Origin of the sequence: Tabrizicola sp. (assembly GCF_036781545.1) — a bacterium.
In the GTDB taxonomy this organism is placed as follows: domain Bacteria; phylum Pseudomonadota; class Alphaproteobacteria; order Rhodobacterales; family Rhodobacteraceae; genus Tabrizicola.
Genome location: NZ_DAIQAT010000008.1, coordinates 1 through 55729, shown reverse-complemented (window position 1 = coordinate 55729; position 55729 = coordinate 1). Strand labels below are relative to the sequence as shown.

The window sequence follows — 55729 nt, the reverse complement described above, 5'->3', positions numbered from 1 at the left end:
CAGGCCGTTGTCGGCCAGAAGCCCCTTCAACCGCTCCCGCGCGCCCTCGGACCAGCTGGCAATGACCACTTGCCCCGTCTTCGCCAGACCCTGAACATGCTCCGCCAAGGCCGCGAAAAGGTTGATCTTCTCCTGCTGCCGCTCCGGTGCGAAGTTGCGTCCCGCCCGTGCGCCCGCGTCCAGCACTCCCGGCCCCGGACTTTGCGGCAAGGGCGACAGCTGCACCACGCGGCTGGACGCCAGTGCCGCCTCCCAGGCGGCATCGTCCAGATACAGCTCCTCCGCAGGAACCGGCTTGTAGACCGTGTCGATCCGCCCCTTCGCGCCCATCGCCTCGTGGCGGGCGTCGTAGCTGTCTTCGATGCCCTCCCACCGCGCCAGCCGCGCCGGTGTCACCTGATCGTCCAGCACCACCGAGGCGCCGGGCAGGTAGTCGAACAGCGTCTCCAGCCGCTCGTGGAAGAAGGGCAGCCAGTGCTCCATCCCCTGGTGTTTCCGCCCCGCGCTGACGGCTTCGTAAAGCGGGTCGTCCGTCCCCGCCGCCCCGAAGGCGATGCGGTAGTTCTGCCGGAACCGCGCGATGGAGGCTTCATCGAGGATCGCCTCGGAAACAGCTGAAAAATCGACGCTTTTCAGCTTCTCGACCGTCCGCTGCGTCTCGGGATCGAAGCGCCGCGCCCCGTCCAGCACGTCGCCGAAGAAATCCAGCCGGATCGGCCCGCCCGGCCCCGGCGGGAAGATGTCGACGATCCCCCCCCGCAATGCGTAGTCGCCGGGCTCCGCCACCGTCGATACCGGCGAGAACCCCATCCGCGCGAGGAACCCCTTCAGCCGCGCCTCGTCCACGCGGCTGCCGACCTCGGCACGGAACGACGCCGCCTTCACCACCTCACGCGTCGGCACCTTCTGAGTCGCCGCGTTCAATGTCGTCAGCAGCACGAAAGGCCCGGAAAGCCCGTCGGCCAGCGCCGCCAGCGTCGCCATCCGCCGCGCCGAAATCTCGGGGTTGGGACTGACGCGGTCATAGGGCAGGCAGTCCCAGGCCGGGAAGTCCAGCACGACCGCCCCGGGCGCCATCACCGCCAGCGCCGCGCGCATCGCCTCGGCCCGCTTGTCGTCACGCGCGATGTGCACGACCGGCTGGCCCCGCGCAAGCTCGCGGGCCAGGATTCGGGCGTCGAACCCCTCGGGCGCACCGCCCATCAAGATACGTTCGGCTGTCATTTTGCCGCAGTTTGTCAGTTCAGGATAGAAATGTTGATGTTTTGCCAGGTTCCATAGAATGCGGTGATGGTGATCGAAATCATCCCTATCACTTGCACGATCCGGCGATGCACCGTCAGGCGGTGAAGCAGCGCCTCGCCCGTCCCGCCCTCGGCCATGATCCTGCGACTTGACCGCACGCTGACCCAGACGACCAGCACCATCGGCGCCGCCAGAAAAAGCAGGGCCTGCGCGAATTCGACGTCATACCAGACAGCCAGCGTCAGCAGCGAGGTCAGCCAGAACGCGGCCGTTCCCGGCAGCATCCAGTCCCCTCGGTCGATCACATGCAGAAGCCGGTTGATGTTGATCCGCACCAGGTCTTCCACATCGGTCTGCGCCTGCCCGCCCTCGCGTCGCGCGCGCTGGATCATGTCATGCGGCACCCCCAGCACCCAGTGGCTGACCGATGACCACAGCGTCGCCAGCGCGATCCAGTACCAGAGGTTCGAGAACGACCTCAGGTCGATCACATCCAGCGCCATGTCAAGGACATCCACCTTGTCGGGTCTCCTTCAGCTCATCCGCTGCCCGTCGAGATACTTGAGGCCGCCCGCTTTCCATGGCAGGCAGAAGCCGAAGCCGCAAGTCCCTGCTTTTGCGGCGTGGAAGGAGCCAGCCCATGCAGCCGACGCAAGCCCCCTATCCGGCGACCCGCTTCCGCCGCCTGCGCCGCAGCGGCGCCCTGCGCGCCCTGGTGCAGGAAAACACCTTGGGCACCGGCGACCTGATCTGGCCGGTCTTCCTGTGCGACGGGGTGAACCAGCGCCAGCCGGTCGCCTCGATGCCGGGGGTGGAGCGGCTTTCGCTCGAACTGGTGGTCGAGGCCGCCGCCCTGGCGCATGACCTCGGCATCCCGGCGATCTGCCTCTTTCCCTATACCGACCCGGCGCTGAAGACCGCCGACTGCCGCGAGGCCTGGAACCCCGAGAACCTGACCAACCGGGCGATCCGGGCGATCAAGGCGCAGGTGCCGGGGATCGCGGTGATGACCGACGTGGCGCTCGACCCCTACAATGCACATGGCCATGACGGGCTGGTGGTGGACGGGATCATCCTGAACGATGAGACGGTCGAGGCGCTGGTCCGTATGGCGCTTGCCCAAGCCGACGCAGGGGCCGACATCCTGGGGCCCTCCGACATGATGGACGGTCGCATCGGCGCGATGCGGGCGGCGCTGGAAGGCGCGGGCCACAAGGATGTGGCGATCCTGTCCTACGCTGCCAAATATGCCAGCGCCTTCTACGGACCGTTCCGCGACGCGGTGGGGGCGACAGGGGCGCTGAAGGGCGACAAGAAGACCTACCAGATGAACCCGGCGAACGGCGACGAGGCGATCCGGCTGGTCGCCCGCGACCTCGCCGAAGGCGCCGACATGGTGATGGTGAAGCCGGGGATGCCCTATCTCGACATCTGCCACCGCGTGAAACAGGCCTTCGGCACCCCCACCTTCGCCTACCAGGTCTCGGGCGAATATGCGATGATCCGGGCCGCTGCCGACAACGGCTGGATCGATGGCGAGAAGGCGATGGTCGAAAGCCTGATGGCCTTCAAGCGCGCCGGTTGTGACGGGATCCTGACCTATTTCGCGCCGGCGGTGGCGCGTCTTCTGCGAGGATAGACGCAAGGGTTCCTGCCCGGGACCAAATTCCTTCGGAGGAATTTGCCAAAACTTTTCGAAAAGTTTTGCGCCCCCTCCCCGCAAGCCTCAGCTCAACAGCCCCTGCACCGTATTGGTCAGGTCGTTCAGCGAGAAGGGCTTCGGCAGGAAGACCGAATTCGGCACCCGCGCCTGATCCTCGGCGAGGCCATCCTCGGCATAGCCGGACATGAAGATCACCTTCACCCCCGGCCTTTGCAGATGCGCGCGCCGCACCCAGGCCGGGCCATCCATCCCCGGCATCACCACATCGGTCACGAAGAGATCGACATGCAGCGAGCGGTCCTCGAGTTTCGCCAAGGCCTCCTCGGCATTCGCAGCCTCCAGCACCGTATAGCCGCGCAGGCTCAGCGCCCGGCTGGCGAAGGCGCGGACCGAGGCCTCGTCCTCGACCAGAAGCACCACCCCCTCGCCCTGCTTCGCCGTGACCCGCTTCACCTCGGCCACCGGGGCCTCGTCCGGGCCTTCGTAGACCGGGAAGTAAAGCGAGAAGGTCGTGCCCTCGCCCACCGCCGAATCGACGAAGATGAAGCCGCCCGACTGCTTGACGATGCCGTAGGCCATCGACAGCCCTAGCCCGGTGCCCTCGCCCACCCGCTTGGTGGTGAAGAACGGCTCGAAAATCTGCCGCAGCTGGTGCTCGGGAATGCCGACGCCGTGGTCCACCACCCGGATCACGGTATAATCGCCCGCGGGCACCGTCGCCCGGTCGCGCTGCAGGTCCTCGGCCAGCGTCACCGGCTCGGTCTCGATCCTGATGTCGCCGCCCGCGGGCATCGCGTCGCGCGCATTGACCACCAGGTTGATCAGCACCTGCTCGACCTGCCGCTTGTCGGCGCGGATGCGCCCCAGCGGGCGGCCGACCACCCGGCCCAGATGGGCGAGCGTCAGGTCCACCTTCTCGACCATCAGCCGGTTCAGAAGATGCGTGAGGTCCCCCAGCACGTCCTCCAGGTCCAGCACTTCCGGGTTCAGCGTCTGCTTGCGCGAGAAGGCCAGAAGCTGCCCCACCAGCGAGGCCGCCCGGTTCGCGTTCTGCCGGATCTGCTCCAGATCGGCGAAATCGCTGTCCTCGCGGCCATGGCGCAGCAGAAGAAGGTCGCAATGCCCGGAGATCGCTGTCAGCAAATTGTTGAAATCGTGCGAAATCCCGCCCGCCAGCTGACCGATCGCCTGCATCTTCTGGCTTTGCGCGAACTGCGCCTCCATCGTCTTCAGTCGCGTCGCGTCGTTCAGGATCGCCAGGGCGCCGGGCCTGCCGCCCTCGACGTGACGGCGCAGGGTGATCTGCAGGAACCGTTCCTCCTCGCCTCGCACCCGCAGCACCTCCGAGCCGCCGGGATGCCGCCCCGCCACCACATCCGCCAGCCATTCCGAGACCGGACGACCCAGCCCCTCGAAAAGGTCGTGGAACATCGCCGCGCGGATATCTCCCCGCCACATCAATTCGCGCGCGGCGTGGTTCGCCACCCGCATCACCCCGTCCGGGCCGAAGGTCATGATCGCGACGGGCACTTCCTCCAGATCCGCGCCCACCGCCATCGCCGGACGTTCCGCAGGGTCAGCCATTTCTCCGGGCAGGTCGAATTCATCCGCGCGCCAGAAGAACCTGGTCTCGCTCGCCCGGTGCACCGTCAGCCGCAGCACCGCGGCATGGCCGGTGATATCCTCGCGCGCCGCCCCCCACAGTTCGGCCTGGCTCTGCAGCCGCAACATCAACGCGCCCGGGTTCAGCACATGCTGGCCAAGCGCCTCATGCAGCGCCCGGACATCCGCGCCGAAACGGTCTTCCGCCGCCTGGTTGCGCTGGATCAGCCGGCCCGCCGCGTCGGTGATGAAACAGGCCGCCGGATCGTCGGCCATCAGCACCAGCGCCCGCAGGCTTTCGGTCTCGACCCGGTAGCGGTCGATCACCGCCAGAGCCGCCAACCCCAGCGCCACCGCCAGCACCGCGAGCCCGGCAAAGGCCAGCACCGGATTGCCATCCCGGAAGGCGAGCGCCCAGATCGCGATCAGGGCCAGGCCGATCACCGCAACCACCAGAAGGGTACCCTTCTGCACTCGTCCCAACTGCCCCAGACCCAATCCGGCCCCCATGCCCTGTAAACCAACCGCGTGCTTCGCTTCTGGACGGACCTTCGACGCAAGAGGTTAAGGTAATCTTAACTCTGTCAAGGGGCACGTTCAGGTTGAGGCTAGGCTTCTCTCTTCTCTGGGGGATTGCAGAAGCCTTTCGGCAGAAGACACGCCCTGGCCAATATATTCCAGCGGGTTACAAGCCGATCTTCGAGCAAATATCTCGGCCTATCCGCGCCGCATGAGCGCCAGATAGAACCCGTCCCCACCTTGCAGCGGCGTCAACCGCACTTCGCGGTCCAGCTCCCAACCGGGATGCCGCGCCCGAAACGCCTCGACCTGGACACGATTCTCCCGATCCAGCAGCGAGCAGGTGGCATAGGCGAGCCAGCCGCCCGGCCTTACCATAGCCGCCGCCCGGTCGAGGATCGACCTCTGAGTTTCCATCACGGACTCAAGGTCTTGCGCTGTGATCCTCCACTTACCTTCCGGGTCGCGCCGCCAGCTGCCCGAGCCCGAGCAGGGCGCATCGACCAGCACAAGGTCATAGGGCGCCGCCCCCTCGGGGTCATCGGTCAGCGTGACCCTTGTCCCCGCCCGCTTCGCCCGCTCCGGCAGGTCGGCCATCCGCCTGGGGCTCGCGTCATGGGCAAAAAGCCGCAGCCTCGCCCGCGCCGCCATCGCCAGGGTCTTGCCGCCGCCGCCCGCACAATGGTCCAGCACCCGCATCCCGTCGGTCAGCGGCAGAGCCTCCGCCACCGCCTGCGAAGACGCATCCTGCAGCTCGACCAGCCCCGAAAGATAGGTCTGCGAGCCCTGCAGCTTCCGCGCGTTCTCCACCACCTCCAGCGCCGTCGCCGCCAGCGGATGCGGCCGCGCCACGATCCCCTCCGCCGCCAGCGCTGCCACCGCGCCCGGAACATCGGTTTTCCCGAGGTTCACCCGCAGGAAGACCGGCGCCCGCGAGCGCAACGCCTGGGCCACCGGCACGAAATCATCCCCGAGACTGTCGCGCAGCTCCGGCAGCAGCCAGCCCGGCAGGTCCAGCGCGTCCTCCGCCAAAGGCTCCCGCCCCACTTCCTCCGGCCCCGGCAGCGCGGGTGCATGGCCCTCGCCGGAAAACAGCGCCTCCTGACCGGCCTCGCGCATGAGGCCCAGCACCAGCCCGCGCCCGGTCAGCCCGCCGCCCCGCGCCGCGGCCGAGTTCCGCCGACGCAGCGCCTCGAACACCAGATCGCGCACCGCCGCCCGATCGCCCGACCCCGCAAACCGGCTCGCCCGCCCCCAGTTGGTCAGCGCCTTCTCGGCTGCCTCTCCGGCCAGCACCCGGTCGAGGATCGCGATCGCCGCCGCACATCTTGCCGAAGGTGTCATCCGCGTCCTCGCGCCTGGGTCGAGTTCCTGATCGCCGGTTTTGCCGGCACCGGCAAGCCGGTAGTGCTGTGGCGGGTGGCGCAGAACCCGAGCGCCACCAAGCCTGGCCGGTTGACGCAATCGTGAAGGCTGCTTACCACTAAGGCAGGAAGCGTATGAAGGACTTGCCGCCATGAAGAAGACCCTCACCGCGACACTGGTCGCCGCCTTGGCCTCGCCGTCGCTTGCCGGAGGGCCGGTGATCATCGCCGAAGAACCCGAGGTGGTCGCGGAACGCCCCGCCTCCTCGGCCAACCTCCTGGTGCCGTTGCTGCTTCTGGCGGTCGTCGCCGTGGTCGTCAGCAGCAACGACGACGACCCGGTCGTCAGTGGCAGTGCCGAACAACAATGACCTGACTGCCGGCTTTGCCAAGGGGCAGGATGCGATCTTTCACCAGCGCGTCCTGCCTACCCTTGGCGTCAGGGGCGGCGGTATCTCCGCGCCACGCTGGCTTTTCATCTGCGGCCAGCAGGGCAGCGGCAAAACCACCCTTGCCGACCGCCTCGCGCAGGACCTCGGGTCCGACCAGACCCAACGCATCTCGGTCGACGATCTGACCACGCTTCTGTCCGGGCCTGAAGACGATCCGGGCATTTCGTCCCCCGATCAGAAACGGCTCCGGCAGCGCTGTATCGACGGGCTGGCCGAGCACGCCACCAGCCTCGGCGCGCATGTGATCTGGGAAGCCCCCGGCCCCGGCGAGATCGAGGGCGTGGCGCTTGTCGCCCGCGCCCTGGGCTACCGGACGGAATGTCTCGTCCTGGCGCTCCCCCGGGCGGAAAGCTGGCTCGCCACGCTGCATCGCAGCCTCGAAAGCGGCGGGCCGACCGTCCGCTGGGACTTCCTTTGCAGCGCATACCGCCGCTGGCCTGCGCTTCTGGCCCGGGCCGAAGCCGCGCATGGCTTCGACAGGGTCGCCATCCTCGACCGCGAAGGCACGCTTTGCTACGAGAACCAGTTGCTGGGCGACGGCCGGGACTGGGCCACACCGCCCTTCGGCTTCGAATCCCTCGTCATCGAACGCGCCCGCGCCCGGACCAGGCCCGCGCTCGACGCCATGCTCGCCGACTGGCAGGCGATCCGCGCTCATCCCTGCCTCGCCTTCCGCAATCATCCCGCTTGGGCCTGGGACAGCCTGACCGCCTTCGACAATCACCTGCGCGAGATGGCCACCGATCCCGCAACCTTCTTCGACCTGAACGATCCCCATCCCGTGACCGCCCCGCGCTGGATCACCCGCCTGCGCGACGAACTGGACGACATTCTCGCGGGACCCGAGGCCGAAGGCCAGCCCGACCTTCCCGCCCGGGCCGGCCGCCTTGTCGCCCTCGTCAGCCAGATCGCCGGTCAGCCCACCCGGTAGTTCGGGCTTTCCCGGGTGATCTGCACATCGTGGACGTGGCTTTCCTTCAACCCCGCGCCGGTGATCCGCACGAAGCGGCACTGCGTCCGCATCTCGGCCACCGTCGCGCAGCCGGTATAGCCCATCGCCGCGCGCAGGCCCCCCACCATCTGGTGGATCACCGCCGCCGCCGTCCCCTTGTAGGGCACCTGCCCCTCGATCCCTTCCGGCACCAGCTTGTCGCTGGCCGCATCCTTCTGGAAATAGCGGTCCGCCGACCCCCGCGCCATCGCGCCCAGGGACCCCATCCCGCGATAGGCCTTGAACGACCGGCCCTGCCACAGGATCACCTCGCCCGGGCTCTCGTCCGTCCCCGCGATCGCCGACCCGACCATGGCGCAGGACGCCCCCGCCGCGATCGCCTTGGCGAAATCGCCGGAATACTTGATCCCGCCGTCCGCGATCACCGGCACGTCGCCCGCAGCGCCCGCCGCATCCATGATCGCCGTCAGCTGCGGCACGCCCACGCCGGCGACGATCCGCGTCGTGCAGATCGAGCCCGGCCCGATCCCCACCTTCACCGCATCCGCCCCCGCGCCGATCAGCGCGCGCGTCGCCTCGCCGGTGGCGACGTTCCCCGCCACCACCTGCACCGTGTTCGACAGCTTCTTGATCCGTTCCACCGCGATGGCGACGCCCTCGCTGTGCCCATGCGCCGTGTCGATCACCACCAGGTCCACGCCCGCATCGATCAGCGCCTGGCTGCGTTCAAACCCCGCATCCCCCACGGTCGAGGCCGCCGCGACCCGCAGCCGCCCCATCTCGTCCTTGCAGGCGTTCGGGTTCAGCACCGACTTCTCGGTGTCCTTCAGCGTCAGGAGGCCCGTCAGCTTCCCCGCCCCGTCGGTCACCAGCAGCTTCTCGATCCGCCGCGCCTTCATCAGGCTGATCGCCTCGGCCCGGTCCACCGGCTCCTTCAGAACGGCAAGGTTCTCGCTGGTCATCATCACCCTGACCGGCGTCCTGTCATCCGACGCAAAGCGCATGTCGCGGTTGGTCACGATCCCCAGAACCCGGCCCGCGCCATCCACCACCGGAAAGCCGGTGATCGCATAACGCTCCATCAGCGCCTTGGCATCGGCCAAAGTCTGGTCAGGCGTCAGGGTGATCGGCTGGTAGACCACCCCGCTTTCAAACCGCTTCACCCGGCTCACTTCCCGTGCCTGCGCTTCCGGGTCGAGGTTGCGGTGGATCACCCCGATCCCCCCCGCCTGCGCCATGGCAATCGCCATCCGGCCTTCCGTCACCGTGTCCATCGCGCTGGACAGAAGCGGGATGTTCATCCGGATCGCCTTCGTCACGAAGGTCGAGGTATCGGCATCCGACGGCAGCACGCTCGATGCCGCGGGCACCAGAAGCACGTCGTCAAAGGTGAGAGCCTCACGAATCTCCATGGGTGGTCCCTCCGGGAGCAAGCATCGTTTGGCGGTTCCCCATTTCATGGCCTGAGAGCGGGCGCAAGGGCAAATGAGGCCCTTGCACCCGCCCGCGCCCCATGCAGATTACCCGGAAGGAAGAGGACCCCATGCGCGTCGCCATCGTCGAGAACACCCGCATCACCCACCACGGCCAGGTCGGCGTGGCGCTGCATGAACGCGCGGCGCTGATCGACCAGTACAGACCCTGGTCGGGCCAGCCCCTGCCCCGGACCGTGGACGCCGATGCCCTCGTCGTCTTCGGCGGCGAGCAATCCGCCACGGACGACCATACGCATCCCTATCTCCCCGCCCTGGCCGAGCTGATGGCCGCCTATACCGCCATGGACCGCCCGGTCCTCGGCATCTGTCTCGGCTCCCAGCTCCTCGCCCGTGCCTATGGCAGCGAGAACCACCTCGGAGTGGCCCCGGAATTCGGCTGGGTCGAGGTGACACTGACCGAAGCGGGCCAGGCCGACCCCGTCCTGTCGCAGGTCCCGCGGACCTTCCCGATCTTCCAGTGGCATTCCGACACCTTCACCCTGCCGCCGGGCGCAGTCCACCTCGCCGAAAGCCCGGTGGCCCGCCATCAGGCCTTCCGCATCGGTCGCGCAACTTACGGCACCCAGTTCCATTTCGAGGCCAGCCGCAGCGTCGTCCGCGACTGGTCGCAAACCTTCCCCGAGGTCACCGAACGCATGTCCCCCGGCTGGTCGTCGCGGCACCCCGCCCTCGCCGCCAGCCAAGGCGCCGCTGCCGACACCCACGGCCTCGCCCTCGCCCGCGCCTGGGTCGGCCTGATCTGACCCCAAGGGCCGGGCTACATACACGCCCCCCGCCGGACGCTCCGCCTCACTCCCTCGTCGTCGTCCAGACGCAGGCGGATAAGCCGTTGATCTGCCCCCGGCCGTTTCCCCTGTGCGTCATCCGGCGCCCCCCGAGGAACCGGGGGCGTCCGCGTTCAGATCGTCCGCGAACTTGCGCATGAGGCGTACCAGCTCCTCGATATCCCGCTGGTCCCAACTGGCAAAGATCGCGCGCCCCATCCGTTCCCGCGCGCCATCGACCAGATCGGTCATCGCCTTGCCCTTCGGCGTGATGGTCGCCTCGCGTACCCGCCGGTCTGCCGCACTTCCATGGCGCTCGATCAGTCCAAGGCTTTCCAGTTTTGCGACCTGACGGCTGACGGTGGTGTAGTCCCGCCCGACGCGGTCGGCCATCTCCACGACGCCGATCGGCCCCAGCCTCTCGATTCCGACCAGCAGCGGAAACAGTGCACGGTCGAGAGAGATACCCGCCTCCCGCACCATGCCCTCGTCGCGCTGCGGTCGGTTCATGACGCTGACGATATCAAGCAGCGCGCCGTGAAGCTGGCGTATCTGGTCGCCAATATGTGTATTTTGCACTTTATTTGTTGACATGCCGTCGCTCCTCCACTTATGTGCATAATACACTCATGGAGACGGATATGACAGGGCAATTCGCAGCAGAAGTGCTCATTTGCGGCGCGGGCGCGGCTGGCCTGACGCTGGCGATCGATCTCGCACGGCGCGGCGTTTCCTTCCGGCTGATCGAGAAGATGGACGATCCGTTTAGCGGCTCCCGTGGCAAGGGCATCCAGCCGCGCAGCCAGGAAGTCTTCGAGGATCTCGGCATTCTCGACAGGATCGTCGCGGTCGGCGGCGTCTATCCGCGGCAACGGGAATATCGCGCCGATGGCAGCCATATCGACTCGGATGTCGTGGAGCACCGGGATCCGACGCCTGCCGAACCCTATCATCTCCCGCTGATGGTGCCGCAATTCCTGACCGAAGGCGTGATGCGCGAGCGGCTCCTTGAACTCGGGCACCGTCCCGAGTTCGGTCGCGAACTTGTGGGCTTCCAGCAGGATGAGCACGGCGTCACCGCACGCCTGCTCGGCGAAGGCGGGGAAGAGACCATTCGCGTGCGCTATCTGGTCGGCGCCGATGGCGGACGAAGCTTCGTGCGTCACGCGCTCGATATCGGGTTTCCCGGCAAGACGCTCGGCGTCCGCGCCATCGTTGCCGATGTCACGCTGACCGGCCTCGGTCGCGATGTCTGGCACCGTTTCGCCGAAGGCGACATGGACCGGCAGATCTCGCTGTGCCCGCTCGCCGGGACGCAGATGTTCCAGATCCAGGGGCCGATCCCGCTGGAAGGTGAGGTCGATCTTTCCGCCAAGGGACTGACCGCCCTCATCTCGGACCGCACCGGTCGCGATGACATCCACGTCCGGTCCGTGTCCTGGGCATCGGCCTTCCACATGAATGCCCGGCTTGCCGATCGCTATCGTATCGGCCGGGTCTTCCTGGTGGGCGACGCCGCCCATACCCATCCGCCCACCGGCGGCCAAGGCCTGAACACCAGCGTTCAGGATGCCTATAATCTCGGCTGGAAGCTGGCAGCGGTCACGGCCGGCGCTCCCGACGCGCTGCTCGACAGCTACGAGGACGAACGTCGACCGGTCGCCGCCGCGATGCTGGGCCTCGCCACGAAGCTTCTCGACGCCCTGAAGCGGGGCGAGATGCGGCGCGGCCGCGAGGTGCACCAGCTTGACCTCGGCTATCCCGAATCCGCCCTCGCGCTGGAGATGCCGCAGCGAAGCGGGGGCCTTCTCGCAGGCGACCGGGCCCCCGATGCGCCGATCCGCGGCGCGGCGGGCCAGCCGACACGTCTGTTCGAATTGCTGAAGGGCGCGCACTGGACGCTGTTGGGCTACGAGGCGACGCGCAATCTCGTGCCGGCGCGCGCCGGCTTGCACATCCATACCTTCGGTCCGCACGGCGATCTCAAAGACGATGCCGGTCATTTCCGCGAGGCCTATGCGCTGACGCCGGGCGACTGGGTGCTCGTGCGCCCTGACGGCTATGTCGGCGCGATCCTCGCCTCCAGCGAGATCGCGGCGCTCGAGATCTATCTGCAACAGGTCGGTTGCGGCCCGGTCAAGGGAGAACGGCGATGAAAGCCGCAATCGTTCAGGGTCCCGGGCAAGCGCCGGTCTATCTGGATTTCGAAGAGCCGGTTGCAGGTGCGGGAGAGAACCTCGTTCACGTGACCGCCTCGGCCATCAGCCAGAACGCCCGGAGCCGGGCCAGGGGCACGCATTACAGTTCACCCGGCGAGTATCCTTTCGGCGTCGGCATCGATGGCGTGGGGCGGCTCGAAGACGGCAGCCGGGTCTATTTCGTGCTGCCGCGCGCGCCCTTCGGCAGCATGGCAGACCGGACGGTGGTGGCATCCAGCCAATGCCTGCCGTTGCCCGACGATCTTGACGATGCGACGGCCGCAGCCATCGCCAATCCCGGCATGTCGTCCTGGGCCGCCTATACGGAACGCGCCCGGCTCAAGCCCGGCGAAACGGTTCTGGTCAACGGCGCGACCGGCACGGCGGGGCGTCTCGCCGTGCAGATCGCGAGGCATCTGGGCGCGAAGAAAGTCATCGCGACCGGCCGCAATATCGACGCGCTTGCCTCGCTCGCAACTCTGGGCGCCGACGTGACAATTGCGCTTGTCGAGGACGCGGACGCGCTGAAGGCAAGCTTCACGGCGCAGTTAGCACAGGGAATCGATGTCGTCATCGACTACCTCTGGGGCAGAAGCGCCGAATGCCTGCTTGTCGCCGCGGCCAGGGCAGGCCGCGACGCCGTGCCGATCCGGTTCGTTCAGGTCGGGTCCCTCGGCGGCCAGAACATCGCCCTGCCAAGCGCAGTCCTGCGCTCATCGGCGATCGAGCTTATGGGCAGCGGCATCGGCAGCATTCCCCTCGACCGTCTCGTCAACGCCATCGACGGGGTGTTGCAGGCGACCATCCCCGCCGGCCTCCAGATCGCCTTCAAGCCCGTGCCCCTGTCCGCTTTCGCGCAGGCATGGCCGAACGACGACAGCAGGAACAGGACCGTATTCGTCATGAACGGGCCGGTGGCATGAGCGACCAGCCACATTCGACCGCAACCGCCGAAGGCACTGCTCCGAACCGGCTCGACTGGCGTCTGATGCTTCCGGTGTTCGTCATCGTCAGCCTCGACGCGGCCAGCGCCGGTGCGATCCTTCCGATCCTGCCGTTCTTCCTGCGGGATCTGGGCGCCACCCCGCTTGTCCTCGGCCTCGTCCTCGGCGCAGAGGCTCTCAGCCAGTTCGTCGCTGCCCCGTTTCTGGGGCAGCTCTCCGACCGTTTCGGGCGCAGGCCGGTTCTGCTCGCAAGCCAGGCCGGAGCATTGATCAGCCTCTCCCTGCTGGCGCTGGCCAACAGCGTGGTCTTCGTGCTGCTGGCGCGGGTCCTGCTGGGTCTGACGGCCGCGAACTTCGCCGCGGCGGCAGCCTATGCCGCCGACAACAGCAGCCCAACCACGCGTCGCCAGGCCATCGGCGTCCTGAGCGCGGGGCTCGGCCTTGGCGGCATGATCGGCCCCAGCCTTTCGGGATACCTCTCGGATATCTCGCTGACGGTTCCGATCTGGGTCGCGTTGATGCTGTCGGCATCCAGTATCGTCATCACCGGGATCTTTCTGAAAGGCAGCAGCCCGGTCGGCCGCACCGCCCCAGGGCAGGACCAGACGGCCAGCGAGAAGGTTTCCTTCCGGTCGATCCTGACGTCGCCGGTGATCCGCATCCTGCTGATCGTCCTCCTGTGCCACTATTTCTCGTACGGGCTGTTCAGTTCCGAACTTGCCGTCTTCCTCGGCGATACCTTCGTCTGGAACGGCCATGCCTTCGGCCCCAGAGAGCTCGGCTACATTCTCACCGCTGACGGTGCCATCAACATCCTCGTCCAACTGCTCCTGCTGAAGTGGCTTGGCAGCAAGTTCAGCGAGCGGAACCTGATCGTCCTTGTGTTCTGCATCCTGACGACCGGCTATGTCCTCGTCGGTGTCGCGACAGAAATCCCGACGCTTGCCCTGGCCGTCCTGTGCATCAGCACCGGCGTGGCCTTGGCCCGCCCGACCTTCATCGCCGCGCTCTCGGTGCATGTGCCACGGCAGCGCCAGGGCGTCGTCATGGGATCCTTCCAGTCGCTCGTCGCGGTGACCGACATCGTCACCCCGGCGATTGCGGGCGCCATCCTGGGACAGAGCCTCTATGGTGCCTGGATCGGCGCAGTCGTCGCCATTGCACTCGCGGGAGCCGTCATCGCGAGCAGCCGCCTTCCGAAGGTCGATCCGGAAGCAAGGGCGGCGGGACCCTGAGGTTTGGCGCTACCCCAGGGGCGAAGCGCCCCGACTGAGGGGGCGAAGCCCGACGACAAGACAAAGCCTCGCGCGCCAGCGCTCCCTCCGGCAGCCGTCCCAAACCCGCAAACGACCTCCGCCCCCCAAGAGAGGAAATGAGGTGGGTCACGCCTCCGCCGCGTTCGTCACCGCCGCAAGCTTGCCTCCCGGCCAGCGCTTCAACACCCACCACAGGATCGCCGGGTTCACCCCCAGCGCCAGGACCGTCACTCCGATCCCCGGCCAGAGCCAGACCCCGCCCGCAGCCATCAGCGCCAGCGCCAGCGCCGCCAGCGGAAAGGTGAAGGCCCCCCACATCGCCGTGACCCCGGCCTGCAGCAGCCAGCGCGCCGCGGCCGTCAGCAGAATCGCGTAGACCAGCCCAAGCCCCGCGAAGATCGCCGCCAGTTCCGGCATCCCCAGCAGCCCCGCCACCGCGCCGAACAGCGCCGCCGGGGCCAGATGGATCGCCAGCAGCGGTCGCAGGGGCGCAGGCGGCACCGCGCGGGCGAACTGGCGCAGGCTCAGCCCCCAGATCGCCAGCGCCACCGGCAACGTCCCCCAGAAGAGCCCCTCGGCCAGCAACCCCCATCCCAGCGCCAGCGCCGGGGCGGCCGCCACGATGAAGCCCACAAAACTCAGATGCAGCGTCGGGTTCACCGCCCGCGCCTCCGGCGGCAGGCCCAGAAGCAGCCGGACCAGCAGCCCCGCCAGCACCGCATGTCCAGCCAGCGCGAGGAGCAGCAGCCCCGCCGCCGCCTGCGCGCCATAGGCCCCGACCAGCCCAGCGGCCGCCATGCCGCCCATGGTCAGCGCCGCCAGCCCCGACCGCCCCGGCAACACCCGCAGGTCCTCGACCACCACGCCCGGCCGCCGCGCGATCTTCACGCCATAGGCCATCGTCGCGAAGGCCCATAGCGCGACCGCCGCCCCCGCCAGCAAATCCCCCGGCCCCGGATCAAACCCAAGCCGCCCCAGCGCCAGCCGCACCGCTCCGGCAAGGCCCAGAAGCCCCAGGATCGGCGGAAAGATCGCCGGAGGCGTCTTCGCGAACAGCTTCGGTCGCCGCGGCGGAAATTCCGGCGGCGGATAAAGCTTTGGGCGGGGTTGCAGGGTCATGCAGGTCTCCTGGCGGGTGCAAGCAGGGTTAACCCATGGTGAAAGCCCGCGCCCAAGTCCTTGATCTTCCTCAAACCGCGCAACTGCCCGCGCGCGGGCAGCTCACGCCCGCAGCCGATGCAGGATGCGCGATCTCACGCCCCATCCGGCGTCATCCCGCCCGCAGCACCGGGAACCAGTCCTCGCGCAGCCGCTCGCCCGGCTGCATCCCATGCCCCGGAAACGGCGGCGAGGTCGGCCCCGGCCGCTCCACATACCGCGCATCCTCGCCGACCAGCCGCAGCGAGAACGCCCGCCGCCGCGTCGCCGCATGGTTCCCGCGCGCCCCGTGCAGGGTGCGGAAGTTGAAGGCCACGGCATCGCCCGGCTCCATCTCCCATTCCCGGATGTCCATCCCCTCCGCCTCGGGGTCGGGCACCGCCATGTAGTCATCCTTCCCCGGGTAGAAATTCGTCTCCGACATCCACCGCGTCGGCAGCACGTCCTTCGGCCAGAGATGCGACCCTGCCACGCAGCGCAGCGCCGCCTCCCGCACCGGGTCCAGCGGCGACCAGAAGCTCACCGTCTGCTTCCCCTCGACGAAGTAGTACGGCCCGTCGGTATGCCAGGGCGTGGGCTTCGTCGTCCCCGGCTCCTTCACCAGCACATGGTCGTGGAACATCTGCACGCGCGGGGATCGCATCAGCTGCGCCGCCACCTCGGCAACCGGGGACTGACGGATCACCGCTGCGAACTCCGGCACCTTCTCCCAGTTGCAGTAATCGTCGAAGAAGTACCCCGGCTCGCCCGGTTTCAACGTCGCCATCTGGTGCGTTGGGTTGGCCATGTTCCGCGCCACGCCGGCCCGCAGCATCTCCACCCAGTCCGCCCACAGCCCCTTGACCAGCACCACCCCGTCGCGCTGATACGCCTCGACCATCTCTTCCGTCACCGTGACCATGGCATCCCCCCCTGTTCCGGCCACCCTGCCCCGGCACAGCGCTCAGGGCAAGACCAGGCAGGTCGCCCCCAGCCGCCGCAGCTGGGCCCCAGTCCCCAGCTTGAACCGCGCGAGCCCCGGCGCCCGGTCGCTGTCCACCGACCCCAGGTCCAGCCAGCGCACGCCCTCGGCCCAAAGCGCCTCGGCCGCGCGGGTCAGCATCAGCTGATGCACCCCCGCCGACCGCGCCGCATCCGAGCCCCAGGACAGGTGATAGCTGGCAGACGTCTCATGCACGACGAAGCACATCGCCGCCTGCACCGCACCCGCCTGCCGCCAGTCCCAAAGCCGCAGCGCGCCGGACGGCAGCGCCCGCGTGAACCCCTCCGGCAGCGCCCGATAGCGCCGCTCGGCCCGCTGCACCGCCTCCCGTCGGATCAGCGCCTCCAGCGTCGCCGCATCCCCGCGCCGGACCCGCAGCCCGGCCCGCTCCGCCTGCCGCAAATGCCCCCGCCAGTTGCGCGCCATCCCCGCCCGCAAGTCCGGCCCCAATGCCCAGACCGCATGGTGCATCGGCGTGACCAGCGGCACGAGACCGAACCCCGCCACCCCATCCTCCGGCGTCACCAGCGTCACCCCCGGCCAGCGCGCCAGCCGCCGCACCCCCGCCCGGTCCAGCCCCGTCCCGCGCGAGACCAGCCGCAGCCGCCCCCGCTCCACCGCCAGCACGCCGCCCTCCAGCCAGCGCACCCGCGCGCCGCAGGCCGCCACCGCCGCCGCATAGGCCGCGCTTTGCTGCAGGGGCAGGAAGGCCCCGAGGTCGCCTGCATCGAACATGGCACGATTAACGCCGCAGAAACCTTTCCATGCCGTTAATCCGGACCCATGAAACCCGTCTCGCTCCGAAACTCCCGCGCACCCGCGCCACGGCTCACCCTCTGGGTCCCCCTCGCCATCGCAGCCGCACTCTGCCTCCTCTGGCTCTGCCTTCTGGCCCTTCTTCCTGCGTAAGGCTTTGACGCCTCCCCGACCCCGGTCTATGGTCCCACGGTCCAAATCGCATTGAGCCCCGCCTGCCCATGAACCTCAAGGAACTTGCCCAGAAGCTCGGCCTGTCGCCGACCACGGTGTCGCGGGCGCTGAACGGCTACCCGGAGGTGAACGAGGCCACCCGCAGCCGCGTCATGGCGGCGGCCAAGGAACACAACTACCACCCGAACACCCGCGCCATCCGGCTGGCCACGGGCCGCGCCATGGCCGTGGGCCATGTCATCCCCATCGCCACGCGGCATGAGATCGTGAACCCCGTCTTCGCCGATTTCATCGCCGGCGCGGGCGAGACCTACAGCCGGAACGATTATGACATGCTTCTATCCGTCGTGCCCGACGAGGAGGAGGAACAGACCTACCGCGCGATGAAGGTCAAAGGGAATGTCGACGGGATCATCGTCCATTCCCCGCGTGAAAACGACCCCCGCATCCCGCTCCTGCGCGAGATCGGCCTGCCCTTCGTCGTCCATGGCCGCGCGACCGGCACCACGCTGCCCTATTCCTGGCTCGACGTGAACAACCGCCGCGCCTTCCTGCGGGCGACGGAATACCTCCTCGACCTCGGCCACCGCCGCATCGCGCTGGTCAACGGCCTCGAATTCATGGATTTCGCCATCCGCCGCCGCCGCGGCTATGTCGAGGCGCTGGCGGCGCGTGACCTCGCTCCCGACCCGGCGCTCATGTCGTCCGACGAAATGTCCGAAGTCGCGGGTTTCCGCGCCGCCGAGCGGATGCTGCGCCTTCCCGACCCGCCGACCGCCTTCCTCGCCGCCTCGATGATCTCGGGCATGGGCGTGCGCCGCGCCATCGAAGGCGCCGGGCTGGTGCTTGGCCGCGATGTCTCGCTGATCGTCTTCGACGACGATCTGAGTTACATGAAGAACGGCGAGGACAAGCCGATCTTCACCGCGATGCGCTCCTCGGTGCGTGAGGCCGGGCGGCTGGTGGCCGAGCTTCTGCTCGACCGCATCGCCAACCCTTACCAGCCCCCCGCCGAGCAGCTGCTCGAGGCGGAATTGGTCGAAGGCATGTCCACCGGCCCCTCACCCGCCCCCTGACCCGAAGCGCTTTGATCCCTCTGGCGCGACCCGCCGTTTCCCCCTATCACCGACTAAGCTTCTGACGACGGACACAGGCCATGACCCTTGCGATCCTTGCCGATATCGGCGGCACCAATACCCGCGTCGCCCTGGCCGAGGGCACCCGCGTCAGGCTCGACTCGATCCGCCGCTTCCCGAATGCCGAATACCAGGCGCGCGGCCAGGACATCGCCCAGGTGCTCCGCGACTATCTCGACCAGACCGGGGCCTCGGTCTCGGGCGTCTGCGTCGCCGCCGCCGGGCCGGTTCAGGACGGCGTGGCCGAGATGACCAACCTCGCCTGGGTGGTTGACGGCGAAAAGCTGACCGGAGCGACCGGCGCAACCCGCGTCGCGATCCTGAACGACCTGCAGGCCCAGGGCCAGGCGCTCGGCCATATCGCCCCGGAAAACCTGCGGACGGTGATCGAAGGACCATCCACGGGCGGCGCGATGCTGGTCGTCGGCCTCGGCACCGGGGTCAATGCCGCGCCGGTCCATCCCGCCCCGAAGGGCCGCGTCGTGCCGCCCTCGGAATGCGGCCATGTCAACATGCCCGTCCGCACCGAAGAGGACTTCCGCCTTGTCCGGTTCATCGAGGCAAAGCTGAAAGCCGAGGGCGAAGTGCCCCATGCCGGGGTCGAGGAAGTTCTGGCGGGCCGCGGTCTGGCGAACCTCCACGCCTTCGCGGCTGCCGAGGCCGGTGTGCCGGACGGTCTCGCCTCGGCCGATGTCCTGAAGGCGCTCGACGCAGGCGATGCAGTTGCCGCCCATGCCGCCCGGCTCTACGTCCATATCCTCGGCCAGATGCTGGCCGATCTCGCGCTGATCCACCTGCCCTATGGCGGCATCTACCTGATCGGCGGCATGTCCCGCGCGCTGACCCCGCATTTCGCCCGCTTCGGCCTGACAGCCGCCTTCCGCGAGCCGCGCCGGGTGGACCTGCTGGAAAAGGATTTCTCGGTGACGGTGGTCGAGGACGATTATGCCGCGCTGACCGGCTGCGCGGTCTATCTGGAGGCGGTTGGCTGATTCGAAGGGCTGGTTAACAGCCTTGGCAGGGCCGCGCGTCCATACATGATCCATACGCGACCCAGACAGATTCCAGACGGTCTCCATCCTGGCCGGAGATACCGTTAAGCCAGCGTTCCCAAGCGCTTATCTGGCGAAGCTGATCTCTCGCCACCCTCGCCCGAAGCGCGGCTTAATCTTTACTTAATCCCCAGCCGGTCGCGGATGAACTGCAGGGCCATCCCCAGCCCGTCGGGCGCGATGCCGTGGCCGGTTCCCTTCATCACATGGCCATAGGTCGGGAACCCCGCCGCCACCAGCGCATCCCCCGCCTTGGCCATGTCAGCGAATGGCACCACCGGATCCTGGTCGCCATGGATCAGCAGCACCGGCGGCTTCACCCTGGCCTCTGCCGCCAGTGCCTCCGGCCGCAGCAGGCGACCGGAAATCGCAACGATTCCAGCTATTTCCTTGTCGCGGCGCGGGGCGACATGCAGGCTCATCATTGCCCCCTGGCTGAAGCCCACCAGAACCAGCCGGTCTGCCGTCAGCCCCTCCTCCGCCAGCCTTGCGTCAAGGAACCCGTTCAGGTCCTCCGCCGCCGCGGCCAGACCTTCCGCCGCCGCCGCTTCGCTTGATCCGTCGATCCAGGGAATCGGAAACCACTGGTAGCCGACGCCCCCGCCCCGGCAGGGCTCCGGCGCGTCAGGCGCGATGAAGGCGGTGTCCGGAAGATGCGGCTCCAGCACATCGGCAAGGCCAAGAAGGTCACTGCCATCCGCCCCGTAACCATGGAGAAAGACAAGAAGATTCTTCGCCTTCCCCTTCGCGACACCCTTCCGCCCGAACCGCAATTCCCGCATCAGATAACCCCTTCCCGATCCTTCGCCACCCGGTAGTAGGCCCAGAGAATGCGCGCCGCAACCGACCGCCAGGGCGACCACTCCTCCGCCATCTTCCGCAGCGCCTTGTCGGAGGGCCGCGCCTCCAGCCCGAAAAGCATCCGCGCCGCCTCCTGCAGCGCCAGATCGCCGGGCGCAAACACATCGGCGCGCCCCAGCGCGAACATGGCATAGATCTCCGCCGTCCAGACCCCGATCCCCGGCACCGCGACCAGGGTCTGCACCACATCCACATCAGGGACGCCGCGCAAGGCATTGAAATCTATCCCGGCCTGAGCCAAGGCTCGTCCGTAGCGCGCCTTCTGCCGGCTGAGCCCCGCCGCCCGCAAATCCTCGTCCGACGCCGCCGCCATCACCGGGGCATCGGTCAGCCCCAGCCCCTCCAGTCGCCCCCAGATCGCCCGCGCCGAGGCGACCGAGACCTGCTGCCCCACGATCGCCCGCAACAGGGCCGCGAACCCATCCTCTTCGCGCCGCAGGGGCAGCGGGCCCACCTGCGCCAAGGCCACGGCGAACCGGGGCTCGCGGCGGCCCAGCCAGTCCGCCCCTTCGGCCACGCAGTCCAGCGATGTGATGATCCGGCCCACCATTGCTCTGGTTTCCAAACCTCTTCGACGTGGCTGCAGGCGCGTCTGACGCCCTGAACTGCCGTTATCGGCCAAGCTTGCGTGTCTCCGCAAGGTCGACCGTCCGGCGAGGCATCTTCCCTGCCGATTCTGCAACGGCATCAGAGGCCTGCAGCCAGTCGAGGGGCTTGAATTCGGCGCCCTAACCGCGCCCGAAGGCATGGGCCGCGTCCGGCGACCAGCGGATGTGCAGCCGGTCGCCGCGGGCCAGCCTTCCGGTCAGCGGATGGCCAAAGTTCAGCCGCACCGTCAGCACGCCGCCCCAGCCGGTTCGGACGGTAACCGTCGTGTTATTGCCGAGGAAGGTCATGTCCTCGACCGTCACCGGCAGCGAGGCGCCCTCCGGTCCGGCCTCGGGCGACAATTCGATCCGCTCCGGGCGCAGCATCAGTTCAGCCGTCTGGCCGACCTGGCCCTGACCGTGCAACGGCACCGCAGCAGCCAGCGTGCCATCGGCGAAACGCAGCGCCGCGCGGTCGCCCGCAACGCTTTCCAGTCGGCCCGGCAGAAAGGCGCTGTCGCCGATGAAATCGGCCACGAAATGGGTGGCGGGATCGGCATAGAGCTGCGGCCCGGTGCCCACCTGCTCGATCCGGCCATGGTTGAAGATGGCGATCCGGTCCGAGAGGCGCAGAGCCTCTTCCTGATCATGGGTGACGTAGAGGATCGTCACGCCGGTTTCCTGATGGATGCGGCGGATCTCGTGCTGGATCTCCTCGCGCAGCTTCTTGTCGAGGGCCGACAGCGGCTCGTCCATCAACAGGACCGGCGGATCGTAAACCAGCGCACGCGCCAGCGCCACGCGCTGCTGCTGGCCGCCCGACATCTTGGCCGGCATCCGGTCCTCGAACCCGTCCAGCCGCACCAGCGAAAGCGCGCGCTTCACCTTGGTGGCAATCTCGGACTGGCCCATCCGACGCACCCGCAGCGGGAAGGCCACGTTCTCGCCCACGGAGAGATGCGGGAACAAGGTATAACGCTGGAACACCATGCCGATGTTGCGCTTGTGCGAGGGCGTCCGCAGGATCGACTGCCCGCGCAGGCGGATGTCGCCTGCCGTGGGATCCTGAAATCCGGCGAGGATGTAGAGCGTCGTCGACTTGCCCGAGCCGGAGGGGCCGAGGAAGGTCATGAACTCGCCCTCGGCGATGGTCAGGTCCACCCGGTCGGTGGCGACGACCGGGCCATAGACCTTGCGGATGCCGTCGATCTGGAGAAAGGGCGCGGTCATTCGGATTTGCCTTTGCGGAAGACCGCGGCGACGAGCATCAAGAGCACCGTCAGCGCGACAAGAAGGGTGGAGGCAGCGGCGATCACCGGGGTCAGGTCCTGGCGCAGCGTCGTCCAGACCTTGACCGGCAGGGTCTGCAGGCTGGGCGAGGCCATGAAGATCGCCAGCACCACCTCATCCCACGAGATCAGGAAGGAGAAGATCGCCGCCGAGAAGAGACCATGGCGGATGCCCGGCAGGGTGACGCGGAAGCGCGCCTCCCAGGGGCTGGCGCCGCAGAGGATGGCGGCATCCTCGATGGCCGGGTCGAAGGTCTCCAGCGCGCCCGATATGGTGATGATGGCGAACGGCAGCGCCACGATCAGATGGGCGATGACGAAGCCCGGCAGCGTTCCGTTCAGCCCCAGCCGCAGGAAGGCTGCATAAAGCGCGACGGCGACGATGATCACCGGCAGGATCATCGGCGTCAGGAAGAAGGCGCGCAGCACCGCCCGTCCGCGGAAGGTGCCGCGCACCAGCGCCAGCGAGGCGAGAAGCCCCAGCGCCACCGACAGCACCATGACGATCACCCCGATCTTGGCCGAGGTCAGGGCGGCACCGATCCAGCGCGGATCGGCGAAGAGATCCTCATACCATTTCAGCGTCCAGCCCGGCGGCGGGAAGATGAGCCAGCGCGACGATCCGAAGGACAAGGCGACGATGAACAGGATCGGCAGCAAGAGGAACAGCGCCATCACCGCGCAGATCGCGGACAGCACCCATTTCCACGCGCCCAGCTTGTCGAAATCCAGAAGCATCAGCGGGCCTCCTGTCGCTCGAAAAAACGCAGCTGCACGGCGTAGAGACCCAGCGTGACCACCAGAAGGACGAAGGCCGCGGCGCCGCCCATGCCCCAGTTGACCAGGCTTTGCACCTGCTGGGCGATCAGCTCGGCCAGCATCATGTTGGCGGTGCCGCCCAGAAGCGAGGGGGTGACGAAATAGCCCAGCGACATGACGAAGACCATCAGCCCGCCCGAGGCGAGGCCGGGCGCGGCGAGGGGCAGCAGTACCCGGCGCAGCGCCTGTCCCTTGGTCGCGCCGCAAAGCGCGGCAGCCTGCAGGATCGCCGGGTCGATCTTGCGGATCACCCCGAGGAGCGGAAGGATCATGAACGGCAACATGATGTAGGTCATGCCGATGGTGACGCCGACCAGATTGTTGGTCAGCTGCAGGGGCTGGTCGATGAGTCCCAGCGCCTGGAGCGTCCGGTTGATCAGGCCGGTCTGTTGCAGCAGGACCATCCAGGCGTAGGTGCGCGCCAGAAGGTTGGTCCACATCGACAGCAGGATGATGGCGAAGATCACCCCGGCCCAGCGGCGCGGCATGATCGCCAGCGCCCAGGCCACCGGGAAGGCGATCAGCACCGTCACCAGCGTGACAACGCCAGCCACGAAGAAGGTGTTGAAGAAGATGCGCAGATAGGTGGTGGAGCCCAGCAGCGCCTGGTAGTTCTGCCAGCCCGGCTCGGGTTCGGTGATCGAGCGGGCCAGCAGCGCCGCGACGGGCACGACGAAGAAGGCGATCAGCAGCACGGTCGCGGGAAGCGCGAAGCCGAGCCCCGATCCACGTCGGCGGGCGGCGGAAAACATGCGGGTGTCCTTTCCAGGAAAGCGGGCCGTCCGGCTGACCGGGCGGCCCCGTGATTTGCCTTGGGGCGGCTTATTCGGCCTGCCAGGCGTACCAGCGGGTGCCGATCTCGTCGCGATGTTCGGCCCAATAGGCCATATCGGCGTTCACCTGCACCGCGGTCTGTGCATCGGGCAGCGTGGCGCGCACCGCCGGGTCCATCAGCTCGGCCGAGCCGAGGTTGATCGGCGCATAGCCCGAGGCGGCGGCGAAGGCGGCCTGGCCCTCGGCGCTGGTCGCCTCGGCGATGAACTTCATCGCGGCGTCCTTGTTCTTGGTGCCCTTGGGCACGACCAGCGCATCGGCGGCGGTGATGTTCTGATCCCAGCTGATGCCGACATCCTGCCCGTCGGCCTGCAGCGCGGCCAGGCGACCGTTCCAGAAGAAGCCGATCGGCGCCTCGCCCGAGGCCAGAAGCTGCTGCGATTGCGCGCCGCCTTCCCACCAGATGATGTCACCCTTGATGGTGTCCAGCTTCTTGAACGCGCGGTCGAGGTCGAGGGGATACAGCTCCTCCGGCTTCACGCCGTCGGCCAGAAGCGCGGCCTCGATCACGCCGGGGGCGGACCATTTGTAGAAGGTGCGCTTGCCGGGGAATTTGGCGGTGTCGAACAGGTCGGCCAGCGTGGCGGGCTTGGCGTCCGGGAAATTGGCCGGGTTCCAGCCGAGGACGAAGGAATAATAGAAGGAGCCCACCGCATAGTCCGACACGAAGCGCGGATCCAGCTTCGTCTTGTCGATGACGGCGAAGTCCAAGGGCTCCAGAAGACCCTGCGCGCCGGCTTGCAGCGCCCAGTCGTATTCCACGTCCACCACGTCCCAGGTCACGGCGCCCGCCTCGACCATGGCCTTGATCTTGCCGTAGTCAGTGGGACCGTCCTGCGTGACCGCCGGGCCGCCCTTCTCGGTAAAGGGCGCAGCCCAATGCGCGGCCTGCGCATCCTGCGTGGTCCCGCCCCACGAGGTGAACACCATCTCCTGTGCGAAGGCGGGGGTGGTGGCGAAGGTACCGGCGATGGCCAGCGCGGCAAAGGTCTTTCTCATGCGTTTCCTCCCTGGTTTATCGGTTCAGCGCATCACGAACGGGTCCGGGATCGGATCGTCCGAGGTGCGCAGCCACACGGTCTTGACCGTCGTGTAGTCGAGCGCCGCCGCCAGCCCGCCCTCGCGGCCATGACCGGAAAGGCCGTGGCCGCCGAAGGGGGCGATGGGCGAGACGGCGCGATAGGTGTTGACCCAGACCACCCCGGCGCGAATGCCGCGGATCATCCGGTGGGCGCGGGTCAGGCTGCGGGTGAAGACTCCCGAGGCGAGGCCGTAGGGCGTGGCATTGGCCAGGGCCAGCGCCTCCTCCTCGGTGTCGAAGGCCAGGACCGACAGGACCGGGCCGAACAGTTCCTGCGTGACCGAGGGGGCCTCAGGCGCGTCGGAACAATCGAGGATGGTGGGCGGATAGTAGAAACCCGGGCCTTCCGGCAGGGTGCCGCCGGTGACGAGCCGGGCACCCGCCGCCTGCGCCTCGGCCACCAGACGCGCGATGCGATCGCGCTGGCGGGCGGTGCACAGCGGGCCGACCTCGGTCGCACGGTCGCCCGGGGCGCCGATGCGGATGGCCTCGGCCTTGGCCTTCAGGCGGGCGATGAAGGCGTCCTTGACGCTGCGCTGGACCAGCAGGCGCGATCCGGCGACGCAGCTCTGGCCGGTGGCGGCGAAGATGCCCGCCACCTGCGCATTCGCTGCGCTTTCCAGATCGGCGTCGTCGAAGACGATGAAGGGTGATTTGCCGCCCAGTTCCAGCGAGGTCCGGGCCAGGTTCTCGGCACTGGCGCGGACGATGTGGCGCGCGGTCTCGGGACCCCCGGTAAAGGCGATATGGGCGACCCTGAGATGGCTGGTCAGCGCCTGCCCGGCCTCCGGCCCCCCGGTCAGGATGTTCACCACGCCGGGCGGGAAGCCTGCCCTGTCCACCAGCCGAGCGAATTCCAGCAGCGGCGCCGGGCCGTCCTCGCTGGCCTTCAGCACCACGGTGCAACCCGCCGCAAGGGCAGGCCCCAGCTTCACCGCCGACAGGAACAGCTGCGAGTTCCAGGGCACGATGGCGGCCACCACACCCACCGGCTCGCGCCGCAGCCAGACCTCCATATCGGGCTTGTCGATCGGCAGATGCGCGCCCTCGATCTTGTCGGCCAATCCCGCGTAATAGCGATAATAGTCCGCGACATAGGCGATCTGCGCCGAGGTCTCGCGGATGATCTTGCCGGTGTCGCGGGTCTCCAGCCCGGCAAGGCGGGGCGCAGCTTCCTGCACCAGATCGGCGAGGCGATACAGAAGCTTGCCGCGCGCGGTGGCGGTCAGCCCGGCCCAGCCGCGGAAAGCGCGGTCGGCGGCGGCAACCGCGCGATCCACATCCGCGGCCGAGGCCATCGGCATCTTCGCCCACACCGCGCCCGTGGCCGGGTCGAGGCTGTCGAACGCCCCTGCCCCGTCCTCGAACGCGCCGTCGATATAGTGCTGGAAGCGGTCCATCTTTCCCTCAGGCAAAAGCCGGCATCACGTCCCGGATGAAGCGTTCCAGCGACGCCTTCTTGCGCTCGAACGGCATCATGCTGTCGAGCCAGATCGAGAATTCGTCGTAGCCCATCGCCTCGTAGGACTTCACCCGGCCGATCACCTCGGCCGGCTGGCCGACGATATGGTTCTTGCGCAGCACGTCCGGCGAGTATTGCGGATAGCCGGCCATCTCTTCCTCGGTCATCCGCTCGATCAGGCCCATGTCGATGGGCTTTTCGTTGCGGAACCAGGCAGCGAAATAGTTGAAGAAGACCGAAAGCTCCTTCGCGCCCCGCATCGCATCGGCCTCGTCCGAGGCGACATAGGTATGGCGCAGCACCATGATCTTCGGTCGCGGCTTGTGGGGAAACTTGGCGCAGGCGTCGTTGAACTTGTTCATCAGGCTCTGCACCTCGCAGTCGTCCAGCGCCATCGGCGTGACCTGCACGTTGCAGCCGTTCTGCACCGCGAACTCATGGCTGTTCGGGTCGCGCGCGGCCACCCACAGCGGCGGCCCCGGCTGTTGCAGCGGACGCGGGGCCGAGGTGGTCTTGGGGAACTGCCAATGCTCGCCGTTGTGTTCGTAGTTGCCCGCCCAGATGCCCTTGATCGCCGGGATCAGCTCTCGCATCTTCTGCCCGGCGGTCCAGGCGTCCAGCCCCGGCGACAGACGTTCGTATTCAAAGCCATAGGCGCCGCGCGCGATGCCCAGTTCCAGCCGCCCGTCCATGATGATGTCGGCCATCGCCGCCTCACCCGCGAGGCGGATCGGGTGCCAGAAGGGCGCGATCACCGTGCCGGTGCCCAGACGCACGTTCTTCGTCCGCCGCGCCAGGTCCACCAGGTTCAAGAGCGGATTGGGCGCGATGGTGAAGTTCATGCCGTGATGCTCGCCGGTCCAGATGGCATGCATCCCGCCTTCGTCGGCGATACGGCACAGCTCGACCATTTCCTCGTAGAGCCGGCGCTCGTCATCCTCGGCCGAGATCCGCTCCATATGGAGGAAAAGTGAGAATTTCATGGGTCCTTCCTTTCGTGGATCCGCGTGACGTGACCCTGTTCGTGCGTTCCGAAATAGATGCCGTAGTTGCCCATGCGCGACTCGGCGGCCAACCGTTCCAGCATGATCCGCGCGGCCGGGTCGGTCACGTCCGACAGGCCCTGCGGCGACAGCTCGACGAAGGCGCCGCGGGCGGGCTTGCCGAGGGTGGCGGGACAGCGGAAGGCCATGTGCTGCGCGCCCTGACCATTGTCTTCGTAGACGGCATAGATCGAGCCGGCGGCGGCGGTCAGCCCGGTCCCCGCGATCAGCTTGGCCAGCGCGGCCTGAACGCCCTCGCGACCCACCCGGGCCATCGGCAGCGCCAGCCCGCCGCGCCCATCATCGGTCAGGACGATCTGACCCTCGGCCTCCAGGATGGCCGAGATCACCACATCCGGCCCGGCGGGGATCTGCGCGCCGGTGGCTGCCGGGGTGACATAAGCGCCGCGATAATAGCCGAGACCCGGGGCGGGCGTCGCCTCGAAGCGGCCGATGCGGCCGATCAGGATCGAATGGTCCCCGGCGGGGATCACCTGTTCCAGCGTGCAGTCGAACCAGGCCGAGACCCCGGCGATCAGCGGCGAGCCCACGGGTCCGCGCCGCCAGTAGATCTCGGCGAAGCGGTTCTCGACGGGCCGGGCGAAGGTGCCCGAGATGTCCTTCTGCCCTTCGGCCAGGATGTTGACAGCGAAGCCCTTCGCCCCCTCGAAGGCGGCAAGGTTGATCGACTTGCGGGCGATGGAGACCAGCAGGAGCGGCGGGTCCATCGACAGCGAAGAGAAGGAGTTGGCGGTGAAGCCCAGCGGCGCGTCATCGGGGCCGATGGTGGTGACAACCGTCACCCCGGTCATGAAGCAGCCGAAAGCGTCGCGTAGCGCGCGCGGGTCGAACGGGGTCATGCCGCAGCCTCCGTGGGGGTGAGCCAGCGCTTCAGCTCGGCCGTTACCCGGTCCGGCGCAGTCTGGTTGACCATGTGGCGATGGCCCTCGATCACCACGGCACGGCCCCGCGGGACCATCGCCGCCATCGCCTCGGTCATCGCCGGGGTGGAGTTGCCGTCGTTCTCGCCGGTCAGCACCAGAAGCGGGCAGCGAATCTCGGCCATGCGGGCGGCATAGATGGTGTCGCCCTCGGCGAAGGCGCGGTAGGCGCTGGCGTAGCCCTCGGGCGGCACCTCGCGCAGCCAGAGCGCCACGCGGTCGCGCACCGCCTCGTCCCCCGGCCCGAACCAGCGGGCCAGCGGGCCGTCGATCCCGGCCTTCCCGGCGGCGATCTCTTCCGCCCGGGCCAACACCGCCGCCCGCGCCTCGGGGCTGCGCCGGTGGACGCCGTTCAAGAGCGCCACGCGGCGGACCAGCGCGGGATGGTCGATGGCCAGACCGCAGGCGATCAGCGCGCCCATCGAATGGCCCGCGACCGAGACCGGCCCAAGACCCAGGCCTTCGACCACCCGCGCCGCCCAGGCAACATAGTCCGGCAGGCCAGGCCGACCCGGCAGGGCATCGCTTTCGCCGTGACCCGGCATGTCGACCGCGATCACCCTTGCGCCATCCGAAAGCGCGGCGATCTGCGGCGCCCAAGCCTCGGCCCGCAGGCCCACGCCGTGGATCAGCAGAAGCGGGGCGCCCTGCCCCGCTTCCAGAAGCCGGACGGCCGCGCCGTCAGACAGCCGCAGGATTCGCGACATCATGGCCCAGGTCCTTGAGATCCTGATAACGGTCCCCGATGCGGTGATGCGGGCGCCCGCCGGTCGAGGCGCCCAAGGCGACCACGATCTCGTCGGCGGCGGGCGCATCGGGAATGGCGAAATGGACGGTCTGGTAGTGCGAGCGCCGCCCCTCGTCGTTCTTGTCCATCAGCGGGATCATCACCGGCGTGTTGGCCCCGCCACGCACATTGGTGAAGGCGAGGTAGGTCTTGGCCCCCAGCGCCTGACGGTAGTGGTTGCCGAAGCGCAGGGTGTGGATCAGCGCATTGGCGTGCTCCAGCTCTCCGTCCAGCCCCACGACGGCGGCCTTGCCGTAGCCCTCGACCTTCTCGGCACCCCCCGCCGCCTCAAGGATCATCGCGGTCAGAAGCGCGCCCAGTTCCGGGGCGATGTCGTGGATTTCCGGCTTGAGGTTCTCGACGAAGCCGCGACCGGCCCAGGGGTTCTTCAGCACCGCCACCGCGGCGATCAGCTTCAGCGGCACCTTCGCCGCCCGGCCCCCTTCCACCAGCGTGGTCTCGATCAGGGTGAAGGTCTTGCGAATCTGTGCCGGCATCATTTCGGTCCTTTAAGCGTCGTTTGGTATGTTGGTATACCATCATACTGAATGTCAACCCTTGCCCTCCGCGGATGCCCGGGCTAGGCTTTGCGGCATGAACACGCCCGACGCCGACCTTCGCATCGACCATTCCCCCACCACCCTGCGCGAGCTGGCGGTGGATCGGCTGCGACAGGCCATCATCGCCGGGCGGTTCGAAAGCGGCGAGCGGCTGGTCGAGCGCACGCTTGGCGAACAGCTGGGCGTGTCCCGCTCGGTGGTGCGCGAGGCGATCCGCTATCTCGAGGCCGAAGGGCTGGTCGAAACCCTGCCGCGCAGCGGGCCGGTGGTGGCGCGGTTGGACTGGCCGCAGGCGCGGCAAATCTACGACATCCGCCGCCTGCTCGAGGCTGATGCGGCGGCGGCCTGCGCGCGCATCGCCGACGATGCGGTGAAGCAAAGGCTGCGCGCGGCACTGGGCGCGCTGCAGGCGGCGTTCGATGGCGCGGCGCCGCAACGGCTCTATGCCGCGACCACGGCGTTCTACGAGACGATCTTCCGCGCCGCAGGTCACGACGTAGCGTGGGAGATCGTGCAGCGCCTGAACGGCCGCATCTCGCGGCTGCGCGCGCTGACGCTGGCCACCACGAACCGCCGCATCTCGGGCCCCGCGCATATGGCGGGGATCTGCGCCGCGATCTGCGACAATGCGCCCGAAGCGGCCGCGCGCGCGGTGCGCGACCATCTGGGCGATGCCGCGGAAATCGCCCGCTCGCTTCTGGAGGGGTGAAGGCTGACCCGGCGCACCTGCCATCGCCCGCACCGCCCCTACTGTGATCGTTAAGGCCTTCCCCGACGCCGATCGGCGGCAACCGCGCTGGTCAATCATAGCAATGCCTTGATTCCAAAGAGGAATGTGAACCAGGCACCTCCCGATACCCCGCCGGAGGTGACCAACATTTGCCCTTGCCGATCCGCCGCAAGCCTCATACCGATAGCCCATGACCAGCGACTCCACCGCCCGCCGCAACGTCCTCGTCCTTGTCGCCGCCCAGGCCATCCTTGGCGCGCAGCTGCCGATGATCTTCACCATCGCCGGGCTTGCAGGCTCCAGCCTCGCCCCGAACATCTGCTGGGCCACATTGCCGGTGACGATGATGGTCGTCGGCTCGATGCTGACCGCCACCCCGATCTCGGCGCTGATGCAGCGCTACGGGCGGCGGGCCGGGTTCTTCTTCGGTGCCGCCGGAGGCGCGGCGGGCGCGGTGATCGGCGCCTGGGGGCTCGCGACCGGCAGCTTCCTGCTGTTCAACATCGGCGCCATTCTCTCCGGCGTCTACATGTCGGCAAACGGGTTCTATCGCTTCGCCGCCGTCGACACCGCGTCCGAGGCCTTCCGCCCCAAGGCGATCAGCTGGGTCATGGCCGGGGGGCTGCTCTCGGCCATCGTCGGCCCGCAGCTGGTGAAAGTTACCGCCGATGCCATGGCCGTCACCTTCCTCGGCTCCTACCTCGCTGTCATCGCGCTGAACATTTTCGGCTCTTTCCTCTTCCTCGCCCTCGACATCCCGAAACCGAAACCCGCCGCCCAGGGCAGCCCGCTCGGCCGCAGCCGGGGCGAGTTGATCCGCAACCCGACGATTCTGGTCGCCATGATCTGCGCCACGGTCTCCTATGCGCTGATGAACCTGGTCATGACCTCCTCGCCGCTGGCCGTCGTCGGCTGCGGCTTCGACAAGGGCAATGCCGCCGACATCGTGACCGCGCATGTCCTGGCGATGTATGCGCCGTCGTTCTTCACCGGCCACCTGATCGCCCGCTTTGGGACCGAACGGATCATCGCCCTCGGCCTGACCATCCTCGCCGCCGCAGGGGCTGTGGCCATGGCGGGCGTGCAGTTGGAGAACTTCTTCATCGCGTTGATGCTCCTCGGCCTCGGCTGGAACTTCGGCTTCATCGGCGCCACCACGATGCTGACCTCGGCCCAACGGCCAGAGGAGCGCGGGCGGCTGCAGGGCCTGAACGACCTTGTGGTTTTCGGCGGCGTGACGCTGGCCAGCTTTTCCTCGGGCGGGCTGATGAACTGCTCGGGCGGCTCGGTTCAGGCCGGCTGGCAGATGGTCAACCTTGCCATGCTGCCCTTCCTGGTGCTGGCGGGGGGCGCACTGATCTGGCTCTGGCTGCGCCCCGAGGCGCGCCGGGCCTGACGGATCGCTCTTCGTCGCATTTCATGCGCTCATCGCTGGCGACGAGAAGACGAAGTCGAACGAGGAGCTTTGCCTACCACCGGCCCGTGAAGGCCTGCCACATCAGGCTCCAGCGCTTCCGCGCCTCGGACAATTCGGGTGAGGATCGCCCCGCAAGCGCCTGACGCAAAATCCCTTCCGACTGCCAGCCCGCCAGCAGCGCCGGGGCGATCTCCTTCGGCACGGTCTTCCGCCCCGCCCGCGCTGCCGCCAGCTTTGCCAGCCCGCGCTGTGCGAGGTCCTGCACCGAGACACCGTCCGGCAAGGGCTGCCGCCCGCGCGCCGTCAGCTCGGGCACCGCGCGTATATACATTGCCGCCGCAGCCGCCCAGCCATAGGCGCGCACGGCCTCTTCCGCCGTATCCGGCGCGCCCAGGGCCCGTGCCGCCAGCCACATGAGGCCAGCGCCGGTGTCTTCCAGATAGTCCGCCAGCCCCTCCGGCCCCCCCTGCGGGTCGCGGGTGATGTCCCAACGCCGTGCGGCGATCAGCCGGTCCAGCACCTCGACCGGCAGGCCGAAATCGCGGATCAGCTCGTGCAGCGGCCCCGCCACCTCATGCGCCCGCGCGGCGCCCGAGCCTGCGTTCTCCACCACCTCGCGCCACCATTGCAGCCGCATCTCGGCGATCAGCGGTTCCTGCGTGACCCAGGGCGCGCGGGCGATCTCCAGGTTGAAGGCGTAGAGCGGGAAAAGCTGCGCCCGCGCCTCGACCGGGGCCGCCATCACCGCGCGGAAGCGGTCCGGGTCGCCCCGCTGCACCAGCTCGGCGCAGGCGGAAACCGTCACTTCGGGGCCCCGATGTCACGGATCAGCTTCCACTGGATCGCATCGAGCAGCGCCTCGAAGCTTGCGTCGACGATGTTCGCGCTGACCCCCACGGTCGACCAGCGGCGGCCCTGCCCGTCCTCGCTGTCGATGATCACCCGCGTGACCGCCTCGGTCCCGCCATTGGTGATGCGGACCTTGAAATCGACCAGCTTCATGTCGTCGATGCAGGCCTGATAGGGACCCAGATCCTTGGCCAGCGCCTTCGACAGCGCGTTCACCGGCCCCCGGTCGCTGCCCGCCTCGTCCATGCTGTCCGAGACCGACATCATCTTCTGCTCGCCGATCTTCACCACCACGACCGCCTCGGAGAGGCTGATCATCCGGTCGTACTTGTTCTTCCGCCGCTCCACCGTGACCCGGTAGCGCTTGACCTCAAAATACTCCGGGCAGAGGCCCAATTCGCGCCGCGCGACCAGTTCGAACGAGGCCTGTGCGCCGTCATAGGCATAGCCCTGGTCCTCGCGGTCCTTGATCACCTCGATGATCCGGCCAAGGCGGAAATCCTTCGGATCGACCACGATCCCCGCCGCCTCCAGCCGGGCGCGCAGGTTCGACTGGCCCGCCTGGTTCGACATCGGAATGACCCGTTCGTTGCCGACGAGGGCGGGGTCGATGTGTTCGTAGGTCGTCGGATCCTTCAGGATGGCAGAGGCATGGAGCCCCGCCTTGTGGGCGAAGGCGCTGGCGCCGACGTAAGGCGCGGAGCGCAGAGGGACGCGGTTCAGGATGTCGTCCAGCATCCGGCTGGTCTTGAGAAGCCCCGCCAGCGCCTCCCGGTTGACGCCGGTCTCGAAGCGGCTGGCGTAGGGCTCCTTGAGGAGCAGCGTCGGGATCAGGGTCGTCAGGTTGGCATTGCCGCAGCGCTCGCCCAGGCCGTTGAGCGTGCCCTGGATTTGCCGGGCGCCTGCCTCGACCGCGGCCAGCGAGTTCGCCACCGCATTGCCGGTGTCGTCGTGGCAGTGGATGCCGAGCCGGTCGCCGGGGATGCCGGCGGCAATGACCTCTGCCGTCACGCGGCCGACTTCGGAAGGCAGCGTGCCGCCGTTGGTGTCGCAGAGGACGACCCAGCGGGCGCCGGCATCGAGGCCGGCTTGCAGGCAGGAGAGGGCATAGCCGGGGTTGGCGCGGTAGCCGTCGAAGAAATGCTCCGCGTCGAACAGGGGTTCGCGACCCTTGGCGGCGAGGTGGCGGATCGAGGAGGCGATGGCCTCGCGGTTTTCGTCGAGGGTGACGCCCAAGGCGGTGGTGACGTGAAATTCGTGGGTCTTGCCGACCAGGCAGACGGCGGGGGTCATCGCGTTCAGGACGGCGGCCAGCACGTCGTCATTCTCGGCGGAGCGGCCGACGCGGCGGGTCATGCCGAAGGCGGTGAGGGTGGCTTTCGTTTCCGGGGGGGCGGCGAAGAAGTCGCTGTCGGTCGGGTTCGCGCCGGGCCAGCCGCCCTCGATATAGTCGACGCCGAGGCTGTCGAGGGCGCGGGCGATCTGGGTCTTCTCGGTGGCGGAAAACTGGACGCCCTGCGTCTGCTGGCCGTCGCGGAGCGTGGTGTCGAAGAGAAAGAGGCGGTCGCGGGTCATGGGCGTGCCCACGCGCGGGCAGATTTCGGGGTAAAGGATTTCAATGGGTTGCAAGCGGGCGTTAGGGTGGTGTTAACAAATGAAGTGACCCCGCCCCGGACCTGATCCGGGGCCGCGTGGGATGCAGGGAAGTCCCGGGTCAGGCCCGGGACGGGTGATCTGAGGGTCACTGGAGCGCCTCCAGTTTGGTGGGGTCGAAGTCCGGGCCGGGGACAAGCTCGACACCCGCTTTGGACATGCGGACCTCGATTCCAGCTGCGATCAGCTTCGCCTTCAAAGCATCGACACCTGAAAAATCCTTCGAAGACATTGCAGCGGTGCGGCGTGCCTCCAGCATGACCCGATATTCATCGACACGTTTTGCTTGATCCCAAGCACTTTCACCGAGCGCACTAATCTTGTGACCTGACACAACTCCATTGTCATACGACTGGACGGAGAATGAGGCGAATTGTTCCTTAAGACGTTCAATGTCGAAGCCCAGAAGTCGGAGCGCCCCGACAAGGCTAAATTCTTCTCTATTCTTAAGGTACTTTCCGACAAGTGTGAGAGCCAGGGACGTGTTCAGATCGTTGGAAAGCGCCTCTATGAACTCCTGAGGCGGCTTGGCATAGCGAAGATCACCCCGAGGCTTCGTTAGTGGGTCACTCCCCAAGAACTCGGCAATCTTCCCTAGCGTCGCCCGGGCCTGCCGCGCCTTCTCCGCCGTCCAGTCCATCGGGCTGCGGTAATGCGTCATCAGCAGCACAAACCGGATCACCTCGCCCGGTATGCCCTGATCCAGCAAGTCCCGCACCGTGAAGAAGTTGCCCAAAGACTTGGACATCTTCTTCCCCTCGACCTGCAGCATCTCGTTGTGCAGCCAGTAATGCGCGAAATCGCCGTGGGGATGGGCGCAGGCACTTTGCGCGATCTCGTTCTCGTGGTGGGGGAATTGCAGGTCCAGCCCGCCGCCGTGGATGTCGAAGCTTTCGCCCAGCAATTCCTGTGCCATGGCGGAGCATTCGATGTGCCAGCCGGGGCGGCCCTTGCCCCAGGGGCTGTCCCAGCCCGGTTCCTGACCCGAGGACGGCTTCCACAGCACGAAATCCATCGGGTCTTCCTTGAAGGGCGCGACTTCCACCCTTGCCCCGGCAATCATGTCGTCCACCGAACGACCCGACAGCTTGCCATAATCCTTGTAGGACCGGACGCGGAACAGCACATGCCCCTCGACCGCATAGGCGTGGCCGGAGGCGATCAGCCCTTGGGTCATCGCGATCATCTGGGCGATGAATTCGGTCGCGCGGGGCTCATGCGTCGGCCGGAGCGCCCCGAGCGCGTCCATGTCGGCGTGATACCAGGCGATGGTTTCCTCGGTGCGCTGGTGGATCAGTTCCTCCAGCGTTCCCGGAGCCCCGGCCTTCTGCCGCCGCAGCGCCTCGGCGTTGATCTTGTCGTCAACGTCGGTGAAGTTCCGGACATAGGTCACATGCTCCGCCCCGTAGACGTGGCGTAGCAGCCGGAAGAGCGTGTCGAACACCACCACGGGCCGGGCATTGCCCAGATGCGCGCGGTCATAGACTGTGGGGCCGCAGACATACATCCGCACATTGGCCGGGTCGATCGGAACGAAGTCTTCCTTCTTCCGGGTCTTCGAATTGGTCAGGCGGATCGTCATGTCAGTCGTCCCAAGCGTGCGGCAACCCCCGCGCGGGACCGGCTTTTCATCCGAAGGGAATGACGAAGCGCCCGCGCGACCGAAGGTCAGCGGGTAATGCAGCAGATGCGGAGGTTGCGCAATGTCGTCATGGATGGGAGACATACATCAGCCCGCCCCGCTCCGCCAAGGGAATTCCGTCAATGCAGGACCGCGCCTTCGTCAATGCCTTCTGCGGCAGCTTTCCGGGAGCCGAGGTCAGCCAGCCCTTCGGGCCGGAGCATGATTGCTGGAAGGTGGGCGGCAAGATGTTCGCGATCATCGGCCAGCTGGGCGACGGGGTTTCGGTCAAGACCGACCATGTCGAGACCGCGCGGCTGCTGATCGAGACGGGCCGCGCGGTCCGGGCACCCTATCTTCACGCCTCCTGGGCGCGGATTCCCTTCGGGCGCGTGGCGGACGAGGAATTGCGCGAACGGATCGCGACCTCCTATGCGCTGATCCGGGCGGGCCTGCCGAAGAAGCTGCAGGCGGCGCTGGGGTAACGGGCCAAGCGGTGTGCCGAGGGCGTGACGTCGTCCCGGACTTGATCCGGGATCCCACGTGCAAGCCGGGTTGGCCGAGGTCCCGGGTCAAGCCCGGGACGGGGCTAGTTCCCCTGGCGGCTGAAGCTGCCGCGGTTGTCGGGGCCAAGCCCCAGCCAGCCCGCGATGGTGGCCGCGACGTGGTTGGTGATCATCGACTTCTGGGTGATGCCCTTGCGACGGGCTTCCTTCATCTTCTCGCCGGACCAGGCGGGCGTCTCGGCGCGGATCTTGGTGGCCGGAAGCAGCACCGCGCCCGTCCGGGCATCCAGCACCTGTGCCGTGAAGTCGACGTTATGGACGCCCCAGTCGTTGTTCGAGAGCTCCGCCTCGTAGGTCAGGGCGTGGAAGCGGGTCACGGTGATGTCGATGATCACCGGGCGCGTGCCGCGCAGGCCCTGCGCCCCGCGCAGGACGGCGGCCTGGATGATCTTGCCGACCTGGGCATGGCGATCGCCCATCGGGTCCTCGCGCCAGACGATGTCGGCCTTGGGCAGAAGCGTCTTCGCCTCGGAGACCACCAGCGTCTTCGGCACCGAGACCCGCACTTCAGCCAGACGCCAGGACTTGGCAAGTTCGGCGGGGACCGGCGTGTATTCGGTCTTGAAGGTACCGCCGCCGACACAGGCGGCCAGCAGGACTGCGGAAAGGCCCAGAAGGGCGGCGCGGCGGGTCAGGGGCATGGACACTCTCGTCGATTGTTGCCAGATCAGCATCGGAATAGCCTATTTGACCCACGTGGCGGGAAAAAGGAACAGGAATGGCGGTTCGGGGGTAAATCCTTGCCCGCGCGCCGGCTTTCTGTCCTGTTGACAGGTTAAGTAAATCGGAGGCGAGGATGGATCACGAAGGCTTGCGGCATTGGTCGAAGCGGGCGGCGGACTGGGCGGCGGACTATCATGCGGGCCTTCGCGACCGGCCGGTGCGGGCGCCGCTGGTCCCCGGCAGGGTGGCGCGGCAGTTGCCCCCCGGCCCGCCCGAGGCCGCCGAGCCGATGGAGACGATCTGGGAGGATTTCGAGCGGATCGTGCCCGACGGCATGACCCATTGGCAGCATCCCCGCTTCTTCGCCTATTTCCCGGCCAATGCCGCCCCGGCCTCGATCCTGGCGGAGCAACTGGTCAATGCGATGGCCTGCAACGCGCTGATCTGGCAGACCTCGCCCGCCGCGACCGAGGTGGAGCAGGTGATGGTCGACTGGCTGCGCCAGGCGGTCGGTCTGCCGGAGGGGTTTGTCGGCACGATCCATGATTCGGCGACCAATGCGACGCTGTCGGCGGTGCTGACGATGCGGGAGAAGGCGCTGGGCTGGCGCGGGCTGGACGAGGGGCTGGCGGGAGGGCCGGTCCTGCGCTTCTACGCCAGCGCCGAGACGCATTCCTCGGTCGACAAGGCGATAAGGGTGGCAGGGATCGGGCAACGCAATCTGGTGAAGGTGGCGACCGATGGCGAGCGGGCGATGACCGACGAGGCTTTGCGGGCGGCGATTGCGGCGGACCGGGCGGCGGGTTTCGTGCCGGCGGGGGTGGTGCTTTGTGCGGGGGGCACCAGCGTCGGGGCGTTCGACCGGATCGGCGAGTGCATCGCGGTGGCGCGTGCCGAGGGCGTGCCGGTGCATGTGGATGCGGCCTGGGCCGGGTCGGCGATGATCTGCCCGGAGTTCCGCGACCTGTGGGCGGGGATCGAGGGGGCGGACTCCATCGTCTTCAATCCGCACAAGTGGCTGGGCGCGCAGTTCGACTGTTCGGTGCAGTTCCTGAAGGACCCCGGCGCGCAGGTGCGGACCCTGGGCCTGCGGCCGACCTATCTGGAGACGGCGGGGCGGGAGGAGATCGTCAATTTCAACGAATGGACGGTGCCCTTGGGCCGCCGGTTCCGGGCGCTGAAATTGTGGTTCGTGCTGCGGGCCTATGGGCTGGAAGGGCTGCGGGAAAGGATTCGCAACCATGTGCGCTGGGCGCTGAAATCGCGCGACCAGATCGCGGCGCTGCCGGGGGTGCGAATCGTGACCGAGCCGCGGCTCTCGCTCTTAAGCTTCGCTTTGGAAACAGACGAGGCCACGGAACGGCTTTTGCAGCGGATCAACGACGATGGCCGGATCTACCTGACGCAGACCCGGGTGGACGGGCGCTTTGCGATACGGGTGCAGGTCGGATCGTTTGACTGTTGTGAGGAAGATGTCATGCTGATCGCAAAGACAGTTCAAGAAATGCTTGCATCATGTTCCTCCGATCCCTTGCCGTCGCCCTGACGCTTGCTGCGCCTGCGTTTTCCCAGGAACTTCCCGCCCCGCTGGGCGACACCTTGTCCGACTTCGCCGATGTGCTGGACGCGACCGAAGAGGGGCGGATCACACGGTCGCTTGAAGACCTGCGCGCGGCGACGGGGGTGCAGATGGTTGTCGTCACCATGCCGGGCCTGACGGCCGAGGGCGGTGCGGGGATGAAGATCGAGGGATATGGCAAGGCGCTTTTCAACGCCTGGGGCGTGGGCGGGGCCGATCGGAACGACGGCATCCTGCTTCTGCTGGACACCCAGACGCGCGAGGCGCGGATCGCGCTGGGGGCGGGCTATGACCCGGTCTATGACGGGCGCGCGGCGCGGGTTCTGTCGACCGCCGTCCTGCCCCCCCTGCGCGAGGGCCAGTTTGCGGCCGGGATCGAGGCCGGGATCACCTCGGCCCGCGACCGGCTGATCATGCCGTTCCTGGCGGGCCAGCCGGTCTCGGTGACGGACGGGTTCGAGGAGACCGGCAGCGGCTCCGGCGCCCGCAATGCCCTTCTGGGCTTCGGTGCCATCGCCGGGCTTGCGGGCTTCGGCTTCTGGCGCAGCCGTCGCGCGAACCGGACCTGCCCGAACTGCGGCGCACAGACGCTGGAGCGGAGCCGCGAGGTGATCCAGCAACCGACGCGCAGCGAACCCGGCCTCGGGATGCAGCACCTGACCTGCTCGGCCTGCGGCTTTTCCGACCACAAGACCTATCCGGTCGGCTTCAACAGCCGCGACGCCCGCCGGGACAAGAATTTCGGCAGCCAGAACCGCGACAGAGGTGCCAGAGGCGGCTTCGGCGGAGGAAGGTCCTCGGGCGGGGGTGCCACCGGAAAATGGTAAGCAGAGCAGCACTCTGCGCGGCGATCCTCGTGTCACTTGCCGCCACGGCAGCCGGGGCGCAAAGCCCGCAGGACCAGATGTTTCCCGGCCCCGACAGCTGCTATGCGCGCGACTACGGCAAGGATCATCTGGCCGAACACCCGGCGCAGCGTGTGACGCGGATCGCCATCAGCCCGGATTTCGATATTGCCCAACCATTTCTTGGGGTTCATCTCACGCTCCGCCTGCGCGGCGTGCCGGGCGGGGAGTTCGAGGCCTATGGCTCTTGCGAGAACGAGGGCGGCGATACGCTCTATTGCACGATGGAAGGCGATGCCGGGGCGTTCGCGATCACGCCCGCAAAAGGCGGCGCGATCCTGATCAAGGTTTCAAGCCGCGGGATGGGCTTCGAAAACGACGCGGGCTTCGCCACGCTGGAACGCAACACAGGCGATGACCGCAGCTTCCTGCTGCGACCGATCGCCTGCCGGTAGGGGGTGCGGCGCGGGGGAAGCCGCGCCGCAAAGGTCAAGGGTCAGAAACGAAGCCCGACCTTGGCCTTGATCGTGGTGGCGTCGACGTCGACACCCGAGCCGTTGAAGTCGTCGAAGTTGTGCTGGAGCACTTCGCCGCCAACGGTCCAGCGGTCATTCAGCGCGTGGTCGAAGCCGAGACCGTAGACGACGCCATTGTCGCTGGCGTCGGTTGCGCCGCCGCTGATCTTCGCATGGGCGGCACCCAGCGTCCCGTAGACCAGGCTGTTGCCGATTTCGCGGCCGACCATCACTTTCAGCGCGGCAACGTTGTCGAGTTCGACGCCCGATCCATCAGGGATCTCGATCGAGGACTTGTCCCAGCTCAATTCGGTCCCCGCGACCCACTGGCCGAGGTCCCAACGATACCCGGCATGGACACCGCCAAGCCAGCCGTGGCCGCCAGGCCCGTCGACGCCGCCGGATTTGGTATCGACATCGCCATAGCCCAGCTGACCGCCGACATAAGCGCCCGACCAATCGAGGCCCGGAGCGACATAGGCTTCGGCGACGGGAGCGACGACCGGCTCATCGACCACGGCGACAGGGCCGCCCGCGAAAGCGGGGGCGGTCAGGGCGGCGGTAGCGATCAATGCTGCGATAGTTTTCATTTCTGTCTCCTTGTTCTGGCCGACTACAACCATCGTATGACCGGAACAGTTCCAGTCGGCTCGCAGAAGGGAATGGGGATTGTGGCGCGCCTGCACAATGGCTGCTCACGCGTGCTTGAAGACCCGTGTGGGGGGCAAGCAAGGATGCGCCGAGGAACCGGACAGGTTTGGGCGAGGCCCCGCCTGTTCCCTAAGGTCAGGCGCGGTCGGCCAATTCCAGCCACTCGGATTCGGCGGCCTCAAGGGCGCTTTGCCGGTCGGCCAGCGCCTCGGTCGCCTTGCGGAATTTCACCGGTTCGCGGATGAAGAGGTCGGCATCGGCGAGAAGTGTGGCCAGCTTGCCGATCTCTGATTCCAGCCGGGCGATCAGGTCGGGGAGATCGTCGAGACGCTTCCTTTCGGTGAAGGAGAGGCCGGTGGGCTTCGCGGCGGAGTCCGGTTTCGCAGGGGTCGCGGCAGCGGCTTTCGGCGCGGATTTCGCTTCGGCGTCCACCAGCGCAGGGCGCTGTGCGGCATAATCCGACCAGCCGCCGGGATAGGCCTGCGCCCTGCCCCCGCCTTCCATCGCTACCGTCGTGGTGGCGATCCGGTCGATGAAATCGCGGTCGTGGCTGACCAGCAGCACAGTGCCGTCGTATTCGCCCAGGATGTCCTGCAACAGATCCAGCGTTTCCACGTCCAGATCGTTGGTCGGTTCGTCGAGGATCAGCAGGTTCGAGGGCTGCGCCATCAGCTTTGCCAGCAACAGCCGGGCGCGTTCGCCGCCCGACAGGCTGCGCACCGGAGCGCGGGCCTGGCGTTCGTCGAAGAGGAAGTCCTTCAGATAGGCCACCACATGCTTGGGCGTCCCCCGCACCATGACCTGATCGGAACTGCCGGAAACCCGCATCAGCGGATCGACGGTCAGGTTGTCCCAGAGGCTGGCGTTCACGTCCAGCCTTGTGCGGGTCTGGTCGAAAATGGCGATCTCGAGGTTGGTGCCGAGCGTCACGGTCCCGGCATCCGGTTGAACTTCGCCGGTCAACATCTTAAGAAGCGTGGTTTTTCCAACCCCGTTCGGCCCGACGAAGGCCACCCGGTCGCCGCGCAGCACGCGCAGGGAGAAGTCCTTGACGATGCGTTTGTCGCCATAGGCCTTGGTGAGGCCCGTCGCCTCGATCACCTTCTTGCCGGAGGTGGGACCCGCATCCAGCGCGAAGGCCGCCGTCCCTTGCCGCCGGATCTGCGCCTTGCGCTCGGCCCGCAGCGCCTGCAGCGCGCGGACGCGGCCCATGTTGCGTTTCCGTCGCGCGCTGATGCCTTCGACCGCCCATTTCGCCTCGTGCTTGATCTTGCGGTCGAGCTTGTGGCGGGCCTCGTCCTCCTCGGCCCAGATGGTTTCGCGCCAGTCCTCGAACCCCTCGAACCCGGCCTCGCGGCGGCGGACCTCGCCCCGGTCGATCCAGAGCGTCGCTTTCGACAGGGCGCGCAAAAAGGCGCGGTCGTGGGAGATCAGGACGAAGGCGGCGCGGGTTTCCAGAAGCTCGCGCTCCAGCCATTCGATGGCCTGGATGTCGAGATGGTTGGTCGGCTCGTCCAGCAGCATCAGTTCCGGCGCCTCGGCCAAAAGCTTGGCCAGCGCGGCGCGGCGGCGTTCCCCGCCGCTGGCGGTGGCGACGGGGGTGGCAGGGTCGAACTTCAGCCCCTCGGCCACGACGGCGAGACGGTAGTCCTGCCCTTCCGGCAGATCGGAGGCCGCGAAGTCGCCCAGGGTGGCGAAGCGGGACAGGTCCGGCTCCTGCTCCATATAGCCCACGGTCACGCCGGGCGGGACGGTGCGCACGCCCTGGTCGGGTTCAACCAGACCGGCCATCACCTTCATCAGCGTCGACTTGCCGCTGCCGTTCCGCCCCACCAGCGCGATGCGGTCGCCGGGCTGCACGGTGAGCGAAAGGTCGTCGAAGACCGGGTTGCCGCCGAAGGTGAGGGAAATGCCGGAAAGCTGGAGAAGGGGTGCGCGTGCCATGGTGGGCGAGGTAGAGGGGGATTTGACCGGCGTCAACGCACCGTGATGAACGGCGTGGCAGGATCGGGAAAACGGAGGCTCGCATGGCACCCCTCGACGGCATTCTGATTCTGGACCTGACGCATGTGCTGGCGGGACCCTTCTGCACGCAGAGCCTGCAGGACCTGGGGGCGACGGTGATCAAGGTGGAGCGGCCGGGGACGGGCGACGACACGCGGGCCTTCCCGCCCTTCGTGGCGGGCGAAAGCGCCTATTTCGCGACGCTGAACGCGGGCAAGCAATCCATCGCGCTGGACCTGAAGGATGCGGCGGACCGTTCGGTGTTCGAGCGGCTGGTGGCGCGGGCGGATGTGCTGGTGGAAAACTACCGCCCCGGCGTGACGGCGCGGCTGGGCTATGGCTGGGAGGTGCTGCACGGTCTTTACCCGCGGCTGGTCTATGCCGCGGTCTCGGGCTTCGGCCAGACCGGGCCGGATGCCCGGAAGCCCGCCTATGACATGGTGGTGCAGGCGCGGGGCGGGGTGATGTCGATCACCGGCGAGTCCGGTGGGCCGCCGGTGCGGGTGGGGGCCAGCATCGGCGATATCGTGGCGGGGATGTATCTGGCGCAGGGCGTGCTGGCGGCGCTTTATCAGCGCGAAAGGACCGGCGAGGGCGCCTTCATCGACGTGGCGATGCTGGACGCACAGCTGGCGATCCAGGAACATGCGCTGGCCATCGCCTCGGCCACGGGGGTCGCCCCCGGCCCGACCGGCGCGCGGCATCCGACGATCACGCCTTTCGCCACCTTCCGCGCGGCGGACGGCTTCGTGGTGATCGCCGCCGGGAACGATGCGATGTTCGGCAGGCTGTGCGAGGTGCTGGGCCTGGAGATCGCCGCCGACCCCCGCTTTGCGACGAACGCCGCGCGCTGCGAGAACCATGCGCTTCTGAAGCGGCTGATCGAGGCGGTGACGCTGGGCCATCCCGTCGCGCATTGGCTGGCGGTGCTGGATGCGGCAGAGCTGCCGACCGCGCGGGTGCAGGATATGGTCGAGGTGCTGGCCGACCCGCAACTGCGCGCGCGGAACATGGTCCTGCCGGTGACGCCGCAGCCCGGCGGCCCCGCCTTCACCGCGCCGGGCAACCCGATCAAGATGTCCACCCTGCCCGAAAAGGCCGCCCTGCCCCCTGCCCCGCGCCTCGACGGCGACAGGGCGGCGATCCTCGCCTGGCTGGAAAAGGATCGGTGACGCCACACAAGTCCGGGCGTCTGCCAGAATGAGCGCCTTGCGGCGCGAAGACTCCTTGCCTCCCTGCATTGCGTGAAGGACGCAAAGCAGCTCGGGGCTGCCTCCGGCGGGAATATTTGGGCAAATGTGAAAGGCATTTTGCGGTCCGGGTTTCCGATGCTATGCCTCCCACCATGCCCTATCGCACCCTCGATCCCGACATGATCCTCGCCACCGCCGAGCGGCTGGAGCGCCGGATCGCCGAGCGATTCCCCGGGCGCGGCCTGTCGCGGGTCGCGGCCGAGATCACCGCGCTTTGCCGCAGTGTGCGGGCCGAGGTGGCGGCCCTTGCCCCGCCGATCTGGGGATTGCGCGTGCTTCTGGTGCTGGTCATCCTCGGCGGCGGGGCGATCTTTCTCTGGGTCGGCTCCATCGTGTCGCTGAACCAGGTCGGCCAGCAGGCCATCGCCTCGGTCGAGGGGGTGGAAGCGGCGATCAACACCGCGCTTCTGGCCACGCTGGGCCTGATGGCGCTGGTCCGGCTGGAGGCGCGGGTCAAGCGGCAGCGGGTGGCGCGCGGCCTGCATCAGCTGCGCTCGGTCATCCATGTCATCGACATGTACCAGTTGACGAAGGATCCGGCGGGTCTGGCCCCCGATCTGCCGCCCGGCGAACCTGCGCCCCACCGCGAGATGGACGAAGCCGAGATGTCGCGCTATCTCGACTATTGCACCGAGCTTCTGGCGATCACCGGCAAGCTGGCGGCGCTGTATTCGCAGGCGGTTCCGGACGAGGGTGTCGCCAGCGCGGTCAACGATATCGAGCTTCTGGGCGCCAGCCTGTCGCGCAAGATCTGGCAGAAAATCACGCTGATCGACCCGAAGCCCGTCCGGCGCGGGTAGCCGGTGACGGAATAGGGGCCGCCGGCGACCTGCGCGCCGAAGGGCGCGCTTGCAGCCGCGTCGGTTTTGCGGCTTTCATGGCCGTCCCCAGTGAAGGAGTGCCCATGTCCGCCATCCTGCGCCCGCTCGTTTCGCGCAATCCCTCGGAACATCACCGCGTGTCGACCACGCTGGAACTGTTCTTCGACCTGATCACCGTCATCGCCATCGCCGCCGTCACCGCGGGCCTGCACCACGGCATTTCCGAGGGCCACGGGCTGGAGGTGCTGCCGCGCTTCCTGTTCCTGTTCTTCGCGATCTGGTGGTGCTGGATGAACTTCACCTGGTTCGCCTCGGCCTTCGACAACGACGATAGCCTGTACCGCCTGCTGGTCATGGTCATCATGTGCGGCGAACTGATCTTCGCGGGCGGCGCGGGCTATATCTTCGACACGCTGGACATGCGCTTCGGCATCCTTGGCTGGGTGATCATGCGGCTGGGAATGGCGGCGCTGTGGCTGCGGGCGGCACGGGACAATCCCGATTACCGGCAGACCTGCTTCCGCTATGCCCTGGGCATCCTTGTCGCGCAGGCGCTTTGGGCGCTGATGTATTTCACCACCGCCCCCGGCTCGACCGCCTTCTTCGTTGCGGGCATCGGGATCTATGTTGTCGAGCTTGCCGTTCCCGCCTTCGCCGAAAGCGCAAAGCCGACGCCCTTCCATCGCCACCACATCATCGAACGCTACGGGCTTCTGATGATCATTTCGCTGGGCGAGATCATGCTGTCGGTCTCGCACGGGTTCGGAGCGCTCTTTTCCGACCATCCCTCGCTTGAGGCGGCGCTGACCGCCGTGTCGGGGCTGGTCGTGGTGTTCTCGATCTGGTGGGTCTATTTCTGCGAAGAGGAGCAGCTGACCACGACCGCGCAGCCGCAGGCGATGATCTGGGGCTATGGCCATGTGCTGATCTTCCTGGCCACCGCCGTGCTGGGCGCCGCGATCGCCGCCGGGGTCGATCTGGCCACGCATCACGGCGAGGCCACGGCGGGCGATGTTTCGCGCTGGCTGGGGCTGGCGCTGGCGCTGCTGTTCGCGACGCTCAGGCTGGTGCGCGACCGGGCGCATCGCCTGCCCGCGCATCTGGCCCCCGCCCTGCCGGTGATGGCGGCGGTCTTCGCGGCGGGCGGCCTTCTGGGTCTGCCGGTCTGGGCCTATGCGATCCTGTCGGTGGTGCTGGTCGGCTGGCGGTCTCCGGGTCGGGAACGTCATGGGGCCGCAAGCTGACCGCGACACGCCGCTTCCGGGCGCTCCCATCGGGTGCACTCGGCGTTAGGTAGGAGGGCGCGCAGGAGAATGCCATGACCGACGATGCACTTGTGATCTTCACCCCCTCGGGCAAACGGGGGCGCTTTGCGCTGGGGACGCCTGTCCTGACCGCCGCGCGCCAGCTGGGGGTGGACCTCGATTCGGTCTGCGGCGGGCGCGGCATCTGTTCCAAATGCCAGATCACGCCGGGCTATGGCGAGTTCCCGAAGCATGGCGTCACGGTGGACGAGGACGCGCTGAGCGAATGGAACGCGGTCGAGGACCGCTACAAGCGCATCCGCGGCCTGGCCCCCGGCCGCAGACTTGGCTGTCAGGCCAAGGTGATGGGCGATGTGGTCATCGACGTGCCGCCGGAAAGCCAGGTCCACAAGCAGGTGATCCGCAAATCGGCAACCGAGCGGCATATCGAAATGGATCCTGCCACCCGCGCCGTCTATGTCGAGGTCGAAGAGCCTGACATGCATGAGCCGACCGGCGATTTCGAGCGTCTGGCAAGGGCGCTGGCCGCGCAGTGGCAGGTGGATGGGATCGAGGCCGACCTGTCCGTCCTGCGCCGCCTGCAACCCGTCCTGCGCAAGGGTGAGTGGAAGGTGACGGCGGTCCTGCACAAGGGCAACCATGACGCGGTGACGCGGGTGCTGGACATCTTCCCCGGCTTCCACGAAGGGCCGCTCCTGGGTCTGGCGGTGGACCTCGGCTCCACCACCATCGCGGCGCATCTTTGCGACCTGACCGATGGCAAGGTGCTGGCTTCGTCGGGCCTGATGAACCCGCAGATCCGCTTCGGCGAGGACCTGATGTCGCGCGTCAGCTACGCGATGATGAACCCCGGCGGCGATGTGGAGATGACGCGGGCCGTGCGCGAGGCGATCAATTCGCTGGCCAAACAGATTGCCGAAGACGTCAAGATCGATCCCGCGCTGATCTACGAGATGGTCATCGTCTGCAACCCGGTGATGCACCACCTGTTCCTGGGCGTCGATCCGGTGGAACTGGGCCAGGCGCCGTTTGCGCTGGCGACGAGCGGCAGCCTGTCGCTGGATGCGCGCGACCTGGACCTGACGGCCCTCAACCGCTCGGCCCGGGTCTATGTGCTGCCCTGTATCGCAGGCCATGTGGGGGCCGACTGCGCGGCGGTGGCGCTTTCGGAGGAACCGAACAAATCCAAGGACATGGTACTGATCGTTGATGTGGGCACCAATGCCGAGATCCTGCTGGGCAACGAAAAACGGGTGCTTGCCTGCTCCTCGCCCACCGGCCCGGCCTTCGAGGGGGCGCAAATCTCCAGCGGCCAGCGGGCGGCACCGGGGGCCATCGAGCGGGTGGAGATCGACCCGGTGACGAAGGAGCCGCGCTTCCGGGTCATCGGATCGGACCTCTGGTCGGACGACCCCGGCTTTGCTCAGACCACCAAGACCACCGGCATCACCGGCATCTGCGGCTCGGGCATCATCGAGGCGGTGGCCGAGATGCGGATGGCGGGGCTGGTCGATCCCGGCGGGCTGATCGGCGGGCCGGAGCAGACCGGGTCGGCGCGCTGCGAGCCGCATGGCCGGACCTTCGGCTATCTGTTGCATGACGGCAGCGCCGAGGGCGGGCCCCGGATCAGCGTGTTGCAGGGCGACATCCGGGCGATCCAGCTGGCGAAATCGGCGCTTTACGCAGGCGCGCGGCTGCTGATGGACGAGATGGGCGTGGATACGGTGGATCGGGTGACGCTGGCAGGCGCTTTCGGTGCGCATATCAGCCCGAAACACGCGATGGTGCTGGGGATGATCCCCGACGTGCCGCTGGATCATGTGACGAGCGCAGGGAACGCCGCCGGGACCGGCGCGCGGATCGCGCTTTGCAACGTGGCGGCGCGCAACCAGATCGAGGCGACGGTCCACGACATCCACAAGGTGGAGACGGCGATCGAGCCGCGCTTCCAGGAGCATTTCGTCAACGCCAACGCCATCCCGCATGCCGTCGATCCGTTTCCGAACCTGCGACAGATCGTTCAGCTTCCCGAGGTCAGCTTCAACCCGAAATCGGGCGGGGATGACGGGGGTCGGCGGCGGCGGCGGGGATAAGCTTTCCCTGCGAAGCCCTTGCGCTGCGGGCAAAAACCCGTAACGTCGCGCCATGGACGACCCCGTCGCCGCCCTGATCGCGAAATGCGTGGCCCAAGACCGGGCCGCGTTCCGGGCACTTTACCGCGACACTTCGGCGAAACTTATGGGTGTACTCTTGCGTATGCTCAGGGAACGCGCCGAGGCGGAGGATGCCTTGCAGGAGGTCTACACACGGGTCTGGTTGCGCGCCGGTCGCTATGATCCGGCGAAGGGCCGGGGCATGACCTGGCTGATCGCGATTGCCCGGAACCTCGCCATCGACCGGCTGCGCGCGCGGCCCGAACCGGCGTCCGACGACGGGCTGGACATGGTGCAGGACAGCGCCCCCCGCGCCGAGACGCGGCTGGTGGCGCAGGGCGAGGCAAAGCGGATGGCCGATTGCTTCGGCACGCTCGACCCGGACCGGGCGGACGCGGTCAGGGGGGCCTATCTGGACGGGCTGTCCTATCTCGACCTCGCCGCGCGCCATGCGGTGCCGTTGAACACGATGCGCACCTGGCTGCGGCGGAGCCTTCTGAAGCTGAAGGAGTGTCTGGAGACATGACGGATGCTCCGCTCACCCCACACGAGGCCGAAGACGCGCTCGCCGCCGAATATGTGCTGGGCGTGCTGGACCTGGCCGAACGCGCCGAAGCCGGGGCCCGGCTGAAGCGGGACCCGGCCTTCGCGGCGCGGGTCGCGGAATGGGAGGGCCGCCTGACCGGTCTGAACGACGGGTTCCAGCCCGCCCCTGCCCCGAACCTGTTGCCGCAGATCGAGGCGCGGCTTTTCCCCAGGGCGCCAGGACGGTCGCGCTCGGGGCTGCTGGCCTGGCTTTCGGGCGCGACCGTTGCTGCCGCCCTGTCGCTTGCCGTGGTCTCTACCTTTGCCCCGCCGCGCCCCGAACTGGTCGCGACGCTCGCCACCGCCGACAACCGGCTGGCCTATCGCATCACGCATTTCGGCGAGACCCTCCAGATCACCCGCATGGCCGGGGTCGCCGCGGTGCCGGGCCAAGTGCACGAGTTGTGGCTCATCGCGCCGGACAGCGCGCCCGTCTCGCTGGGCCTTTTGCAGGACAGGCCCCTGATCATCACCCACCCGACCCCGCCAGCGGGTTTCACGTTCGCCGTCTCGATCGAGCCCGAGGGCGGGTCGCCCACCGGCCAGCCAACCGGGCCGGTGATCCTGACGGCCACGGTCGGCAGCGCCTGATCACAGAAGCGTGAGCCGTAGCCCCGGCTGAAACTTAGCTGCAAAAGTCTCCGTTCCTTCGGGGGTGAGGCGGGAATGACCCCGCCCGAAACCCGAAGGGAGAGACCGATGAAAGCCTTGAAACTTGGCCTTTCGATCCTGGCGCTGACCACCGGCATGGCGCTGGCCGAAAACCCGATGGTCGGCGGTGCCGCGATGTATGAGGACAAGACCATCGTCGAGAACGCGGTCAATTCGGCCGACCACACCACGCTTGTCGCCGCCGTGCAGGCCGCGGGCCTGGCCGAGACGCTGCAAGGCGACGGCCCATTCACCGTCTTCGCGCCGACGAACGAAGCCTTCGCCAAGCTGCCCGCCGGGACGGTGGAGACGCTGCTGAAGCCCGAGAACAAGGATCAGCTGGTGAAGATCCTGACCTGCCATGTCGTCGCGGCCAATGCGATGGCGGCGGATATCGGCAAGATGGTGATGGATGACGGCGGCGCGCATACCGTCAAGACCGTCGGCGGCTGCGAATTCACCGCGATGGAGAAGGACGGCAAGATCATGATCAAGGACGGCCAGGGCAACGTGGCCAACGTGACCATCGCCGACGTCAAGCAGAAGAACGGCGTCATCCATGTGATCGACACGGTGCTCCTGCCCGCTATGTGATCCGCATCGGCCTCCGGGATGGTCACTCATCCCGGAGGCAGAGGCCCGGGGCCGGAGACAATTGTCCCCTTCTTCCCCTCCGGTTTTCGGGTCGGGTCTTCGGGTCATGCCCGGAGACCTTTTCCATTGCCGCGATTGACCCCGCCGGGGCGGCTGCCCTAGGCTCCTTCCGGATTTGAAGCATTTTCGGAGCGCCCCATGCGGATTTTCAGCTATCTCCTTGCCGCCGCCCTTGCCGGTCTCTGCGCCCTGCCCGCGCTGGCCGAGGGCAAGTCGATCATCGTCCTGGATGCCTCGGGCTCGATGTGGGGCCAGATCGACGGACGACCCAAGCTGGAGATCGCGCGCGAGGCGCTGGGGTCGGTGCTGTCGGGTCTCGACCCCGCGACCGAGATCGGCCTGATGGCCTATGGCCACCGCGAGAAGGGCAGCTGTCAGGACATCGAACTGGTCGTCCCGCCCGCCGCCGGGACCGCGCGGGCGATCACCGATGCCGCGAATGCGATGAAATTCCTGGGCAAGACGCCGCTGACCGAAGCCGTCCGCCGCGCCGCAGCCGAGCTGAAGTCGACCGAGGAGAAGGCCACCGTCATCCTGATCACCGACGGGATCGAGACCTGCGAGGCCGACCCCTGTGCGCTGGGGGCCGAGCTGGAGGCCTCGGGCGTCGATTTCACCGCGCATGTCGTAGGCTTCGGCCTGACCGCGGAAGAGGGCGCGACGGTGGCCTGCCTGGCCGAGAATACCGGCGGGAAGTACATCCAGGCCAAGGATGCGGGCAGCCTGGTCGAGGCGCTGAAGACCACCGTCGCCGTGGTCGAACCCGAGCCTGTGCCTGTGCCGGAGCCCGCCCCCGCCCCGGCGATGCTTGAGAACAATGTCGATCCGATACTCTACCTGGCCGAAGGCGGCCCGGAACCTGAGGCGGACATCATGGACGACGCCTATTTCTACTTCTATGCCATCGCGGACGATGGATCTGTCGCGCCCGACACGGCGACCACGATCTATGGCGCCACCAAAGGCGCGCTGCCGCCCGGCAAGTACCGCATGGTCACGACGCTGGACGAGGCGGTGGTGACGCAGGAGGTGGAGATCGGCCCGGCAAGCGAACTGTCGCAGCCGCTGGTGGTGATGGATGCCGGCATCCTGAAGCTGACGCTCCGCCCCTCGCCCGGTGCCGACCCCGACCCGGATGCCTTCTGGGAGATGCGCGGACCCGACGACGTCAGCGACAGCGGCTATGAGAAGGCGCAGCGGGTCTTCCCGGCAGGCGAATACGGCCTGAATGCCAGGCTGGGCGCGGCAGAGACCAGCCAGTCGGTGCTGATCGAGGCCGGGAAAGTGACCAACCTCGACCTTGTGCTCGGCGTCGGGCTGGCCGTGGTCGATGCCACCTATACCGAGGGCATGACGGTGGAGGGCGGCGATCAGTTCGTGGAAATCTTTGCGGCGAAGAAGGATATCGAGGGGAACCGCAAATCGGTGGGGACCACCTATGGCGCGGGCGCGAAGTTCGACCTTCCGGCGGGCGACTATGTCGCGGTCGTCAGCCTGGGGGCGGTAAAGGCCGAGGTTCCCTTCGCCATCAAGGTTGGAGAGCGGACGGACATCACGGTTCCGCTGAATGCGGGCGTCGCGGCCTTCACCACGCCCACGGACGAGTTCATCGAGATTCTCGCCGCCAAGCCCGACATCAACGGCAACCGGGCCTCGATCGGCTACGGCTATGGTCCGAACTGGCAGACCGCGCTGCCTGCGGGCGATTATGTAGTCAAGCTCAGCAAGGGGGACAAGGCGTCCGAAACGCCGCTGAAGGTGACAGCGGGCGAGCGGAGCGAACTGACTCTGGCGGCCCCCTGAGCCTGTGGCCTGACGCCAAGAAGAAGGCCGCCCCTTGGGCGGCCTTTGCATTCTATTCCGCCGCTTCCTTCGGCGGCTCACCATCCGGACTGCCGTCGACCTTGGGCTTGCGCGGACCGCGCGGACGCCGGGGCGCCCGCTCTTCCTTGGCCGGGGTTTCCTTGGCGGGGGCCTCGGCCGCCGGTTCCGCCACGGGCTCCGGCGCGGGCCTCGCCTCGCCCTGCGGCCGGGTGGAGGCATCGCGGGCAGCGGATTCCGGTGTCTCGATCAGCCCGGTGTCGTCGCCCGCATCGAGGTCGATGACATCGCTGGCCATCGGCTGTTCCTCGGCGGCGAAATTGCGCTCTTCGCGGTAGTCGCGGTTGAACTCCTGCCGCCGCTCGCCCCGCTCCTGCCGGTCGCCCCGGTTGTCGCGGTCGCCCCGGTTGTTGTCCCGATTGTCGCGGTCGCGCCGCTCCTGGCCCTCGGAGCGGTCGCCGCGCGGCTGGCCCTGTTGCCCACCGTTCTGACCCCCGTTCTGGCCGCCCTGACCCTGGTGCCCGCCGTTCTGCTGGTACTGCTGCTGCCGTGCCTCCTGCTCGGCGGCCATCTCGCGCGTCGCCTCGGCCAGCATCCTTGTGTAATGCTCGGCGTGCTGAAGGAAATTCTCGGCCGCCACGCGGTCGTTCGAGAGCTGCGCATCGCGTGCCAGCATCTGGTATTTCTCGATGATCTGCTGCGGCGTGCCGCGCACCTTGCCCTCGGGGCCCGAGGAATCGAAGACGCGGTTGATGATGTTGCCGAGGGTGCGCGGGCGGTTCTGGTTGGAACGCGAGCGTTTCTTGGAGGAGCGCATCTGGTCCTTATGATGGCTTTGGCCTGCGACCGCCGCCCCTCATGGGCAGCAAAATCAAGGTCTGCGGGGCCGGGGCAATGTGTCAGGAGCAGGTATGATCCCGCGCCTGACAGGGGTCAATAATCACAGGCGGACCCATGTGACAAGGGAAAACTGCGGATTTCCGGGGAAATCGGCGGGGTCAGGCACAACCGCAACTGTCACCGCCGGGCTTGCGCGCCGCCACCACCCGGTCGCGCCCGTCCATGTCGGGCAGGATGCGGATGTCCTCCAGCCCCGCCGCCCGGAACAGCGCCGCGACCGCGCCGCCTTGCGTCGGGCCGATCTCGACCAGAAGCCGCCCGCCGGGCATCAGCCGCGGTCCCGCGCCGCGCGCGATGATCCGGTAGGCCTCCAGCCCGTCACCACCGGGCGTCAGCGCCAGATGCGGCTCCCAGTCGCGGACCTCGGGAGCCAGTCCCGGCATCTCGCTTTCGGCGATATAGGGCGGGTTCGAGACGATCAGGTCGAAGGCGCCCGCGACGGCGGTGAACCAGTCGGAACGCAGGAAGCGTGTCCGGTCCTGCAGCGCCAGGTCGGATGAATTTCGGCTGGCAACCGCAAGCGCTGCCTCGGAAATATCGACCCCCACCCCCCGCGCCATCGGCATGCCTTTCAGGCAGGACAAAAGGATGCAGCCGGTCCCGGTGCCCAGGTCCAGCAGCTTCAGGAAGGGTTCGGCCAGCGCCTCGGCCACCAGCGCCTCAGTATCGGGGCGCGGGTCCAGCGTGTCGCGGGTGACGTGGAACGGCAGGCCCCAGAAGAGCCGCTGCCCGATGATCTGCGCCACCGGCTGCCGGGCCTCGCGCGCCACCAGCGCCGCCTCGAAGGCCGAAGCCTGCGCCCCCGTCATTTCCTCGGGCAGGTGCAGCGTCAGCCGGTCGGGCGGGACCCCCAGCGCATGGGCGAGAAGCACCCGCGCATCGCGGCTCGCACCCTCCAACCCCGCCGCGTCCAGCCGGGGAACGGCCAGCCGCAGCGCCTCTTGCGCCTTCACCCTTCCATCTCCGCCAGCCGTTCCGCCTGGTCATGCGCGACCAGCGCGTCGATCACCTCACCCAGATCGCCGCCCATGATCTGCGGCAGGGCGTAGAGCGTGAGGTTGATCCGGTGGTCGGTCATCCGGCCTTGCGGGAAGTTGTAGGTGCGGATGCGCTCGCTGCGGTCGCCGCTGCCCACCTGCGACTTCCGGTCCGCCGCGCGTTCGGAATGCAGCCGCTCCCGCTCTGCCTCGTAAAGCCGCGCGCGCAGCACCTGCATCGCGATCTCGCGGTTCCGGTGCTGCGACTTCTCGGACGAAGTGACGACGATCCCGGTCGGCAGGTGGGTGATCCTGACCGCCGAGTCGGTGGTGTTGACGTGCTGGCCCCCTGCCCCGGAGGATCGCATCGTGTCGATGCGGATGTCGCTGGCCGGGATGTCGATATCGACTTCCTCCGCCTCCGGCAGCACCGCCACCGTGGCCGCGCTGGTGTGGATGCGGCCCTGCGCTTCGGTTTCCGGGACCCGCTGCACGCGATGCACCCCGGATTCGTATTTCATCCGGGCATAGACCCCCTCGCCCTGGATATGGGCCGAGAATTCCTTCAGCCCGCCGACCTCGCCCGCTTGCTCGCTGATCACTTCGAAAGCCCAGCCCATCCGCTCGGCATAACGCTGGTACATCCGCGCCAGATCGCCCGCGAAGAGCGCCGCCTCGTCGCCCCCCGTCCCCGGCCGGATCTCGATGATCGCCGGGCGCGTATCGGCCGCATCCTTCGGCAGAAGCGCCAGCCGCAGGGCCTGCTCCATCTCGGGGATGCGGGCCTTGAGCCGCGGCAACTCCTCCTCGGCCAAGGCCTTCATCTCGGGGTCCGCCAGCATCGCCTCGGCCTCGGTCAGGTCGTCCAGCGACTGGCGATAGGCGCGGATTTCCTCCACCACCGGCTTCAGCTCGGTATATTCCCGGCTGATCCGCGCGATCTCGGCCGGGGCCGCGCCCGCGTTCAGCTGCGCTTCGAGAAACTCGAAACGTTCGGTGATCTGGGCAAGCTTGTCCAAGGGAACCATGGCGGGGGGTTTGGCAGGCAGGCCAGCACCCGTCAAGGGTCCGCCCCAAGCCCTTTCACATTTGCCCAAATATCCCCGCCGGAGGCCGCCCGAGCGGCTTTGCGTCCTTCACGCAAAGCCGCGAGACAAAAGGCTTGCGCCGCAGGCGCTCGATTTCATAACTGCCCTCACCGCTGGGTCCGCGCCCAGTGGTAGAGGCAGATCAGTTCATAGGCGACATGCGCCCCGGCGATCGCCGTGGCCCCGGTGGTGTCATAGGGCGGCGAGACCTCGACGATATCCCCTCCGACCATGTTGATCCCGGCCAGGTCGCGCAAGGCCGCCGCCGCCTGCCAGGAGTGCAACCCGCCCCAGACCGGCGTCCCCGTTCCCGGCGCGGCAGAGGGGTCGAGGCAGTCGATGTCGAAGGTCACATAGGTCGCCCCGTCGCCGACGATATCCTTCGCCCTGGCCACCGCTGCCGCCACCCCCTTCTCATGCACCTCGCGCGCGTCGATGACATGGACGCCCAGGTAATCCTCGGTCGTGGTGCGGATGCCGATCTGGACCGA

Annotated in this window: 52 protein-coding genes and 1 pseudogene; 23 read left to right on the top strand and 30 right to left on the bottom strand. The window is 67.7% G+C overall.

The annotated features are described in order from the left end of the window. Both V7Q39_RS03255 and V7Q39_RS03250 read right to left on the bottom strand, forming a co-directional pair. A pseudogene (locus tag V7Q39_RS03255) lies at positions 1–1224 on the bottom strand (transcription-repair coupling factor); the annotation flags it as partial. A 14-nt stretch (positions 1225–1238) separates the two neighbouring features. Further along, positions 1239–1763: a component of SufBCD complex gene (locus V7Q39_RS03250; RefSeq protein ID WP_333814957.1), complete on the bottom strand. Its 525-nt coding sequence runs from the start codon at positions 1761–1763 to the stop codon at positions 1239–1241. Between the two features lie 122 nt (positions 1764–1885). Between V7Q39_RS03250 and hemB the strand changes: the two genes are divergently transcribed. Beyond that, positions 1886–2884: a porphobilinogen synthase gene (gene hemB / locus V7Q39_RS03245; protein ID WP_333814956.1), complete on the top strand. Its 999-nt coding sequence runs from the start codon at positions 1886–1888 to the stop codon at positions 2882–2884. A gap of 87 nt (positions 2885–2971) precedes the next feature. Here hemB and V7Q39_RS03240 read toward each other — a convergent pair whose 3' ends face one another. Together V7Q39_RS03240 and V7Q39_RS03235 are read right to left on the bottom strand one after the other, a co-directional pair. After that, a complete protein-coding gene (locus V7Q39_RS03240; protein WP_443082482.1) occupies positions 2972–4984 on the bottom strand; it encodes an ATP-binding protein in 2013 nt (670 codons plus the stop codon). A 243-nt stretch (positions 4985–5227) separates the two neighbouring features. Further along, positions 5228–6373, bottom strand: coding sequence for an RsmB/NOP family class I SAM-dependent RNA methyltransferase (locus V7Q39_RS03235; RefSeq protein ID WP_333814955.1), 1146 nt, complete (start codon positions 6371–6373; stop codon positions 5228–5230). A 172-nt stretch (positions 6374–6545) separates the two neighbouring features. On the opposite strand from V7Q39_RS03235, the gene V7Q39_RS03230 reads away from it, so the two are divergent. Then, a complete protein-coding gene (locus V7Q39_RS03230; protein ID WP_333814954.1) occupies positions 6546–6764 on the top strand; it encodes a hypothetical protein in 219 nt (72 codons plus the stop codon). After that, entirely contained in the window at positions 6748–7776 is a 1029-nt protein-coding gene (locus V7Q39_RS03225; protein ID WP_333814952.1) for an AAA family ATPase, read from the top strand. The genes V7Q39_RS03230 and V7Q39_RS03225 overlap by 17 nt, the downstream gene beginning before the upstream one ends. Here the strand turns inward: V7Q39_RS03225 and guaB are convergent. Continuing rightward, the gene (gene guaB / locus V7Q39_RS03220) at positions 7761–9209 is read right to left on the bottom strand and encodes an IMP dehydrogenase (protein ID WP_333814951.1); all 1449 of its coding nucleotides are present in this window, start codon (positions 9207–9209) and stop codon (positions 7761–7763) included. The two genes, V7Q39_RS03225 and guaB, sit on opposite strands and share 16 nt — an antisense overlap. Positions 9210–9310: 101 nt before the next feature. Here guaB and V7Q39_RS03215 point away from each other — a divergent pair, with 101 nt between their 5' ends. Then, a complete protein-coding gene (locus V7Q39_RS03215) occupies positions 9311–10036 on the top strand; it encodes a type 1 glutamine amidotransferase (protein ID WP_333814949.1) in 726 nt (241 codons plus the stop codon). A gap of 117 nt (positions 10037–10153) precedes the next feature. Here the strand turns inward: V7Q39_RS03215 and V7Q39_RS03210 are convergent, their stop codons facing one another. Further along, complete coding sequence (locus V7Q39_RS03210) at positions 10154–10567, bottom strand: MarR family winged helix-turn-helix transcriptional regulator (protein WP_333814947.1); 414 nt, start codon at positions 10565–10567, stop codon at positions 10154–10156. 131 nt (positions 10568–10698) lie between these two features. Here V7Q39_RS03210 and V7Q39_RS03205 point away from each other — a divergent pair, with 131 nt between their 5' ends. Genes V7Q39_RS03205 through V7Q39_RS03195 form a run of 3 tightly spaced genes read left to right on the top strand, consistent with a single transcriptional unit; the run spans position 10699 to position 14434 of the window. Then, on the top strand, positions 10699–12213 hold the full coding sequence (locus V7Q39_RS03205; RefSeq protein ID WP_333814946.1) for an FAD-dependent oxidoreductase: 1515 nt from the start codon (positions 10699–10701) through the stop codon (positions 12211–12213). Further along, positions 12210–13178: a zinc-binding alcohol dehydrogenase family protein gene (locus V7Q39_RS03200; protein ID WP_333814944.1), complete on the top strand. Its 969-nt coding sequence runs from the start codon at positions 12210–12212 to the stop codon at positions 13176–13178. The genes V7Q39_RS03205 and V7Q39_RS03200 overlap by 4 nt, the downstream gene beginning before the upstream one ends. Continuing rightward, complete coding sequence (locus V7Q39_RS03195; RefSeq protein ID WP_333814942.1) at positions 13175–14434, top strand: MFS transporter; 1260 nt, start codon at positions 13175–13177, stop codon at positions 14432–14434. The genes V7Q39_RS03200 and V7Q39_RS03195 overlap by 4 nt, the downstream gene beginning before the upstream one ends. A 147-nt stretch (positions 14435–14581) precedes the next feature. Here the strand turns inward: V7Q39_RS03195 and V7Q39_RS03190 are convergent, their stop codons facing one another. From V7Q39_RS03190 to V7Q39_RS03180, 3 genes are all read right to left on the bottom strand, one after another. Then, positions 14582–15574, bottom strand: a complete 993-nt coding sequence (locus V7Q39_RS03190; RefSeq protein WP_333814940.1) for a tellurium resistance protein — start codon at positions 15572–15574, stop codon at positions 14582–14584. A gap of 151 nt (positions 15575–15725) precedes the next feature. Next, the gene (locus V7Q39_RS03185; protein ID WP_333814939.1) at positions 15726–16514 is read right to left on the bottom strand and encodes a phytanoyl-CoA dioxygenase family protein; all 789 of its coding nucleotides are present in this window, start codon (positions 16512–16514) and stop codon (positions 15726–15728) included. 42 nt (positions 16515–16556) lie between these two features. Beyond that, positions 16557–17330, bottom strand: a complete 774-nt coding sequence (locus V7Q39_RS03180; RefSeq protein WP_333814938.1) for a GNAT family N-acetyltransferase — start codon at positions 17328–17330, stop codon at positions 16557–16559. 242 nt (positions 17331–17572) lie between these two features. Here V7Q39_RS03180 and V7Q39_RS03175 point away from each other — a divergent pair, with 242 nt between their 5' ends. Together V7Q39_RS03175 and V7Q39_RS03170 are read left to right on the top strand one after the other, a co-directional pair. Continuing rightward, a complete protein-coding gene (locus V7Q39_RS03175; RefSeq protein WP_333814937.1) occupies positions 17573–18601 on the top strand; it encodes a LacI family DNA-binding transcriptional regulator in 1029 nt (342 codons plus the stop codon). A gap of 80 nt (positions 18602–18681) precedes the next feature. Continuing rightward, the gene (locus tag V7Q39_RS03170; protein WP_333814936.1) at positions 18682–19653 is read left to right on the top strand and encodes a glucokinase; all 972 of its coding nucleotides are present in this window, start codon (positions 18682–18684) and stop codon (positions 19651–19653) included. A 179-nt stretch (positions 19654–19832) separates the two neighbouring features. Here V7Q39_RS03170 and V7Q39_RS03165 read toward each other — a convergent pair whose 3' ends face one another. The 11 genes from V7Q39_RS03165 to V7Q39_RS03115 form a co-directional block, all read right to left on the bottom strand. Beyond that, positions 19833–20498 carry an alpha/beta hydrolase gene (locus tag V7Q39_RS03165; protein WP_333814958.1) on the bottom strand — a complete coding sequence of 222 codons (666 nt, stop codon included), beginning with the start codon at positions 20496–20498 and terminating at the stop codon, positions 19833–19835. Then, positions 20495–21124 carry a DNA-3-methyladenine glycosylase family protein gene (locus V7Q39_RS03160; protein WP_333814934.1) on the bottom strand — a complete coding sequence of 210 codons (630 nt, stop codon included), beginning with the start codon at positions 21122–21124 and terminating at the stop codon, positions 20495–20497. The genes V7Q39_RS03165 and V7Q39_RS03160 overlap by 4 nt, the downstream gene beginning before the upstream one ends. Before the next feature lie 178 nt (positions 21125–21302). Then, positions 21303–22391: an ABC transporter ATP-binding protein gene (locus V7Q39_RS03155; protein WP_333814932.1), complete on the bottom strand. Its 1089-nt coding sequence runs from the start codon at positions 22389–22391 to the stop codon at positions 21303–21305. Next, on the bottom strand, positions 22388–23188 hold the full coding sequence (locus V7Q39_RS03150; RefSeq protein WP_333814930.1) for an ABC transporter permease: 801 nt from the start codon (positions 23186–23188) through the stop codon (positions 22388–22390). The genes V7Q39_RS03155 and V7Q39_RS03150 overlap by 4 nt, the downstream gene beginning before the upstream one ends. After that, positions 23188–24021 (bottom strand): ABC transporter permease, encoded by an 834-nt coding sequence (locus tag V7Q39_RS03145; protein WP_333814928.1) that lies wholly within the window; start codon positions 24019–24021, stop codon positions 23188–23190. The genes V7Q39_RS03150 and V7Q39_RS03145 overlap by 1 nt, the downstream gene beginning before the upstream one ends. Before the next feature lie 70 nt (positions 24022–24091). Then, positions 24092–25102 (bottom strand): ABC transporter substrate-binding protein, encoded by a 1011-nt coding sequence (locus V7Q39_RS03140; RefSeq protein ID WP_333814926.1) that lies wholly within the window; start codon positions 25100–25102, stop codon positions 24092–24094. Positions 25103–25126: 24 nt separating this feature from the next. Continuing rightward, positions 25127–26584: an aldehyde dehydrogenase gene (locus V7Q39_RS03135; RefSeq protein WP_333814925.1), complete on the bottom strand. Its 1458-nt coding sequence runs from the start codon at positions 26582–26584 to the stop codon at positions 25127–25129. Positions 26585–26591: 7 nt separating this feature from the next. After that, a complete protein-coding gene (locus V7Q39_RS03130) occupies positions 26592–27629 on the bottom strand; it encodes an LLM class flavin-dependent oxidoreductase (RefSeq protein ID WP_333814924.1) in 1038 nt (345 codons plus the stop codon). Then, positions 27626–28549, bottom strand: coding sequence for a flavin reductase family protein (locus V7Q39_RS03125; RefSeq protein ID WP_333814923.1), 924 nt, complete (start codon positions 28547–28549; stop codon positions 27626–27628). The genes V7Q39_RS03130 and V7Q39_RS03125 overlap by 4 nt, the downstream gene beginning before the upstream one ends. Beyond that, complete coding sequence (locus tag V7Q39_RS03120) at positions 28546–29340, bottom strand: alpha/beta fold hydrolase (protein ID WP_333814921.1); 795 nt, start codon at positions 29338–29340, stop codon at positions 28546–28548. The genes V7Q39_RS03125 and V7Q39_RS03120 overlap by 4 nt, the downstream gene beginning before the upstream one ends. Continuing rightward, positions 29312–29914 (bottom strand): amino acid synthesis family protein, encoded by a 603-nt coding sequence (locus V7Q39_RS03115; RefSeq protein ID WP_333814919.1) that lies wholly within the window; start codon positions 29912–29914, stop codon positions 29312–29314. The genes V7Q39_RS03120 and V7Q39_RS03115 overlap by 29 nt, the downstream gene beginning before the upstream one ends. 97 nt (positions 29915–30011) lie before the next feature. Here V7Q39_RS03115 and V7Q39_RS03110 point away from each other — a divergent pair, with 97 nt between their 5' ends. Together V7Q39_RS03110 and V7Q39_RS03105 are read left to right on the top strand one after the other, a co-directional pair. Then, positions 30012–30686 carry a GntR family transcriptional regulator gene (locus V7Q39_RS03110; protein WP_333814918.1) on the top strand — a complete coding sequence of 225 codons (675 nt, stop codon included), beginning with the start codon at positions 30012–30014 and terminating at the stop codon, positions 30684–30686. Between the two features lie 211 nt (positions 30687–30897). Beyond that, positions 30898–32103, top strand: coding sequence for an MFS transporter (locus V7Q39_RS03105; RefSeq protein WP_333814917.1), 1206 nt, complete (start codon positions 30898–30900; stop codon positions 32101–32103). Positions 32104–32176: 73 nt separating this feature from the next. On the opposite strand, the gene V7Q39_RS03100 is transcribed toward V7Q39_RS03105, so the two are convergent. The 3 genes from V7Q39_RS03100 to cysS form a co-directional block, all read right to left on the bottom strand. Then, complete coding sequence (locus V7Q39_RS03100) at positions 32177–32929, bottom strand: phytoene/squalene synthase family protein (RefSeq protein ID WP_333814916.1); 753 nt, start codon at positions 32927–32929, stop codon at positions 32177–32179. Further along, complete coding sequence (gene cimA, locus V7Q39_RS03095) at positions 32926–34548, bottom strand: citramalate synthase (RefSeq protein WP_333814915.1); 1623 nt, start codon at positions 34546–34548, stop codon at positions 32926–32928. The genes V7Q39_RS03100 and cimA overlap by 4 nt, the downstream gene beginning before the upstream one ends. Before the next feature lie 166 nt (positions 34549–34714). After that, a complete protein-coding gene (gene cysS, locus V7Q39_RS03090; protein WP_333814913.1) occupies positions 34715–36208 on the bottom strand; it encodes a cysteine--tRNA ligase in 1494 nt (497 codons plus the stop codon). A 182-nt stretch (positions 36209–36390) separates the two neighbouring features. On the opposite strand from cysS, the gene V7Q39_RS03085 reads away from it, so the two are divergent. Next, on the top strand, positions 36391–36732 hold the full coding sequence (locus V7Q39_RS03085) for an MmcQ/YjbR family DNA-binding protein (RefSeq protein WP_333814912.1): 342 nt from the start codon (positions 36391–36393) through the stop codon (positions 36730–36732). Positions 36733–36836: 104 nt separating this feature from the next. Here the strand turns inward: V7Q39_RS03085 and V7Q39_RS03080 are convergent, their stop codons facing one another. Next, positions 36837–37454: a DUF6778 family protein gene (locus V7Q39_RS03080; protein WP_333814911.1), complete on the bottom strand. Its 618-nt coding sequence runs from the start codon at positions 37452–37454 to the stop codon at positions 36837–36839. Between the two features lie 155 nt (positions 37455–37609). Here V7Q39_RS03080 and V7Q39_RS03075 point away from each other — a divergent pair, with 155 nt between their 5' ends. Genes V7Q39_RS03075 through V7Q39_RS03065 form a run of 3 tightly spaced genes read left to right on the top strand, consistent with a single transcriptional unit; the run spans position 37610 to position 40355 of the window. Next, positions 37610–39022 (top strand): pyridoxal phosphate-dependent decarboxylase family protein, encoded by a 1413-nt coding sequence (locus V7Q39_RS03075; RefSeq protein ID WP_333814909.1) that lies wholly within the window; start codon positions 37610–37612, stop codon positions 39020–39022. After that, positions 38992–39882, top strand: a complete 891-nt coding sequence (locus tag V7Q39_RS03070; protein ID WP_333814907.1) for a TPM domain-containing protein — start codon at positions 38992–38994, stop codon at positions 39880–39882. The genes V7Q39_RS03075 and V7Q39_RS03070 overlap by 31 nt, the downstream gene beginning before the upstream one ends. A 29-nt stretch (positions 39883–39911) precedes the next feature. Next, positions 39912–40355 (top strand): hypothetical protein, encoded by a 444-nt coding sequence (locus V7Q39_RS03065; protein WP_333814906.1) that lies wholly within the window; start codon positions 39912–39914, stop codon positions 40353–40355. A 41-nt stretch (positions 40356–40396) separates the two neighbouring features. Here the strand turns inward: V7Q39_RS03065 and V7Q39_RS03060 are convergent, their stop codons facing one another. After that, a complete protein-coding gene (locus tag V7Q39_RS03060) occupies positions 40397–41005 on the bottom strand; it encodes an outer membrane protein (RefSeq protein ID WP_333814905.1) in 609 nt (202 codons plus the stop codon). 196 nt (positions 41006–41201) lie between these two features. Continuing rightward, positions 41202–43010, bottom strand: coding sequence for an ABC-F family ATP-binding cassette domain-containing protein (locus V7Q39_RS03055; protein ID WP_333814903.1), 1809 nt, complete (start codon positions 43008–43010; stop codon positions 41202–41204). An 83-nt stretch (positions 43011–43093) separates the two neighbouring features. Between V7Q39_RS03055 and V7Q39_RS03050 the strand changes: the two genes are divergently transcribed. The 8 genes from V7Q39_RS03050 (at position 43094) to V7Q39_RS03015 (ending at position 52255) form a co-directional block, all read left to right on the top strand. After that, the gene (locus V7Q39_RS03050; RefSeq protein WP_333814902.1) at positions 43094–44242 is read left to right on the top strand and encodes a CaiB/BaiF CoA transferase family protein; all 1149 of its coding nucleotides are present in this window, start codon (positions 43094–43096) and stop codon (positions 44240–44242) included. Between the two features lie 173 nt (positions 44243–44415). Continuing rightward, the gene (locus V7Q39_RS03045) at positions 44416–45123 is read left to right on the top strand and encodes a hypothetical protein (protein WP_333814901.1); all 708 of its coding nucleotides are present in this window, start codon (positions 44416–44418) and stop codon (positions 45121–45123) included. 104 nt (positions 45124–45227) lie between these two features. Beyond that, on the top strand, positions 45228–46388 hold the full coding sequence (locus V7Q39_RS03040; RefSeq protein WP_333814900.1) for a low temperature requirement protein A: 1161 nt from the start codon (positions 45228–45230) through the stop codon (positions 46386–46388). 74 nt (positions 46389–46462) lie between these two features. Beyond that, the gene (locus V7Q39_RS03035) at positions 46463–48502 is read left to right on the top strand and encodes an ASKHA domain-containing protein (RefSeq protein WP_333814899.1); all 2040 of its coding nucleotides are present in this window, start codon (positions 46463–46465) and stop codon (positions 48500–48502) included. 52 nt (positions 48503–48554) lie between these two features. Further along, a complete protein-coding gene (locus tag V7Q39_RS03030; RefSeq protein WP_333814898.1) occupies positions 48555–49088 on the top strand; it encodes a sigma-70 family RNA polymerase sigma factor in 534 nt (177 codons plus the stop codon). Next, a complete protein-coding gene (locus V7Q39_RS03025; RefSeq protein ID WP_333814897.1) occupies positions 49085–49738 on the top strand; it encodes an anti-sigma factor in 654 nt (217 codons plus the stop codon). The genes V7Q39_RS03030 and V7Q39_RS03025 overlap by 4 nt, the downstream gene beginning before the upstream one ends. Positions 49739–49846: 108 nt before the next feature. Beyond that, positions 49847–50392, top strand: a complete 546-nt coding sequence (locus V7Q39_RS03020) for a fasciclin domain-containing protein (protein WP_333814896.1) — start codon at positions 49847–49849, stop codon at positions 50390–50392. Between the two features lie 198 nt (positions 50393–50590). Next, complete coding sequence (locus tag V7Q39_RS03015) at positions 50591–52255, top strand: vWA domain-containing protein (RefSeq protein ID WP_333814895.1); 1665 nt, start codon at positions 50591–50593, stop codon at positions 52253–52255. Positions 52256–52307: 52 nt separating this feature from the next. Here the strand turns inward: V7Q39_RS03015 and V7Q39_RS03010 are convergent, their stop codons facing one another. From V7Q39_RS03010 to V7Q39_RS02995, 4 genes are all read right to left on the bottom strand, one after another. After that, entirely contained in the window at positions 52308–53090 is a 783-nt protein-coding gene (locus tag V7Q39_RS03010) for a DUF4167 domain-containing protein (RefSeq protein WP_333814894.1), read from the bottom strand. A 181-nt stretch (positions 53091–53271) separates the two neighbouring features. Continuing rightward, positions 53272–54126: a peptide chain release factor N(5)-glutamine methyltransferase gene (gene prmC / locus V7Q39_RS03005; protein ID WP_333814893.1), complete on the bottom strand. Its 855-nt coding sequence runs from the start codon at positions 54124–54126 to the stop codon at positions 53272–53274. After that, positions 54123–55178 carry a peptide chain release factor 1 gene (prfA, locus tag V7Q39_RS03000; RefSeq protein WP_333814891.1) on the bottom strand — a complete coding sequence of 352 codons (1056 nt, stop codon included), beginning with the start codon at positions 55176–55178 and terminating at the stop codon, positions 54123–54125. The genes prmC and prfA overlap by 4 nt, the downstream gene beginning before the upstream one ends. Before the next feature lie 167 nt (positions 55179–55345). After that, the coding region (locus V7Q39_RS02995) for an arginase family protein (RefSeq protein ID WP_333814889.1) at positions 55346–55729 on the bottom strand (384 nt) is incomplete at its 5' end.

Excerpts from the sequence above, each read along its gene's own strand:
- hemB (WP_333814956.1), top strand. The coding sequence starts at position 1,886 with ATGCAGCCGACGCAAGCCCCCTATCCGGCGACCCGCTTCCGCCGCCTG.
- V7Q39_RS03235 (WP_333814955.1), bottom strand. The coding sequence starts at position 6,373 with ATGACACCTTCGGCAAGATGTGCGGCGGCGATCGCGATCCTCGACCGG.
- V7Q39_RS03230 (WP_333814954.1), top strand. The coding sequence starts at position 6,546 with ATGAAGAAGACCCTCACCGCGACACTGGTCGCCGCCTTGGCCTCGCCG.
- guaB (WP_333814951.1), bottom strand. The coding sequence starts at position 9,209 with ATGGAGATTCGTGAGGCTCTCACCTTTGACGACGTGCTTCTGGTGCCC.
- V7Q39_RS03215 (WP_333814949.1), top strand. The coding sequence starts at position 9,311 with ATGCAGATTACCCGGAAGGAAGAGGACCCCATGCGCGTCGCCATCGTC.
- V7Q39_RS03210 (WP_333814947.1), bottom strand. The coding sequence starts at position 10,567 with ATGAACCGACCGCAGCGCGACGAGGGCATGGTGCGGGAGGCGGGTATC.
- V7Q39_RS03205 (WP_333814946.1), top strand. The coding sequence starts at position 10,699 with ATGACAGGGCAATTCGCAGCAGAAGTGCTCATTTGCGGCGCGGGCGCG.
- V7Q39_RS03200 (WP_333814944.1), top strand. The coding sequence starts at position 12,210 with ATGAAAGCCGCAATCGTTCAGGGTCCCGGGCAAGCGCCGGTCTATCTG.
- V7Q39_RS03195 (WP_333814942.1), top strand. The coding sequence starts at position 13,175 with ATGAGCGACCAGCCACATTCGACCGCAACCGCCGAAGGCACTGCTCCG.
- V7Q39_RS03190 (WP_333814940.1), bottom strand. The coding sequence starts at position 15,574 with ATGACCCTGCAACCCCGCCCAAAGCTTTATCCGCCGCCGGAATTTCCG.
- V7Q39_RS03185 (WP_333814939.1), bottom strand. The coding sequence starts at position 16,514 with ATGGTCACGGTGACGGAAGAGATGGTCGAGGCGTATCAGCGCGACGGG.
- V7Q39_RS03180 (WP_333814938.1), bottom strand. The coding sequence starts at position 17,330 with ATGTTCGATGCAGGCGACCTCGGGGCCTTCCTGCCCCTGCAGCAAAGC.
- V7Q39_RS03175 (WP_333814937.1), top strand. The coding sequence starts at position 17,573 with ATGAACCTCAAGGAACTTGCCCAGAAGCTCGGCCTGTCGCCGACCACG.
- V7Q39_RS03170 (WP_333814936.1), top strand. The coding sequence starts at position 18,682 with ATGACCCTTGCGATCCTTGCCGATATCGGCGGCACCAATACCCGCGTC.
- V7Q39_RS03160 (WP_333814934.1), bottom strand. The coding sequence starts at position 21,124 with ATGGTGGGCCGGATCATCACATCGCTGGACTGCGTGGCCGAAGGGGCG.
- V7Q39_RS03155 (WP_333814932.1), bottom strand. The coding sequence starts at position 22,391 with ATGACCGCGCCCTTTCTCCAGATCGACGGCATCCGCAAGGTCTATGGC.
- V7Q39_RS03150 (WP_333814930.1), bottom strand. The coding sequence starts at position 23,188 with ATGCTTCTGGATTTCGACAAGCTGGGCGCGTGGAAATGGGTGCTGTCC.
- V7Q39_RS03145 (WP_333814928.1), bottom strand. The coding sequence starts at position 24,021 with ATGTTTTCCGCCGCCCGCCGACGTGGATCGGGGCTCGGCTTCGCGCTT.
- V7Q39_RS03140 (WP_333814926.1), bottom strand. The coding sequence starts at position 25,102 with ATGAGAAAGACCTTTGCCGCGCTGGCCATCGCCGGTACCTTCGCCACC.
- V7Q39_RS03135 (WP_333814925.1), bottom strand. The coding sequence starts at position 26,584 with ATGGACCGCTTCCAGCACTATATCGACGGCGCGTTCGAGGACGGGGCA.
- V7Q39_RS03130 (WP_333814924.1), bottom strand. The coding sequence starts at position 27,629 with ATGAAATTCTCACTTTTCCTCCATATGGAGCGGATCTCGGCCGAGGAT.
- V7Q39_RS03125 (WP_333814923.1), bottom strand. The coding sequence starts at position 28,549 with ATGACCCCGTTCGACCCGCGCGCGCTACGCGACGCTTTCGGCTGCTTC.
- V7Q39_RS03120 (WP_333814921.1), bottom strand. The coding sequence starts at position 29,340 with ATGATGTCGCGAATCCTGCGGCTGTCTGACGGCGCGGCCGTCCGGCTT.
- V7Q39_RS03115 (WP_333814919.1), bottom strand. The coding sequence starts at position 29,914 with ATGCCGGCACAGATTCGCAAGACCTTCACCCTGATCGAGACCACGCTG.
- V7Q39_RS03110 (WP_333814918.1), top strand. The coding sequence starts at position 30,012 with ATGAACACGCCCGACGCCGACCTTCGCATCGACCATTCCCCCACCACC.
- V7Q39_RS03105 (WP_333814917.1), top strand. The coding sequence starts at position 30,898 with ATGACCAGCGACTCCACCGCCCGCCGCAACGTCCTCGTCCTTGTCGCC.
- cimA (WP_333814915.1), bottom strand. The coding sequence starts at position 34,548 with ATGACCCGCGACCGCCTCTTTCTCTTCGACACCACGCTCCGCGACGGC.
- cysS (WP_333814913.1), bottom strand. The coding sequence starts at position 36,208 with ATGACGATCCGCCTGACCAATTCGAAGACCCGGAAGAAGGAAGACTTC.
- V7Q39_RS03085 (WP_333814912.1), top strand. The coding sequence starts at position 36,391 with ATGCAGGACCGCGCCTTCGTCAATGCCTTCTGCGGCAGCTTTCCGGGA.
- V7Q39_RS03080 (WP_333814911.1), bottom strand. The coding sequence starts at position 37,454 with ATGCCCCTGACCCGCCGCGCCGCCCTTCTGGGCCTTTCCGCAGTCCTG.
- V7Q39_RS03075 (WP_333814909.1), top strand. The coding sequence starts at position 37,610 with ATGGATCACGAAGGCTTGCGGCATTGGTCGAAGCGGGCGGCGGACTGG.
- V7Q39_RS03070 (WP_333814907.1), top strand. The coding sequence starts at position 38,992 with ATGTTCCTCCGATCCCTTGCCGTCGCCCTGACGCTTGCTGCGCCTGCG.
- V7Q39_RS03060 (WP_333814905.1), bottom strand. The coding sequence starts at position 41,005 with ATGAAAACTATCGCAGCATTGATCGCTACCGCCGCCCTGACCGCCCCC.
- V7Q39_RS03055 (WP_333814903.1), bottom strand. The coding sequence starts at position 43,010 with ATGGCACGCGCACCCCTTCTCCAGCTTTCCGGCATTTCCCTCACCTTC.
- V7Q39_RS03050 (WP_333814902.1), top strand. The coding sequence starts at position 43,094 with ATGGCACCCCTCGACGGCATTCTGATTCTGGACCTGACGCATGTGCTG.
- V7Q39_RS03045 (WP_333814901.1), top strand. The coding sequence starts at position 44,416 with ATGCCCTATCGCACCCTCGATCCCGACATGATCCTCGCCACCGCCGAG.
- V7Q39_RS03040 (WP_333814900.1), top strand. The coding sequence starts at position 45,228 with ATGTCCGCCATCCTGCGCCCGCTCGTTTCGCGCAATCCCTCGGAACAT.
- V7Q39_RS03035 (WP_333814899.1), top strand. The coding sequence starts at position 46,463 with ATGACCGACGATGCACTTGTGATCTTCACCCCCTCGGGCAAACGGGGG.
- V7Q39_RS03030 (WP_333814898.1), top strand. The coding sequence starts at position 48,555 with ATGGACGACCCCGTCGCCGCCCTGATCGCGAAATGCGTGGCCCAAGAC.
- V7Q39_RS03025 (WP_333814897.1), top strand. The coding sequence starts at position 49,085 with ATGACGGATGCTCCGCTCACCCCACACGAGGCCGAAGACGCGCTCGCC.
- V7Q39_RS03020 (WP_333814896.1), top strand. The coding sequence starts at position 49,847 with ATGAAAGCCTTGAAACTTGGCCTTTCGATCCTGGCGCTGACCACCGGC.
- V7Q39_RS03015 (WP_333814895.1), top strand. The coding sequence starts at position 50,591 with ATGCGGATTTTCAGCTATCTCCTTGCCGCCGCCCTTGCCGGTCTCTGC.
- V7Q39_RS03010 (WP_333814894.1), bottom strand. The coding sequence starts at position 53,090 with ATGCGCTCCTCCAAGAAACGCTCGCGTTCCAACCAGAACCGCCCGCGC.
- prfA (WP_333814891.1), bottom strand. The coding sequence starts at position 55,178 with ATGGTTCCCTTGGACAAGCTTGCCCAGATCACCGAACGTTTCGAGTTT.